General features: G+C 58.8%; 50 protein-coding genes and 11 pseudogenes (1 of these 61 cut by a window edge). 28 read left to right on the plus strand and 33 right to left on the minus strand.

The genetic code is table 11. The features are described 5' to 3' along the window. Nucleotides 1-96: 96 nt before the first annotated feature. Complete coding sequence (locus tag AC0V8S_RS29365; RefSeq protein ID WP_475434935.1) at nucleotides 97-378, plus strand: hypothetical protein; 282 nt, start codon at nucleotides 97-99, stop codon at nucleotides 376-378. Nucleotides 379-407: 29 nt separating this feature from the next. Continuing rightward, a pseudogene (locus tag AC0V8S_RS29370) lies at nucleotides 408-554 on the plus strand (hypothetical protein); the annotation flags it as partial. Between the two features lie 42 nt (nucleotides 555-596). Here AC0V8S_RS29370 and AC0V8S_RS29375 read toward each other — a convergent pair. Then, nucleotides 597-800 (minus strand): annotated as a pseudogene (locus AC0V8S_RS29375) (DUF768 domain-containing protein); the annotation flags it as partial. Between the two features lie 322 nt (nucleotides 801-1,122). After that, a complete protein-coding gene (locus tag AC0V8S_RS29380) occupies nucleotides 1,123-1,584 on the minus strand; it encodes a YidB family protein (RefSeq protein WP_475434936.1) in 462 nt (153 codons plus the stop codon). A gap of 550 nt (nucleotides 1,585-2,134) precedes the next feature. Here AC0V8S_RS29380 and AC0V8S_RS29385 point away from each other — a divergent pair. From AC0V8S_RS29385 to AC0V8S_RS29400, 4 genes are all read left to right on the plus strand, one after another. After that, nucleotides 2,135-2,599 carry an Hsp20 family protein gene (locus AC0V8S_RS29385; RefSeq protein ID WP_475438718.1) on the plus strand — a complete coding sequence of 155 codons (465 nt, stop codon included), beginning with the start codon at nucleotides 2,135-2,137 and terminating at the stop codon, nucleotides 2,597-2,599. Nucleotides 2,600-2,654: 55 nt separating this feature from the next. Further along, entirely contained in the window at nucleotides 2,655-3,083 is a 429-nt protein-coding gene (locus tag AC0V8S_RS29390; RefSeq protein ID WP_475434938.1) for a DUF982 domain-containing protein, read from the plus strand. Between the two features lie 11 nt (nucleotides 3,084-3,094). After that, a complete protein-coding gene (locus AC0V8S_RS29395) occupies nucleotides 3,095-3,382 on the plus strand; it encodes a DUF982 domain-containing protein (protein WP_475434939.1) in 288 nt (95 codons plus the stop codon). Between the two features lie 426 nt (nucleotides 3,383-3,808). After that, complete coding sequence (locus AC0V8S_RS29400; protein WP_475434941.1) at nucleotides 3,809-4,084, plus strand: hypothetical protein; 276 nt, start codon at nucleotides 3,809-3,811, stop codon at nucleotides 4,082-4,084. Nucleotides 4,085-4,309: 225 nt separating this feature from the next. Here AC0V8S_RS29400 and AC0V8S_RS29405 read toward each other — a convergent pair whose 3' ends face one another. Continuing rightward, the gene (locus AC0V8S_RS29405; protein ID WP_475438719.1) at nucleotides 4,310-4,519 is read right to left on the minus strand and encodes a hypothetical protein; all 210 of its coding nucleotides are present in this window, start codon (nucleotides 4,517-4,519) and stop codon (nucleotides 4,310-4,312) included. 304 nt (nucleotides 4,520-4,823) lie between these two features. Here AC0V8S_RS29405 and AC0V8S_RS29410 point away from each other — a divergent pair. Next, nucleotides 4,824-5,026, plus strand: a pseudogene (locus tag AC0V8S_RS29410) (CsbD family protein). A gap of 261 nt (nucleotides 5,027-5,287) precedes the next feature. Here the strand turns inward: AC0V8S_RS29410 and AC0V8S_RS29415 are convergent. From AC0V8S_RS29415 to AC0V8S_RS29460, 10 genes are all read right to left on the minus strand, one after another. After that, on the minus strand, nucleotides 5,288-5,563 hold the full coding sequence (locus tag AC0V8S_RS29415) for a hypothetical protein (protein WP_095199110.1): 276 nt from the start codon (nucleotides 5,561-5,563) through the stop codon (nucleotides 5,288-5,290). Between the two features lie 19 nt (nucleotides 5,564-5,582). Beyond that, the gene (locus AC0V8S_RS29420; protein ID WP_475434942.1) at nucleotides 5,583-5,762 is read right to left on the minus strand and encodes a hypothetical protein; all 180 of its coding nucleotides are present in this window, start codon (nucleotides 5,760-5,762) and stop codon (nucleotides 5,583-5,585) included. A 647-nt stretch (nucleotides 5,763-6,409) separates the two neighbouring features. Continuing rightward, nucleotides 6,410-7,450 carry an IS110 family RNA-guided transposase gene (locus tag AC0V8S_RS29425; RefSeq protein WP_475434943.1) on the minus strand — a complete coding sequence of 347 codons (1,041 nt, stop codon included), beginning with the start codon at nucleotides 7,448-7,450 and terminating at the stop codon, nucleotides 6,410-6,412. A gap of 475 nt (nucleotides 7,451-7,925) precedes the next feature. Next, nucleotides 7,926-9,953, minus strand: a complete 2,028-nt coding sequence (locus AC0V8S_RS29430; protein WP_475434945.1) for a response regulator — start codon at nucleotides 9,951-9,953, stop codon at nucleotides 7,926-7,928. A 58-nt stretch (nucleotides 9,954-10,011) separates the two neighbouring features. After that, entirely contained in the window at nucleotides 10,012-15,726 is a 5,715-nt protein-coding gene (locus tag AC0V8S_RS29435; RefSeq protein ID WP_475438720.1) for a hybrid sensor histidine kinase/response regulator, read from the minus strand. A 279-nt stretch (nucleotides 15,727-16,005) separates the two neighbouring features. Then, on the minus strand, nucleotides 16,006-16,542 hold the full coding sequence (locus AC0V8S_RS29440) for a YihY/virulence factor BrkB family protein (protein ID WP_475438721.1): 537 nt from the start codon (nucleotides 16,540-16,542) through the stop codon (nucleotides 16,006-16,008). Further along, nucleotides 16,452-17,066: a YihY/virulence factor BrkB family protein gene (locus AC0V8S_RS29445; RefSeq protein ID WP_475434946.1), complete on the minus strand. Its 615-nt coding sequence runs from the start codon at nucleotides 17,064-17,066 to the stop codon at nucleotides 16,452-16,454. Before AC0V8S_RS29445 ends, AC0V8S_RS29440 begins: the two co-directional genes overlap by 91 nt. 82 nt (nucleotides 17,067-17,148) lie before the next feature. Next, nucleotides 17,149-17,811 carry a hypothetical protein gene (locus AC0V8S_RS29450; RefSeq protein WP_475434947.1) on the minus strand — a complete coding sequence of 221 codons (663 nt, stop codon included), beginning with the start codon at nucleotides 17,809-17,811 and terminating at the stop codon, nucleotides 17,149-17,151. After that, nucleotides 17,792-18,205 (minus strand): phage holin family protein, encoded by a 414-nt coding sequence (locus tag AC0V8S_RS29455; RefSeq protein WP_475434948.1) that lies wholly within the window; start codon nucleotides 18,203-18,205, stop codon nucleotides 17,792-17,794. The genes AC0V8S_RS29450 and AC0V8S_RS29455 overlap by 20 nt, the downstream gene beginning before the upstream one ends. A 13-nt stretch (nucleotides 18,206-18,218) precedes the next feature. After that, nucleotides 18,219-18,737, minus strand: coding sequence for a hypothetical protein (locus AC0V8S_RS29460; protein ID WP_475434949.1), 519 nt, complete (start codon nucleotides 18,735-18,737; stop codon nucleotides 18,219-18,221). A 407-nt stretch (nucleotides 18,738-19,144) separates the two neighbouring features. Here AC0V8S_RS29460 and AC0V8S_RS29465 point away from each other — a divergent pair, with 407 nt between their 5' ends. After that, nucleotides 19,145-19,363 (plus strand): hypothetical protein, encoded by a 219-nt coding sequence (locus AC0V8S_RS29465; protein ID WP_475434950.1) that lies wholly within the window; start codon nucleotides 19,145-19,147, stop codon nucleotides 19,361-19,363. A gap of 104 nt (nucleotides 19,364-19,467) precedes the next feature. On the opposite strand, the pseudogene AC0V8S_RS29470 reads toward AC0V8S_RS29465, so the two are convergent. Then, nucleotides 19,468-19,666: pseudogene (locus AC0V8S_RS29470) on the minus strand (DUF768 domain-containing protein). Between the two features lie 151 nt (nucleotides 19,667-19,817). After that, nucleotides 19,818-19,967 (minus strand): hypothetical protein, encoded by a 150-nt coding sequence (locus AC0V8S_RS29475; protein ID WP_475434952.1) that lies wholly within the window; start codon nucleotides 19,965-19,967, stop codon nucleotides 19,818-19,820. A 546-nt stretch (nucleotides 19,968-20,513) separates the two neighbouring features. Between AC0V8S_RS29475 and AC0V8S_RS29480 the strand changes: the two genes are divergently transcribed. Beyond that, a complete protein-coding gene (locus AC0V8S_RS29480; RefSeq protein WP_475434953.1) occupies nucleotides 20,514-20,984 on the plus strand; it encodes a PAS domain S-box protein in 471 nt (156 codons plus the stop codon). Next, nucleotides 20,945-22,306, plus strand: a complete 1,362-nt coding sequence (locus AC0V8S_RS29485) for a sensor histidine kinase (protein ID WP_475434955.1) — start codon at nucleotides 20,945-20,947, stop codon at nucleotides 22,304-22,306. Before AC0V8S_RS29480 ends, AC0V8S_RS29485 begins: the two co-directional genes overlap by 40 nt. Before the next feature lie 62 nt (nucleotides 22,307-22,368). Here AC0V8S_RS29485 and AC0V8S_RS29490 read toward each other — a convergent pair whose 3' ends face one another. The 3 genes from AC0V8S_RS29490 to AC0V8S_RS29500 form a co-directional block, all read right to left on the minus strand. Then, nucleotides 22,369-23,502, minus strand: coding sequence for a DUF2252 family protein (locus tag AC0V8S_RS29490; RefSeq protein ID WP_475438722.1), 1,134 nt, complete (start codon nucleotides 23,500-23,502; stop codon nucleotides 22,369-22,371). A 444-nt stretch (nucleotides 23,503-23,946) separates the two neighbouring features. Next, nucleotides 23,947-25,347, minus strand: a complete 1,401-nt coding sequence (locus AC0V8S_RS29495; protein ID WP_475434957.1) for a phospholipase D-like domain-containing protein — start codon at nucleotides 25,345-25,347, stop codon at nucleotides 23,947-23,949. Nucleotides 25,348-25,473: 126 nt separating this feature from the next. Then, on the minus strand, nucleotides 25,474-25,818 hold the full coding sequence (locus AC0V8S_RS29500; protein WP_475434958.1) for a low affinity iron permease family protein: 345 nt from the start codon (nucleotides 25,816-25,818) through the stop codon (nucleotides 25,474-25,476). A gap of 598 nt (nucleotides 25,819-26,416) precedes the next feature. Between AC0V8S_RS29500 and AC0V8S_RS29505 the strand changes: the two genes are divergently transcribed. The 3 genes from AC0V8S_RS29505 to AC0V8S_RS29515 all read left to right on the plus strand — a co-directional run bounded on the left by AC0V8S_RS29505 (nucleotide 26,417) and on the right by AC0V8S_RS29515 (nucleotide 27,251). Beyond that, the gene (locus AC0V8S_RS29505; RefSeq protein WP_202351215.1) at nucleotides 26,417-26,716 is read left to right on the plus strand and encodes a DUF1236 domain-containing protein; all 300 of its coding nucleotides are present in this window, start codon (nucleotides 26,417-26,419) and stop codon (nucleotides 26,714-26,716) included. A gap of 69 nt (nucleotides 26,717-26,785) precedes the next feature. After that, nucleotides 26,786-27,001 carry a hypothetical protein gene (locus AC0V8S_RS29510; protein WP_475434960.1) on the plus strand — a complete coding sequence of 72 codons (216 nt, stop codon included), beginning with the start codon at nucleotides 26,786-26,788 and terminating at the stop codon, nucleotides 26,999-27,001. A 46-nt stretch (nucleotides 27,002-27,047) separates the two neighbouring features. Next, on the plus strand, nucleotides 27,048-27,251 hold the full coding sequence (locus AC0V8S_RS29515) for a hypothetical protein (RefSeq protein ID WP_475434962.1): 204 nt from the start codon (nucleotides 27,048-27,050) through the stop codon (nucleotides 27,249-27,251). Nucleotides 27,252-27,291: 40 nt separating this feature from the next. Here AC0V8S_RS29515 and AC0V8S_RS29520 read toward each other — a convergent pair whose 3' ends face one another. Continuing rightward, nucleotides 27,292-27,501 (minus strand): hypothetical protein, encoded by a 210-nt coding sequence (locus AC0V8S_RS29520; RefSeq protein WP_202351216.1) that lies wholly within the window; start codon nucleotides 27,499-27,501, stop codon nucleotides 27,292-27,294. Between the two features lie 448 nt (nucleotides 27,502-27,949). Here AC0V8S_RS29520 and AC0V8S_RS29525 point away from each other — a divergent pair, with 448 nt between their 5' ends. Then, nucleotides 27,950-28,186 (plus strand): hypothetical protein, encoded by a 237-nt coding sequence (locus tag AC0V8S_RS29525; protein ID WP_475434964.1) that lies wholly within the window; start codon nucleotides 27,950-27,952, stop codon nucleotides 28,184-28,186. Between the two features lie 323 nt (nucleotides 28,187-28,509). Here the strand turns inward: AC0V8S_RS29525 and AC0V8S_RS29530 are convergent, their stop codons facing one another. Together AC0V8S_RS29530 and AC0V8S_RS29535 are read right to left on the minus strand one after the other, a co-directional pair. Beyond that, on the minus strand, nucleotides 28,510-29,016 hold the full coding sequence (locus AC0V8S_RS29530; RefSeq protein WP_475434966.1) for a DUF6894 family protein: 507 nt from the start codon (nucleotides 29,014-29,016) through the stop codon (nucleotides 28,510-28,512). A gap of 59 nt (nucleotides 29,017-29,075) precedes the next feature. Then, nucleotides 29,076-29,360 (minus strand): PRC-barrel domain containing protein, encoded by a 285-nt coding sequence (locus AC0V8S_RS29535; protein ID WP_475434968.1) that lies wholly within the window; start codon nucleotides 29,358-29,360, stop codon nucleotides 29,076-29,078. Nucleotides 29,361-29,915: 555 nt separating this feature from the next. On the opposite strand from AC0V8S_RS29535, the pseudogene AC0V8S_RS29540 reads away from it, so the two are divergent. The 3 genes and pseudogenes from AC0V8S_RS29540 (at nucleotide 29,916) to AC0V8S_RS29550 (ending at nucleotide 33,610) form a co-directional block, all read left to right on the plus strand. Continuing rightward, nucleotides 29,916-30,421, plus strand: a pseudogene (locus AC0V8S_RS29540) (YciE/YciF ferroxidase family protein). Nucleotides 30,422-30,924: 503 nt separating this feature from the next. After that, a pseudogene (locus tag AC0V8S_RS29545) lies at nucleotides 30,925-31,994 on the plus strand (YihY/virulence factor BrkB family protein). A gap of 545 nt (nucleotides 31,995-32,539) precedes the next feature. Next, nucleotides 32,540-33,610: an ISAs1 family transposase gene (locus AC0V8S_RS29550; protein ID WP_475434969.1), complete on the plus strand. Its 1,071-nt coding sequence runs from the start codon at nucleotides 32,540-32,542 to the stop codon at nucleotides 33,608-33,610. Between the two features lie 66 nt (nucleotides 33,611-33,676). On the opposite strand, the pseudogene AC0V8S_RS29555 reads toward AC0V8S_RS29550, so the two are convergent. Continuing rightward, a pseudogene (locus AC0V8S_RS29555) lies at nucleotides 33,677-34,539 on the minus strand (SDR family NAD(P)-dependent oxidoreductase); the annotation flags it as partial. Nucleotides 34,540-34,736: 197 nt separating this feature from the next. Here AC0V8S_RS29555 and ku point away from each other — a divergent pair. Beyond that, nucleotides 34,737-35,560: pseudogene (ku, locus tag AC0V8S_RS29560) on the plus strand (non-homologous end joining protein Ku). After that, nucleotides 35,560-35,901, plus strand: a complete 342-nt coding sequence (locus AC0V8S_RS29565) for a helix-turn-helix domain-containing protein (RefSeq protein ID WP_475434971.1) — start codon at nucleotides 35,560-35,562, stop codon at nucleotides 35,899-35,901. The pseudogene ku and the gene AC0V8S_RS29565 overlap by 1 nt, the downstream one beginning before the upstream one ends. A gap of 30 nt (nucleotides 35,902-35,931) precedes the next feature. On the opposite strand, the gene AC0V8S_RS29570 is transcribed toward AC0V8S_RS29565, so the two are convergent. Both AC0V8S_RS29570 and AC0V8S_RS29575 read right to left on the minus strand, forming a co-directional pair. After that, nucleotides 35,932-36,240 (minus strand): hypothetical protein, encoded by a 309-nt coding sequence (locus AC0V8S_RS29570; protein WP_096454787.1) that lies wholly within the window; start codon nucleotides 36,238-36,240, stop codon nucleotides 35,932-35,934. Next, complete coding sequence (locus AC0V8S_RS29575; RefSeq protein WP_475434973.1) at nucleotides 36,237-36,452, minus strand: hypothetical protein; 216 nt, start codon at nucleotides 36,450-36,452, stop codon at nucleotides 36,237-36,239. The genes AC0V8S_RS29570 and AC0V8S_RS29575 overlap by 4 nt, the downstream gene beginning before the upstream one ends. Nucleotides 36,453-36,560: 108 nt before the next feature. On the opposite strand from AC0V8S_RS29575, the gene AC0V8S_RS29580 reads away from it, so the two are divergent. The 3 genes and pseudogenes from AC0V8S_RS29580 (at nucleotide 36,561) to AC0V8S_RS29590 (ending at nucleotide 38,939) form a co-directional block, all read left to right on the plus strand. Next, nucleotides 36,561-36,800 (plus strand): hypothetical protein, encoded by a 240-nt coding sequence (locus AC0V8S_RS29580; RefSeq protein WP_475434975.1) that lies wholly within the window; start codon nucleotides 36,561-36,563, stop codon nucleotides 36,798-36,800. Nucleotides 36,801-36,954: 154 nt separating this feature from the next. Next, nucleotides 36,955-37,405 (plus strand): annotated as a pseudogene (locus AC0V8S_RS29585) (GFA family protein). A gap of 49 nt (nucleotides 37,406-37,454) precedes the next feature. After that, nucleotides 37,455-38,939, plus strand: a complete 1,485-nt coding sequence (locus AC0V8S_RS29590) for a M20/M25/M40 family metallo-hydrolase (protein WP_475434976.1) — start codon at nucleotides 37,455-37,457, stop codon at nucleotides 38,937-38,939. Between the two features lie 188 nt (nucleotides 38,940-39,127). Here the strand turns inward: AC0V8S_RS29590 and AC0V8S_RS29595 are convergent. Further along, nucleotides 39,128-40,021: pseudogene (locus AC0V8S_RS29595) on the minus strand (ATP-dependent DNA ligase); the annotation flags it as partial. A gap of 117 nt (nucleotides 40,022-40,138) precedes the next feature. On the opposite strand from AC0V8S_RS29595, the pseudogene AC0V8S_RS29600 reads away from it, so the two are divergent. Then, nucleotides 40,139-41,388 (plus strand): annotated as a pseudogene (locus AC0V8S_RS29600) (IS256 family transposase). A 192-nt stretch (nucleotides 41,389-41,580) separates the two neighbouring features. On the opposite strand, the gene ligD reads toward AC0V8S_RS29600, so the two are convergent. From ligD to AC0V8S_RS29640, 8 genes are all read right to left on the minus strand, one after another. Beyond that, nucleotides 41,581-44,247 carry a DNA ligase D gene (gene ligD, locus AC0V8S_RS29605; protein ID WP_475434978.1) on the minus strand — a complete coding sequence of 889 codons (2,667 nt, stop codon included), beginning with the start codon at nucleotides 44,245-44,247 and terminating at the stop codon, nucleotides 41,581-41,583. Between the two features lie 292 nt (nucleotides 44,248-44,539). After that, the gene (locus tag AC0V8S_RS29610; protein ID WP_475434979.1) at nucleotides 44,540-44,725 is read right to left on the minus strand and encodes a hypothetical protein; all 186 of its coding nucleotides are present in this window, start codon (nucleotides 44,723-44,725) and stop codon (nucleotides 44,540-44,542) included. A gap of 287 nt (nucleotides 44,726-45,012) precedes the next feature. Then, nucleotides 45,013-45,672: a CorA family divalent cation transporter gene (locus tag AC0V8S_RS29615; protein WP_475434981.1), complete on the minus strand. Its 660-nt coding sequence runs from the start codon at nucleotides 45,670-45,672 to the stop codon at nucleotides 45,013-45,015. Nucleotides 45,673-45,692: 20 nt separating this feature from the next. Then, nucleotides 45,693-45,968 carry a hypothetical protein gene (locus AC0V8S_RS29620; RefSeq protein WP_475434982.1) on the minus strand — a complete coding sequence of 92 codons (276 nt, stop codon included), beginning with the start codon at nucleotides 45,966-45,968 and terminating at the stop codon, nucleotides 45,693-45,695. Between the two features lie 105 nt (nucleotides 45,969-46,073). Further along, nucleotides 46,074-46,631: a cytochrome b gene (locus AC0V8S_RS29625; protein WP_475434983.1), complete on the minus strand. Its 558-nt coding sequence runs from the start codon at nucleotides 46,629-46,631 to the stop codon at nucleotides 46,074-46,076. A 128-nt stretch (nucleotides 46,632-46,759) separates the two neighbouring features. After that, nucleotides 46,760-47,395: a LolA family protein gene (locus AC0V8S_RS29630; protein WP_475434985.1), complete on the minus strand. Its 636-nt coding sequence runs from the start codon at nucleotides 47,393-47,395 to the stop codon at nucleotides 46,760-46,762. Between the two features lie 2,837 nt (nucleotides 47,396-50,232). Beyond that, nucleotides 50,233-50,733 (minus strand): helix-turn-helix transcriptional regulator, encoded by a 501-nt coding sequence (locus AC0V8S_RS29635; RefSeq protein ID WP_475434986.1) that lies wholly within the window; start codon nucleotides 50,731-50,733, stop codon nucleotides 50,233-50,235. A 240-nt stretch (nucleotides 50,734-50,973) separates the two neighbouring features. Further along, nucleotides 50,974-51,195, minus strand: a complete 222-nt coding sequence (locus tag AC0V8S_RS29640) for a DUF6471 domain-containing protein (protein ID WP_475434987.1) — start codon at nucleotides 51,193-51,195, stop codon at nucleotides 50,974-50,976. Nucleotides 51,196-51,319: 124 nt separating this feature from the next. Here AC0V8S_RS29640 and AC0V8S_RS29645 point away from each other — a divergent pair, with 124 nt between their 5' ends. The 5 genes from AC0V8S_RS29645 to AC0V8S_RS29665 form a co-directional block, all read left to right on the plus strand. After that, entirely contained in the window at nucleotides 51,320-51,571 is a 252-nt protein-coding gene (locus tag AC0V8S_RS29645) for a hypothetical protein (RefSeq protein WP_475434989.1), read from the plus strand. Between the two features lie 111 nt (nucleotides 51,572-51,682). Next, nucleotides 51,683-53,236, plus strand: a complete 1,554-nt coding sequence (istA, locus tag AC0V8S_RS29650) for an IS21 family transposase (RefSeq protein ID WP_475434991.1) — start codon at nucleotides 51,683-51,685, stop codon at nucleotides 53,234-53,236. 13 nt (nucleotides 53,237-53,249) lie between these two features. Further along, nucleotides 53,250-54,026 carry an IS21-like element helper ATPase IstB gene (gene istB, locus AC0V8S_RS29655; RefSeq protein ID WP_475434993.1) on the plus strand — a complete coding sequence of 259 codons (777 nt, stop codon included), beginning with the start codon at nucleotides 53,250-53,252 and terminating at the stop codon, nucleotides 54,024-54,026. Between the two features lie 202 nt (nucleotides 54,027-54,228). Further along, the gene (locus AC0V8S_RS29660) at nucleotides 54,229-54,915 is read left to right on the plus strand and encodes a hypothetical protein (RefSeq protein WP_475434994.1); all 687 of its coding nucleotides are present in this window, start codon (nucleotides 54,229-54,231) and stop codon (nucleotides 54,913-54,915) included. 1,109 nt (nucleotides 54,916-56,024) lie between these two features. Beyond that, nucleotides 56,025-56,653: the 5' portion of a site-specific integrase gene (locus tag AC0V8S_RS29665; RefSeq protein WP_475434996.1), read on the plus strand. Its footprint extends 373 nt past the window's final position; only the first 629 of its 1,002 coding nucleotides appear in the window; the start codon lies at nucleotides 56,025-56,027; the stop codon falls past the right edge of the window.

Genomic DNA, 56,653 nt, shown 5'->3' on the forward strand with positions numbered 1-56,653 from the left:
CATACCTTGAAATGAGGAACATATTCCTGTCAGGTCAAGGGGTATTGACTCTCGTGTTCTCATTTTGTTCACTGCTGGCAAATTGGAGACACAACTATGAAACCGATCATTGCTACCGAATGCGAACAGCCCGAACTCTATGCCATCGTAAAGCGCGAGCGGCCCGCCATTCATCGAGCCGTCAACAAGATGGCGAAGCAAATGCGCGGCCTCACCGATGTCAGTCAAAAGCAGGCCATTGCCGAACTGACGGCCATATGGACTTTGGCGAACTATCCGGAAGACCTCGATCTCGCTTTGTCGCTTTCGGAGGCCATACGCCACCAGACCGACATCTATATCCGGGAGAGCAAGAACGCTGGCCGGGTGCGCCACTGATGCCGAAACACGACTAGGGGCAACGCTATGTGTGGTCGCTACACCAGATATCTGTCCTGGTCGGAGATCCACCGGCTCTACCGGTTGACGGCGCCGGCCGAAATCGGGCGCAACGACGCCCTCGCTACAACATCGCTCCTACTGATGAAGTCCCGTTCATAACGGCTGGGGAAGATGGCAACCACAAGCTGCGCACTGGTAGATGGTGGCTGGTACCGTTCGTAGTGCGCGATTGCATCAAGGATCGTGCGGTAGAGGCTGTCGACCTCCTCATCGATCTCGCCCCGCTTAATGCAGAGTGCCTTGGCATCGGCGATGAGCTTGTGCGTAAGTTCGTCTACCGAGATGACATCTGCGTTCCTCGTCTCGGGGACGTTGTTGGCGATCCATTGGTCGAGGAAGTTGATTCCGCGCGAGCTCATGTCGCGATAAGCTCGCCCGCAGGTTTAAGTTCCGCCTTACTCAACCTCGATAATCTTTCGGGCTGACTTCTTCGGGGCTGCTCGACGACGCTTGACGGGAGCCGGCTTATCGACGGGTGGTGCCGCCAGCAGGCGTTGTGCTCGTAGTCGCTCAGTCTTCGCACTTCTGGCTACGCGCTCCGCCTCGATTGCCAGCTTCGCCTCGCGATCTGCACGCTCGATTCGTTCCTTATCGACACGCCTTTGGGTCATGGAAAGCCTCCGTTGGCTGACCGACCTTGAATGCTGCCCCGATAGAAATGTTCCGTCGCAGGGCGAAGGTTTAGGTTCGTGCGGTGGGATGTGGCGGGACCTGATCGAGGAGTGTGATCTCATCGCTCGCCGCAGGCAGTTCGCCGCGTGGCGTCAGCTTATCGACCGCCTCGGGCAAGTCTTTCGCAATCCTGGCAATCAGTTCATCGCGAGACAGGCCAGTTTGCATCGAAAGCGAGGTGAGTGTGTCCTCGTCTATGGCCGTTTCGACATCCTTCGGTTCGATCGGCTGGTTCGGGCCGCTGGTGACCCACGAATCCACCTTCGACCCTGCTCCCGCATTTCTGAAGCGGTCGAGGATGTCCCCAAACGCCGTCCCGGAGACACTCTTGGATACCTGATCCAAGAGCTCGCCTTGAGGGTTGTTCGGATCGGTATTTCCCGCACCGCGGATCAAATCTCCGATCTTCTCACGATTTTGGTAAGCCAGAATGCCGAGCATAGCGACAGCCATTCTTCCAAGATTTGCCATTGGTCTTGCTCCCTGATGTCATAGCGAGAAGGTTTCGTGCCCGCAAAGGTTCCACCTGCAGGGGCGACCTGATAATGCGCCAGGTGTTTTGGCACGAAGAGCCAGGACACGAGCTGCCCGGGGCGACGATCATCAAGTTCCCTGTTAGGAACTAAGTGGCCCGCCGCTCCATTCACGGCAGCGGCGGGCCGACCGATGCTTAGGTCTCGGTCAACAGCGCTACCCAGGGAAGGGACGCTGCATGCCTGTGAACTTGCGAATGATTTTGCGGTTCCATGAGACGCGAAAAGCCCGCCGGCCGAAGCCAACGGGCAATTGGTCTGGAGTAGCTGGGAACGAGCCAGCGCATGTCGAACGTTCAAGATGTCGGTTGCTAGAGCACAGAGTGCGCTTTCCCACGGGTGGACGCCAAAAAAATTTCGAGTTGCTCTTGAACTCATTTGGGACGATTCCTAATTCGATTTTCGCCGAGGCCATAGGGCTCGGCAAAAATGGCGGCGCCGCATGGACGGCGCCCTTGTACCCATGTTGCTTCAAGGAGAATGTGGCTATGAGAACCTTTGACACCCTCTATCGCACCACCGTCGGTTTCGAACGCCTTTTCGACATGCTCGACAGCGGCACGCGCCCGGAATGGCCTCCCTACAACATCGAGAAGGTCGGCGAGAATGACTACCGCATCGCCATGGCCATCGCCGGCTTCAGCCAGGACGAGGTCGAGTTGACCCAGCACGGTCCCGAACTAGTCGTGGTTGGCCAGAAGGCTGATGACCAGAGCGGGCGCCAGCTTCTCCATCAGGGCCTTGCCTATCGCAGCTTCAGGCAATCGTTCAGGTTAGCCGACCATATGAAGATCAAGGCAGCCAACTTGGAGAATGGCCTCCTCACGATCGACATTGTCCGTGAGATTCCCGAAGAGCTGAAGCCGCGCCGCATCAGCATTGGCGTGGGTGACACGCCGACGGCCGCCACTCAGATCCAGCAAAACACGGACCGCACGCGTAAAGCCGCGTAGCCCTCTGTCACTTTGAACTGCGGTCCGCCTCCCGGCCTCGGCTGGGAGGCTCCGATTGCGGAGAAAGGGAGATGATCACTTTACGGCAAAAAGTAACTGGCGCGCCTCTATCGCCTGCGCGCAGTCGGCCTGGACCCGCAAAACCTTAAAACTTCATGGTTCGTTCGATTTGGAGGATCATATGAACGATCGGATGTTCGACGGCGCCGTCTTCGTCAAAAGCGGCAACAATCTTGTCCAGGAAATCGCCTGTCTCGAGGACGCTCTGGAATTCCTCTATGAATGGCCGGAGGACAGGCGTGGCCCTATCCACCAGACCGCGTTGCGCGCCTGTCAGCGGGCTTTCGATAGCGACTATCCGCTGTCTGCAGCCAGAGACGCGTTCAGCGGTTTTGCGAAAGCAGCCAGAATCCTTGAGGAAGTTTCGATGACGATGCCGTGGATGACGGGCAAAGGTGATCAAGGCGGAAGAGTGACTGCCTAGAAAGGAGGTCAATGATGCTATCGAAACCTTTTGAAAAACCCGTTCGCGTGTGGGTGGGATTAGGCTTTCCCCGCCAACTCAACACGGTCGCAGACGCCTATCAATTCGCAGCGGAATGGTGTGGCAACAGCCCCGAGCAGAAAGCGGCCATACGCGCGTGCAAAGCCGCGTTGATTGGCGATGTAGAACCCGAGACTGCACGAGGCATCTTCATAGCGTTCGCTCGCAAGAAGGACATTCTCATGGAGGACGGCATTGAGCCTGCACCTTCCAGGAACCTGAGCCCGCGCCACGTCTAAAATGCAGAAAACGAGGCGGTCGCCATGACTGGTGGCCGCCTCCCTAGCTAAGTGGACGAACAGCGGCGCCAAGCGTCGCCCGAGAGAGCATGGTCGATGACGAAGGGAACTGAAATTAGACAGCCTGTCCACCAGGTAACCGCAACTTCATATGACGCCGACTGCCAGGATGCTTTGACGGCCGATCTTGATGATCTGATAGACAGAGCCGAAGCCGCCGGTTGGAACCGGACGCGCATAGCTTCAGCCATCATGTACTTGGCGGCAAAGAGACTGACTGCGACGTCATAGACGCGGAAGCTCGCCGCGAGGGCTGAGGCTTCGGCGGGGACCAGGAGGCCACCAACGCGCGCTCCGCCTGTGTCAGTCGCCACCGCTGCCGCCACCCACGCCCCCGCTACCGCTGCCGCCACCCTCGCCGCTAGCATGCTCGCCGCTCTGGTGCTCACCGCTGTCATCCCCGGATTTCTCACCCTGGTCGTCACCACCCTTTTGCTGGCCGGCAGCCGCGCTTTCGTCACCATGGTGGCCATCGCTGGCTTCGGTTTCGACCGCATCATCATCGTTCCGATCGCCGGTGATGACACCCTGCCCATCATCGTTTGGCGCATTGACGGTCGCTGGACCGCCGTGATCGGAGACCTGACTTGCGAAGGCATTAGCTGCCGTGAAAATCCCCAGCGCACCGACAGAAGCCGCTAACAGCAAGGGGAGCCTTTTCATCGTTTCCTCCAATGTCGGCTTGCCAGCCACCGTGACTGGTTCCGGCTTTTATTTTCTCGGCACATTACGGCGCGCTTAAACGCCAAGGAGTAATTTTAGCGATCGCTAATTTTTGGAGCGATCCATTAGCGATTACGCGCCCTCGACTTTGCCGCCTAGCTCCTCCTATGCCTCGCTATCGGACTGGGCGTCGGCATCCTCCCGCTAGCGCCCCAAGGGCTGCTTTGAAAGCGAGACAAGTTCAGCCTCGTCTTCGATGCCGGCCATGTAGTTGGCGATGATGCGGGATGCGATGGCGTCTCGCGCTTCCGGCGACTGATTGTCGAGCCTCAAGTGCTCAAAAACCCTGCCGAGCAAAGCCACCTCAGATGGATCGAAAATACCTGCCTCGGTCGCCTTTTTTCGTATTGGCATGTTTGTCCTCACGCAAATCCCGCAGCGATGTTCAATTGCGAGTGGGTAGCCGTCGACCTTCGCTTCGCGAATCCAGCCGTCGCTTTCCGAAGGATCCTTGACAAAGGTCGGCATCCAGGGCGCGACGCACTTCCAACGCATGCACGGAACTCTCACGAGAAGGTTCAATAAGCTTGGGCTAAAATAGTTCCGGAACTCTAACGCGGGCGCCATCTGCCCATCAGCGCCAGACGACGGGGCTCCGGTCGCCTGGAACTTCTGTGGCGAAACGACGTTCCGCTTTTTTCAAACGAAGGAGGTCGTCATGGACTGGAACCGCGTGGAGGGAACTGGAAGCAGGTGAAGGGTAAGGTCAAAGAACAATGGGGAAAACTCACCGACGATGACCTTGATCGGATCGCTGGCAAACGCGATCAACTTGAAGGTAAAATCCAGGAGCGCTACGGCATCGAACGGGATCGCGTCCGTCGCGATATCGACGACTGGTACAGGAGGCAAGGTTGGTAAGAGCCCGCCGCCGCATGCGCGGCGGCGCTTCATTGCCTGTCTGGTTGGCGGCGCCGTCTTACCATCATCGGTATGTTCAGCGGTTGGAGAACACTGGATTGAGACGCGCTGAGAGAACGACTAGCCGGCGGGGGGTGGCTGTCCCGTTCTGGATGTCCGCGGTTGCGGCATCGCCTGCTGGCAACTTCCCCCGTTACGGCTCTCGCCTGCAGTTATTAGAAGGCGGGCTCGGCGCGCCCGCCTTCGACGTTCAACCTACATTCAGCCGCCCATCATCTTTGCCATGGCGCAGAAATCCGCGTGCGACTTGTTGATTGTGGTGTCGCCGCAGTCTTTCAACACCGCCTTCTGTTCGTCGGGTTTCATGGCCATCCACGCGGTCTTGAAATCCTTTTCCGTCTTCAAGGTTTTCATGCCGGCATCAGTGAAGAACGGCGACATCTTTGCCGGGTCGTCGAGCGCGGATGTACTGCCAGCCAGAGCCGAACCAGCCATGATTGCAAGCACCATCGCGCCCGCTGAGAGCGTCTTGATCATTGTTTCCTCCATGGTTAGGTCATCCAGCGTGACCTTCCGGAAAAACGTCATCCTCTGAACTCGGTTCCACCGCTTTTCCGGCTTCTTTGAGATTGAAAAACGTCTCGCCTATTGTCGGGTTCGAGACACGCAATACGATGTCGAAGATCGGAAATGGCAGCGTTTGGCGCTGATGCAGTCGTCTGTCCCTGAACGCCATGCGGCCTGCTGTCAGGACGATGGGGGGCGAAAGGCCATCTTATCCCGACGCCGCGCCGGCGACTGTTGGCGCTGTAAGGAAGACGGCGCATAACCGCAGTTCTGCGCGCGTCCGCAACCGCGGACGAGTGTCGCGCGTAGAACGTAGGAAATTCGCCCCCGCTGTGGGCGGTGAACCGGACAGCCGTAGGAGCGTTCTCTAATTGCGGGCCTAGGGTCAACCGCTTTCTAGCCTTGCCGATGTTCATAACGTGCACAGCGTCTGGATCGAGGTGCAGCCCGACCAGGTCGGCAGGGTGACCTTCACGCAGCTCCTCGGCGGTCAGCCTACGGCGCTGAAGTGTCCGCAGAACCTAAATAGCCGCTCACGCCTTTCATTGCCGGCTCGCTCTGGCAACACGTCGATCGCCAGATAAAATTCCTACTGGCCCTGGACGAATGACCTGCCTCCTGCCGGTTTCAGCGTTCTCTTCGTGGTCGAACAGTGCTCGCCACAGCATGGCATCGGACGCTGCGGCTCCCAATGTCAGCAACGCAGTCCGCTCCGATAGAAGGGCTGCATAGCTCCTAGCGGGTTTGCCGCTGCTCGTCCCGGCAAGGGACAAGTTTACCGTCGAGCGACGGATTTCTTCGGGTTCACCTCCATCTTCACGCGGCTGCCTCAGCTCCAGCGGCCGACCATCGGAAGGATACGCCATCCACCCACATGCGATGCATGACTACTGCCAGCTTTCGTGCGACGGCGATCTTTGCCTTCTTCAAGCCGCTCCGCTTGGCGATCCGGAGGCCCCAGGCTTTGAGTGCCGACCACTTCTCCACCCTTGTCAGGAGCGTGCCGGCGGCCTCAAATAAATAGGTACGGACAAGACCGTCTCCGCATTTCGAGATGCCCCTGTTGCGATCGATTTCACCCGACTGGTAACATCGCGGTGTCAGGCCGAAGTACGCGCCAACGCTTCTGGATTTCGCAAACTTGGAAGGATCATCGACCGCTGTCACGAACGCAAGGGCCGTGAGGACGCCCACGCCAGGAATGGCCATAAGCTGCCGGCACACAGCACTCCCTCGAGCACGGCTCATCAGTTGGCGGTCAAGCTGCCGAATCTGCTCCTTCAGGCAGGAATTGACGCACAGCATCGACCGGACGGTTTGATTGAGCATGGGGTCGCTATTGTTGCACGCCTCATCCACGAGCCGCTCGAACGGCTCGCCCGTTCGTCTTGACAGAACGACGCCAAAAGTTTTGAGAATGCCCCTGATCTGGTTGGTGACCTCTACCCGCATTCCGACGAGTTGAGCTCGTGCTCCAAGCATCGAGCGGGCCGCGTGGCTGTCGAGACTCTTTACCCCGACCTCCCGATACCAGCCCGCCTTGACGATCTGGGCCAGTCCATAGGCATCATTCTTGTCGGTCTTGTTTACCTGACCACTCATGGTCGCCTGCGCGTGGCGGGAATCAAGACACAGCACCGGTAGCCCCATCGCCTTCAACGCGTGCCAGTGCCAGGTGGACAGGGGACCGCTTTCGAGCCCAATGCGTAGAACATCGGGTGCTTTGGATCTGATGTTTCCGGCTATGTCTTCTGGCGTCGATAGGCACTTTCCTTGCCAGACAAGCTTACCGTCGCTGCCGATAACGCACAGGTGGGTCATCTCCTGCGAGACGTCTAACCCAACAAATTGGTCCATGTTGGCCTCCATGAGAATCACTGACGGCGAAGAATTTAGCATCGCCCGCAATTACCCCATGTCAGCATAGGGCCGGCCGCAGGACGGGACGCGGGACCGACTGTCCCGTCCGCAGCGGTCCATGTGTTTGAGAGATCGTGCCCAGTGCGGCTGGCCAAGGGTCCGCGATCGCACCATTTCGGATATTTTAGTCCATTCTAACTTGTTGTTTGGCGGCGTGACCAATGCCGTCACGGCCAGTGCGGGCTTTCAGGCAGTTGTCTTCACCGGCAAACCGCGCTGGCCACAGCTCATCCCCGACCGCTTCCAGCCGTCCAAAAGTCGGCGGTACCTCCTTCTAAACTGCCCTGCGTGCCGACGCCTAATGCTGGCTCCCGCGTGGCAAAGCGCGACGCCGACGAGCTTGCTATCGCGAACTTGAATTTCAGCAGCAAAAAAATCCGCGCCGTTTGCTGCCAACCAATCCCCCATCCCGCTAGCCTGTCTTGATCTTTGGCGGCTCCGCGTTGGCAATAGCGAGGAAAATGCTTTCGAGCAGATCCTTGTCGCGGAAGGGCTTGCCGAGCAGCGGCACGTCCGTCGGCCGATCGGCGATTTCCTCCGCGTTGGCGTAGCCCGTGATGATAACCGCCGGCCAATCGGAGCGCAGATTGCGTGCGAATCGGATGACGTCCACTCCTGATACGAGTGGCATGGCGAAGTCGGTAACGATGACGTCGAAATCGTGGGGGGCACGTTCGATCATCGCCAGCGCCTCCGCCCCTCCCCCCGCGCAGGTAACCTCAAAACCGCGCTGGCGTAGCGCCTCGGCTGTCAGGTGGCGCAACGCGTTACTGTCATCGATCAAAAGGATGGACGGGCGCTCGCTGCGGGCTCCTGGAAGCATTTGCTCGATATCGGCTTCCACTGACGGAGTGGCGGGTTCTTCGACCGAGCGTGGTAGCCACAGTTGCATGGATGTTCCACGATCGACGACGCTGTCGATACGCAACGTGCCGCCGGACTGCTTCATAAAGCCGTAGACCGTGCTGAGACCTAGACCCGTTCCCTTCCCAACGGGTTTTGTGGTGAAGAAAGGCTCGATGACCTTTGTGAGAATATCAGGTGCGATGCCGGATCCCGTGTCTCTGACCGTCACAACGACATAGTCGCCTGCCGGAACGTCCTCCGATCGGTTTGCAACCGAGCGATTTTGCGCGTGAACGGATATTGTTCCTCCAGAAGGCATGGCGTCGCGCGCATTGAAAACAAGATTCATCAAGGCAAGCTCAAGTTGTCCGGCGTCGACGCGGACCGGCCATACCGTATCGTCGATTTGCCAATCGAAGCGGATAAGACCTCCTAGAACGGGGGCCACCAAGCCGTTCATGGTATCGCCAAAGGCAGCAAGCCGCACCGCTTCGGGTTTTAGAGTTTGACGGCGCGAGAAGGCAAGCATCCGAGCGACGAGATCGGTGCCTTGGTTGGCAGAGCGCCGCAGCAGTTCGACAACCTGTCTTGCCTGATCATCGAGTATACCACGGCGTTCGAGCAATCCTAATCCGCTCAGAATAGCAGCGAGCAGATTGTTGAAATCATGAGCCAAGCCACCCGTGAGCTTGCCGATTGCGTCAAGACGCTGCGATTGCAGCAGCTGATCCTCGAGGCCGCGCCGCTCGGTAACGTCAAGGAACGTACCGAGTATCTCTGGCTCGCGGCCGTCCGAGCCGTTCGACATCACACCCTGGTCAAGAAAGATGCGGTATTCGCCGTTGGCGCACTGCCAGCGGAATTCGCACGTGTAGGAGCTGGTGGTTTTTGCCGCCAACAGCGCTTGTTCCAGCCTGGGTAAATCCTCGGGGTGGACCCGGCTGAGTCCGAAGGCCGGATCCGAAGTCAGATCTTCAGGCGAAAACCCGGTCAGGCGCTCGACACCCTTGGTGACAAAGCGCGCCGCGAAGGGCGGCGCGGCTGCCCGCGCATGGAAGCAGACCGGCAGCGAACTCAAAATGGCATCCTGCCGTTCCTCCGCGTTGCGCAGGGCCCGCTCGGCCTGAAGCTTGTCCTTCTGCGCCTGGAGCGCCTGTGCCAGCAGTGCCTGCTCGGTCGCAGCCTTCCGCTGGATTTCCAGCGTCTTTTCGTGGAGTTCTACGAAAACCGCGACTTTCGAACGCAGCATGATCGGATCGAATGGCTTGAACACATAGTCGACCGCGCCGGCATCATAGCCGCGCAGCATGTGAGCCTCCTCCTTGTTGATGGCGGTGAGGAAGATGATCGGCGTGCGCTTGGATTGCTCGCGCTGGCGGATGAGCGCTGCCGTCTCATAGCCGTCTATCCCCGGCATGAGGACATCCAGGAGGATGACGGCGAAGTCCTCCTTCAGCAGATAGCGCAACGCCTCTTCGCCCGATTGGGCGCAGATAACGTCGCCGGTCGAGGCGAGCACTTCGCTGATCGCCAGAAGATTGCGTTCATCGTCGTCGACGGCAAGGATCCGTGCCCTTGTCGGTCCCTCGGCCAATTGCCCCGCCTCAACTTTTCCTATCCTGTTTCTCGGAGGCTTTTGCATGGACCAGCCGTCAGTTCACTGCCACGAGCATTTGTTCCGGGTTCTCCGCGCGTGCCCGGGAACGACCTATCCAGACGCGAAGCAATGCCAGCAGCAGATCAAGATCGACCGGCTTGGCGATGTAATCGGAAGCACCGGCGTCCAGACATTTCTGCCGATCGCCCTTCATCGCTTTGGCAGTAACGGAAATGAGCGGGATGTGAGCGATCGCCGGCGTCCCGCGAATGCGCCGCATCGTCTCGTAGCCATCCATCTCCGGCATCATGATATCGATCAAAGCTGCATCAACATCGGGAATCTGTTCCAGCAGCGCGATACCGTCTCGGCCGCGTTCCGCATGCAGCACCTGTATATCGTAGGTCTCCAGGACACTGGTGAGCGAGTAGATGTTGCGGATATCGTCGTCAACGATGAGAACCTTCGCCCCCGCCAGATCGGACTTGCCGGTCTGTTCGGTTTCTGGTCCGTCCTCTTCTCCGCGTCCTTCTCCCGGCAGTGTTGCCGAGATATGTAGCGCCAGCTGAGCAAAATTCTCAGCCCGCGGCGCATTTGCAAGCGCGGGGTTCAACGCCAGCACCTGTTCAAGCGCATCAGGATGAGGGGCAAAGAACAGTAGCTGCGGCAAAGCTTCGCCGAATTGGCCAGTGACCTCGTCCAGCGCTTGTGCGTTGTCTTTGGCTGAGCGCCCGCAGCCGAGCACCACGGCATCGTATGAAGCCATGCCGATGTCATCCGCGTTTGCCGCGAAGCGGCCGATCGCAGTGACCGAGGTCACGCCGTCGCGGATCGCTTCAACGAGCGATAGCCGGCGCTCCGGATCTGGGTCGGCTACCAGGACGCGACGCTGAATGCGTAGCTTCCTGGAATGGATATCCTGAAACACCTTCATCAGTTCATCGGAGGAGACAGGCTTGGTGGAAATGCTGGACGCCCCCTTGCGCGCAAGACTTCCGATATCCTCGGCGCCCGAGATGACGTGGACGGGAATGCCCTTGGTCTTTTGATCATGGCGCAACAGGTCGAAAAGCACCCAGCCGTCGATATCCGAGAGCCCGAGATCAAGCGTAATGGCGTCGGGAACCAGTTTGCGAGCCAGGGCCAGGGTGCCGGAACCGGCGTTCGACAAGACGCCTTTAAGGCCGGCCGAACGCGCAAGACCAAGCAGCAACCCGCCAAAGGTCGGATCGTCCTCGACGATCAGCACGACGCGATCGGTCGGCGCGATGGAATCGCGGTCGTCGATCAGCTCTGCCGAAGGCAGACTGCCGAGCGACGCCGGCGCGGCACCAGCGTCCGCTTGCGGCGGTAAGGCCGATTGCGCTGCCGCGACCCGGGGACCGGTGAACGGGATGACAAGGGTGAATGTCGAGCCCTTCCCCGGCGTGCTTTCAACCCGCAACTCGCCGCCAAGCAAGCGCGCAATCTCCCGGCTGATCGAGAGCCCAAGCCCGGTGCCGCCATATTTGCGGCTGGTGGTGCCATCGGCCTGTTGGAAGGCCTCGAAAATCAGTTTCTGCTTGTCTTCTGGAATGCCAATGCCGGTGTCGGTTACAGCAATCGCCAGGGCCTTCGCGGGGTGCGCCGAGCCGTTGCGCCGGCCGGTCTTTTCAACTCGGAAGTTCAGGCTGACCTCGCCCTCCGAGGTAAATTTGAATGCGTTGGAAAGCAGGTTCAGGACAATCTGCTGCAGGCGCTTCTCGTCCGTGCGGACAGTTTCCGGGAGAGCCGGGTCCACCTTGATGGTGAAGCCAAGGCCCTTGTCGGCTGCCAACTGACGGAACGTACGTTCCATATGCTGACGCAGATGCGTCACCGGCATATCGTTGATGTCGATGGAGACAGTACCGGACTCGATCTTCGACAGATCGAGGATGTCGTTGATGAGGCTGAGGAGATCTGTGCCTGCGGAGTTGATCGTGCGTGCAAACTCAACCTGTTTCTCGTTGAGATTGCCTTGCTGGTTGGTCGCGAGCAGGTTTGACAGAATGAGCAGCGAATTGAGCGGGGTACGCAGTTCGTGGCTCATATTGGCCAAGAACTCGGACTTGTACTTCGAGGTAAGCGCCAGCTGCTCGGCTTTTTCCTCCAGAGCGCGCCGTGCCATCTCGATTTCGAGGTTCTTGTTTTCCACCTGCTTCTTTTCGTTTTCGAGCAGCTGCGCCTTTTCCTGCAACTCCTCGTTCGTCGCATGCAGCTCTTCTTGCTTCTTTGTCAGTTCGGTCTGGCGCGCCTGCAGTTCGGAGGTCAGTAGCTGCGACTGCTTGAGCAGTCCCTCGGTGCGCATCGTCGCGGCAATGGTGTTGAGAACGATGCCGACGGACTCCATCAGCTGATTGAGGAACGACTGATGCGTGTCGCGGAATTCCCCGAACGAAGCAAGTTCGATCACGGCTTTGACCTCATCCTCGAACAAGGCGGGAAGGATGATGACGTTGGCCGGCGAGGCGCTGCCGAGACCTGACGTGACGCGCAGGAATTCCGGCGGCACATTGTCCAGCACAATGGCACGCTTGTCGGCAGCGCTTTGCCCGACCAGACCTTCGCGCAGATCGAGACGCTGTTTGATGGCGGCCTTGCTTTCGGCGCCATAGGACGCCGCGAGCTCAAGATAGGATTCCTCTTCATCGCGATTGGTGACGTAGAAGACCCCATATTGCGCGTTCACCAGCGGGGCGAGCTCGGACATGATCAGCCGCGAGACGGTGGCAAGGTCGCGTTCGCCCTGGAGCATCCGCGAAAATCGCGCGAGATTGGTCTTCAACCAATCCTGCTCGGCATTCTTCAGCGTCTGATCCTTAAGATTGCGGATCATTTCGTTGATGTTGTCCTTGAGCGCGGCGACTTCACCGGAGGCTTCGACGCTGATCGAGCGGGTGAGATCGCCCTTGGTCACCGCCGTCGAAACCTCGGCAATGGCACGCACCTGGGTGGTCAGATTGGCAGCGAGCTGATTGACATTGTCGGTGAGGTCGCGCCAAAGGCCGGCGGCGCCAGGCACACGCGCCTGTCCGCCGAGCTTGCCTTCGATGCCCACTTCACGCGCGACATTGGTCACCTGGTCGGCGAATGTAGCGAGCGTCTCGATCATGCCGTTGATGGTGTCGGCCAGCGAAGCGATTTCGCCCTTCGCGTCCACCGTCAGTTTGCGCCTGAGATTGCCCTGCGCGACCGCTGTCACGACTTCGGCGATGCCACGCACCTGATTGGTCAGATTCGTCGCCATCAGGTTGACGTTGTCGGTCAGGTCCTTCCAAGTCCCAGCGACGCCTTCGACGCGGGCCTGGCCACCAAGCTTGCCCTCGGTGCCAACCTCGCGCGCCACGCGGGTCACCTCGCCGGCAAAGGAGTTGAGCTGGTCAACCATGGTGTTGATGGTCGACTTGAGCTCAAGGATTTCGCCCTTGACGTCGACCGTGATCTTTTTGGAGAGGTCACCGCGCGCCACAGCGGTTGTCACTTCGGCGATGTTGCGCACCTGGCCGGTCAGGTTTTCAGCCATCGAGTTGACGTTGTCAGTGAGGTCCTTCCACGTGCCCGCAACGCCGCGCACCTGCGCCTGGCCGCCAAGCTTGCCTTCGGTGCCGACCTCGCGCGCCACACGTGTGACCTCCGACGCGAAGGAATTGAGCTGGTCCACCATCGTGTTGATCGTGTCCTTCAATTCCAGAATCTCGCCGCGGACGTCGACGGTGATCTTCTTCGACAGATCGCCAAGCGCCACAGCCGTGGTCACTTCGGCGATGTTGCGCACCTGGCCGGTCAGGTTCGCGGCCATGGCATTGACGTTGTCCGTCAAATCCTTCCACGTGCCGGCGACGCCACGCACCTGTGCCTGGCCGCCCAGCTTGCCGTCGGAGCCAACCTCGCGCGCAACGCGCGTCACTTCCGATGCGAAAGAATTGAGCTGATCCACCATCGTGTTGATGACGTCCTTGATCTGCAGGATCTCGCCCAGCGCATCGACCGTGATCTTCTGCGTCAGGTCGCCAGTAGCGATAGCGGTCGCCACCTTGGACACGTCGCGCAACTGCACCGTCAGATTGCCGGCCATGGCGTTGACGTTGTCGGTCAGGTCCTTCCAGGTACCGCCAACGCCTTCGACATGAGCCTGTCCGCCGAGCTTGCCTTCCGACCCGACTTCGCGCGCGACGCGCGTTACTTCCGAAGCGAAGGAGTTCAACTGATCGACCATCGTGTTGACGGTATCCTTGAGCTCCAGGATTTCGCCCTTGACGTCGACGGTGATTTTCTTGGACAGGTCGCCGCGCGCCACGGCCGTCGTCACCTCGGCAATGTTGCGCACCTGCCCGGTCAGATTGGCGGCCATCAGATTGACGTTATCGGTCAGATCCTTCCACGTGCCGCCGACGCCTTTGACCTCGGCCTGGCCGCCGAGCTTGCCTTCGGTGCCGACCTCGCGCGCCACGCGCGTCACCTCCGAGGCGAATGAGTTTAGCTGGTCGACCATCGTGTTGATGGTGTCCTTCAACTCCAGGATTTCACCTTGAACCGCCACGGTGATCTTCTTCGACAAGTCTCCAGAGGCAACCGCAGTCGTTACCTCGGCGATGTTGCGCACCTGTCCGGTGAGGTTTTCAGCCATCGAGTTGACGTTGTCAGTGAGATCCTTCCAAGTGCCTGCAACGCCGCGGACCTGCGCCTGGCCGCCAAGCTTGCCTTCGGTGCCAACTTCGCGCGCGACGCGCGTCACCTCGCCGGCGAAGGAATTGAGCTGATCGACCATCGTGTTGATGGTCGATTTCAGCTCGAGGATTTCGCCTTTCACATCGACCGTGATCTTCTTCGAGAGGTCGCCCAAGGCGACGGCCGTCGTCACCTCGGCGATATTGCGTACTTGGCCGGTCAGATTCTCGGCCATGGAATTCACATTGTCGGTCAGATCCTTCCATGTCCCACCGACACCTTCGACGCGCGCCTGGCCGCCGAGCTTGCCTTCGGTGCCGACCTCGCGCGCCACGCGCGTCACTTCCGAAGCGAAGGAATTCAGCTGATCGACCATCGTGTTGATCGTGTTCTTCAGTTCCAGGATCTCGCCCTTCACGTCGACCGTGATCTTTTTCGACAGGTCTCCGGATGCAACCGCTGTCGTCACCTCCGCGATGTTTCGCACCTGGCCGGTCAGGTTCGTTGCCATGGCGTTGACGTTGTCGGTCAAATCTTTCCACGTCCCGGCAACACCTTTCACGCGCGCCTGGCCCCCGAGTTTGCCTTCGGTGCCGACTTCGCGCGCCACGCGCGTCACCTCGGACGCGAAGGAAGCAAGCTGACCAACCATGGTGTTGACGATCTTGCCAATGCGCAGAAATTCACCGCGCAGCGGTCGGCCGTCGATCTCGACCATCATCGTTTGCGATAGGTCGCCCTTGGCGACGGCACCGATGACCCGGGCGACTTCAGCTGTGGGCTGGACCATGTCTTCGATTAGATCATTGACGGACCGGACACTGGATTCCCAACTACCAGTGGCGTTTCGGACGCGGCCACGTTCGCCTATGCGTCCATCCTTGCCGACAACCTTGCTGAGCCGCTCGAATTCATGCGTCACCTGATCGTTCAGATCGACAATCTCATTGAAGATTTCTGCGATCTCGGAATCGATGCCTTCATAGATATTGTCGATGCGGACGGAGAAATCACCGCGCCGAAAGGCTTTTAGAGAATTCAGAATGCTTCGACGGTCCAACTGCTTTTTGGATGCCTGCACAGTCACAGCGCCACTCCCAGCCCTAAGATTAGATTGCCCCTGCGGCCAGATGGTACATCCCGCCGCAACCGGAAACGCGGCACTTCCACGTTTGTTCCGTGGGCAGAGCTGCCGCCACACCATGAGGTTCTATTTCGGGTGAAGCCCGCGTCACCAGACGCCAATCAGCGCCGCAATGCCAAAAGGACTTTCCCTCCAATGCCTGACCGCCGGCGTGGGACTCGGCATCCCCGACGGCCAGACCCTGGACAAGGGCTTGGGCCTCCGGTCCAGCGTGGGTCAGCTATCTCTGTCGGAATGAAAACGCCGGAGACCCATCATAAGCGCGGTCATCGTCGCGCTCGCGCACGCTACCGCAAGGACGGCGACCACGCCTGCAGAGTCGGATCTTTTCGTTGCGCGGAATGCGACGTTTGTTGCTGGCACAGCACTGTGAACCAGCGGGGCCAGATCCGACCTACTGCCGTGTCGAACGGAATAGGCGCGCGTGAATTCGGCGCCGAGAAGAAAAATTTCTGATGAGTAGTAAACCCAGAGGAGTATGACGAGCAGCCCACCGGCCGCCCCATATGAGGACGCGACCGCGCTGGAGCCGATATACCAGCCGATAAGCGACTTCCCGAACGTGAACAGGGCAGCGGTCACAACGGCACCAATGCCCACGTCGCCCCATTCGAGGGTTCGATCAGGTAAAACTTTGTAGATTGCGGCAAACATCACCGAGATCAGAGCAAACGAAACGATCGCGTTAATCGTGCCAAGGACGATTGTACCAAACGGCAGGTGAGCGTTGAGGAGATTTCCCAGCGCCGATATCGCTGCGCTGGCAACGAGGACACGAGTAACATGAAACCGAGCGCGGCAACCAACCCCAGACTTGCTGCACGAGCACGGACCAGACGCGACAGGGAATTTCCCTGAGGTTCAACCTTCCAGATCGTGTTTAGCGATTGCTGCATTTCCCCAAAGACACCGGATGCCGCCACCAACAAGGTGGCTACCCCTATCACCGCGGCCCAGCTTCCGGATAACCTATTCGAGGCGCTCTGCAGTGCTGTCTGAAGGAGATCCGCGCTTTCTGGGCCCATCAGCCCCGACATCTGGGCGGACAAAGCCAATCTTGCTGCATCCTGACCAAAAACCAGTCCTGCGATAGCAACCACAATCAGCAAAATGGGTGCTAACGAGGTGGTCGCGTAAAAAGCCATTGCCGCGCCGTGACTAAGAGCATTGTCGTTGACAAATCCGACTACGCTCTCTCTGACCAAGTCCCATGCATTTGTGATCGAGCGGCGCATTTTGCGTCCATAGGTAGTTGCAGCATTTTCAGCAGCGTTCATGAGCAATGCGCCAGAACTTCCGGTGTTCCGATTAGCGCTCTGGACGCTATACGCGGCGTGGTTCCCACAGGCGCACCATTGCTTACTCCTGACCGCCGCCATCCTTCGAGCCACCGAAATAATCGCCGGCTACAGCCATGAGCACCAAGAAAGCGGCGGAATACCTGGCGAAGCCGAAGGACTGCGCCGCTGCCAGTTTTGCACCGCGCGAATGCTGGCTAACGAATTCGGAAGCGGCGCTCTGGAGTTCTTCTGCCGCTTTGCCGAAAAGCTCACGCTCTTTCGCGGTCGCCTTGAACGAACGACCGATAACGTGGCCGATCAAAAGCCCTCCCGCGGAACCGGCGAGTACCTTTGCCCGAGCCAGGTTGCTGATGCCCTTGCGCCGGCTCCCTGCGTTCGGAACGCTTACATGACCCGCGTGCTTCCCGCCGCTCGATATTTCCGAGTGCGGCTCGGACGCGTTCACGAGACCGTTGGCGCCTTCAGCGCTTTTTCTGCCGGCATCGAAAACCGCTACGGCCCCCAAGGCTACCGCCGCCACCGTGCCGCCGTTTTCCTTGATGGCGTCTGAAACGCCACCAACGGCCCCGACCATCTTGTCCTTTGCGTACCGAGTGGTCATTTCCACCAGATGATGGGGTTGCAGACGCCGGCTTATCTCGGCGACAGGGGCAAACAAGGCCTGCCGTTCGATCCGCATTTGCCCCATGATCTCGCTGAGATCATCGTTGCGTCGTGCCATAACGTATCCCCTGCTTCAATGCGGCCAGATCGCTGCGCACCTGATTGACGGTCTCGACAGGTGTTACGGTCCATCCAACCAGCGCTCGCTTGGCCAAATAAAGAGAGAGCAAACCCCCGGCAATCAAAACGAGGCCAACTATTAGACAGGAAAACATCGCGCCTATACCAAAATAGATCATCGCCAGGATGAGAAACTCTACGAAAGCGAAAGCTCCCAAGACAAAGAGGATGCCGGCTGCCACCCCGCATGCGCCGGAGGAGACGACGGCCGATGCCTTGCATCTCATTTCCGCCTCAAGCAGGCGGAAATCCAAGCGAATCAACGAGGCGATTTTTTCAAGCGCTTCGTTGATGATGCCGCCGAAGGGCTGACGATCTATCCCATCATCCATCTGACGAGCCCTCTCAGGAACGATTCGAACTGCTCATGATGCGGGTCAGCACCACACCTGCGAGGATTCCCACTCCGAAGAACGCCGCCGGTTGGCGCTGTGCGAACTTGGTAACGGAGTCGAGCAATTCCCCGACGTTACGATCTCTTATGTCGGTGGAGATTCGTTCGACGCCTTCGGCCGCACTACGGACCATGCCCGCGACCTGAGGCGATTGCTTTTCTATGCCGTCAGCAGCCTCCTTGACAGAGTGCGCGATGTTCGCAATGGCGTCGGCACCAGCGGTTTTGTTCGTCTCGACTGCTTCCTTGAACGCGCCCGCCGCATCGGAGACGACTGAGCCGGCATAATCCTTGGCATCGGTCGATACTGAGGCCGCAGCGGTTTTCAAGTGGGCCGCGGTCTCGGACGCGCTTGTCTTCAACTTGTTGAGGGCCTCCTTGCTTTTACCGGCACCGCTATCGTCGGCCCGCCACTCATTCTCGTTCGGTGCACTGGACCCGGGGAAGCCGCTTGTCTCTGGCGTGTTCACAATGTTTCACTCCTGTTGTTTTAAAATGAACTTCGCGATCAGCGTGCGGTTCCTGCCTTCGCAGAATATTCCCATTGCACCTCTTCCACTGAAGGCTGGCGCTTCGTGCGGTAAGCGTGAGCCCGGTCTGGAGCTCGTCTCGAATAAACACGGGGCGAGACCTCGGTGGCGTGGAACAACTTAGAAATCGCGTTTTGTCGTAGGGCAACCTGCGCGGCGATTGCGGTCCAACCTAGTCGGCGGCCGGCGACCACGCCGACCCGCTCCGCTCGATGATCCCAAGCCGGTACTGATTTGACTCGCTAACCGATTGTCGGAAGCGTACAGTTCGTTCGTCGCCCGCCTCCAATGGCAAACGGGCGCTTGAAAGAGTCGATCACGCTTTCGCCCAATCGGGAGTATGCGAGATGACCATTCGCGGAACGGCTGACGAAATACAGTTGGCAACACTTACCAGGATTTTGGACGACTATTGCGAGCAAGCTGGCATTGAGGGGACGCACCCAGCGCGTGAGCATTTGGCACGCCGCTTGATTGCTCTATTCAACGGCGGCATCGATAGACCGGACGATATCCGGATGGCTCTCGACAGTGCATCGAATGGTTGGCAGACCAATCATATCTGATCGGGTTGCTGCCAGCCATAGGGGGCAACATCACCTGTAACAGCCCGCCTTCCGTAAGACGGGTCGATTGCCCCAGCGTTGTCATCTCGCGCGGCGGACGTATTCTATTCCGGCGTGCCAGGCACGAAGTGGACGATCGCGTCGAGGATCGTGCGATGGAGGCTATCGACTTCCTCATCTATTTCATCCGCCCACCAACTTCGCGTCCGCGATAAGTTTGTGTGTGAGTTCATCGACGGAAATGACGTCGGCCTTCGTCGTTTCCAGAATGTTGTTGGCTATCCACTGATCGAGGAAGTTGATTCAGCGTGCGCTCATCAGGTCACAAGCTCGATCGATCCGGTAGGTTCCGGACCGGCGGCAATCGAACTTCATAGAAAGGCCGCGGGATACCGCCGTGTCGACAATCAGCGCTTCGATTGCGTGCCGCATAGTTCTCATGTTTGGCCCTTTTTTAGCATCCGGGCCCCCGCACGATGGAAGCATAATCGTAGCCAACCATGGCGATCAGGTCGCGAACCTGCGCTTCCGTAATCCCCGCCTCAAACGCCAACTTGCGCACAAACTCGGCTCTCTTGTCGAAGGGCTCAGATTTCTCAGCCATTGAGGTCAATTCCCCGCCAGCTCAAAGGTTCATTCCGAATTTGACGAAGGGACAGCTGGCGATTGAGACGACTCCGCCTCGGTGGTGTTCCGTGGTAAGTTTCTAGTGGCAGATGGATGATGCTTCGGCGAGCCCGCCTTATCGGCGGTGGCTCCCACAGAAAGGCGCTGGGCGCGCAGGCGAGCAGTCTTCGCGTTGCGAACCTGCCGCTCTGCCCCAATCGTCAGTTTTGACTCCCGGTCGGCACGCTCCGACTTGTCCTTGTCGACTCGTCTTTGAGTCATGAAAGCCTCCCTGGCTCACCGAACCTTGAATGCCAATCCGCTGAAATGTTCCTACGCGGGATCAACACGTTACAATTCGGCCGCCAACCAGAAGGCGAGCGCCACAGGGTCGGCCGACTGCAATTGGTCGACGATGGCTTTGCCAACCCAGACAGCGTCAATTTTGGGGAACTCCGACCTAAAGTGGAGCCGGAACCATTTTACTTTGCCGACGTTCCACGAGGTTACGTGTTCAGGGATTGAGAGCAATGGAAGCCCAATTATGACGAAGTTCATCTCGGGGCTTAGCCAGGACGCGGTAGATTATGAAGATTTTTTCGAGAACGGGGGCATTGGTTTGCATGTCGTTGACCGAGCTGGACGCATTCTCCACGCCAACAGAGCCGAATTGAAACTGTTGGGCTATGACGCATCCGATTACATCGGTCGTGACATCGCTAGCTTCCACGCTGATGAGGAAGCCATTAATGATATCCTCGCTCGTCTTACGCGCGGCGAAGCCGTCGAGCGCTATCCCGCTAGGCTCCGCGCCCGTGACGGCTCCATCAAGCATGTGGAAATAAGTTCAAGCGGCCAGTTCGAAAACGGCGAATTCGTGCATACGCGTTGTTTCACCGTCGACGTCTCGCAAATCAAATCCGTCGAGCGGGCGATGACCCAAAAGAGGCCCGCTACCACCAAATCCTGGATGCATTGCCAGTTGCCATCTACACAACAGATGCACGAGGTATAATTACCTACTTCAACAGAGCTGCTGCCGAACTTGCCGGCCGGGAACCGAAGATCGGCCAAGATCAATGGTGTGTCACTTTCAAACTGTTCACTGTCGACGGCAAGGCAATGCCGCATGACCAATGTCCCATGGCGATCACGCTCAAAGAGGGCCGCCCTGTCCGGAACGTCGAAGCAATTGCCCAGCGCCCGGATGGAAGCTTTTTTCCGTTCCTGCCGTTTCCGACTCCATTGAGGGACGAGCACGGACACCTCACTGGCGCCGTCAACATGCTTCTGGATTTGACGGACCGCAAAAAAGGCGAAGACGCCGTCCAGCACTTATCTGCGATTGTCGAATCGTCCTTCGATGCGATTGTGAGCAAGGATTTGGACGGATTTATAAGGAGTTGGAACAGAGGCGCGGAGCGACTGTTTGGATATGCGCCCGCCGAAGCTGTCGGGCAGCATATCAGCATGCTGATCCCGCCCGACCACCACGATGAGGAGCCAAAAATCCTTGAGCGTCTACGACGCGGCGAGCGGATCGAGAGCTATGAGACAATCCGCCAGAAAAAGGACGGACAACTGGTCCCGGTCTCTCTGACCATTTCGCCAGTCCGTGACGCCACAGGCCGCATCGTCGGCGCTTCAAAGATAGCACGCGACATAACCGTGACCAAGGAGAACGAACATCGCATCCGGATGCTGATGCGCGAGGTCAATCACCGCGTAAAGAACCAGTACTCGGTGATCCTTTCAATGATCCGCGAGACCAACAAGCGGTCCCAGAGTCCCAACGACTTTGAAAAGCAGGTGCGGGAGCGCATCATGGCCCTGTCGAGGTCTCATGATCTGTTGGTCTCGGCCGACTGGAAAGGCGCCACGGTCTCCGATCTGCTGGCGGCCCAAGCCAAACCCTTCGGCCGGGAAGACGCAATTACCATGGAAGGTCCACCGATCAGGCTCAGTCCCAATGCCGTCCAATATCTCGGCATCGCTTTTCATGAATTATGCACAAACTCTGCCAAATATGGAGCGTTGTCCGGCAGCCAGGGCACTATCGCAGTGACTTGGGGCATTACGGGTGAGCAAGGCAATCGAACATTGAAGTTGATTTGGTCTGAGGAGGATGGTCCTCGGGTCAATTCAATCGCGAGAAATGGCTTTGGCAGCGTCGTGCTTAAGAGTGTTGCCCCGCAGGCATTGAGTGGAACCAGCGACCTGAAGTACGGCGCCAATAATGTGGTCTGGACGCTCGAGGCGCCGGCACCTTTCGTCGAGGCCTCGCTGTTCGATGACCGCGGTACGGAACGCGATTTGACGGATAGTGCATCACTCTAAGTTGCAGCGGTTTCTCATTCAAGTTTCCGCCGGCGCAAGGATGGAACGCTGACGCAGCGCCTTTACCGCACCGAAACCTTCCGCTTGTCCAAAGCAAAACGCCGGCAATGCTCGAGATAGGCGACTTCGTGATCGGCGAGCAGATCAATGACGCTCGCCCAAAGCCAAGAAGGCGTATCCATTTCGTTGCCATCAGTGCGAAGCAACTCCTTGGTCCATAGGCGCCATGTGCCGGCATCCATCTGTCTGCGATGAGCCTTGCCGACAATACCACCGAGATGGCGGGCTATGGCCTCGATCTGCATGCTGTTCAGACGGTCTATCTCCAATTTGAGATCTTGCGGCGTCACTTCACGCACGAACACCGGCCTACCCATCACTGTCCCTGACAGCATCCGCTCACCCAAATGTGGGGACAGCGCCCTTGCGCCCGCAATGACACGCTCGGCATGGCTATGGGGCATGGCGGCATCAGGGCTGGACGGTGCAACCGCTGTGGTCGCCTCCTTCAGGTCAAGCAACGCCATCCGGCTATGCTTTCCCTGAACCAAGGCAGCGTAGCGGAGATGGCCGAGGGAACTGCACCCTTTGATCCAGTATGCAGCGTCCAGTACCTTCAATTTGCCCCTTCTCGCCTTGTCGACGTCGGGCGATAGCCGCGACACATCGGTGCTCTGAACGAATGCGAGCACCTGATGCCGTTCACCGCGATGAAGAGGCCAAAAGCGCTTGTTACGCGGCAAAACAGCGCTCATCGTCTCCAACCGTTCCATCGCCAGAGCGTGCCAGCGGCGACGGACCGCATGCTGTACCAAACTCCGTAGAGTCTTCGGCTTTGTTTGAGAGTCCCGTCCTTTGTCAGGGCCTTGAGAGGCCGACACATAGCCAACGAGAAGTTGGACAAGCATGCGTGCCGTTGTCACTCCAGGCAGATCCGAACTGCGAATAGCCGACGCCAGCGAGAGCCCCAATCGGACCAGATCATGGGCCGGGTTGCCGATGACGGTTTGGTCGAAATCGCGGATTTGAATATCGACGTTCCCCTCCAGATCCGCCAAGGCGCCAAGATTGCCGAGATGGCAATCACCGCAAATCCATATTGCCGGGCCCTGCGGCAGCGCCGAGCCGTTTCTGTCAAGCCATTCATAGAACCTGATGACGCTGCCGCGCACATAGGCGTGAGGTGATTGCGCCATTTTCCGGTTGCGGACGCGCTCGAGATAACCCTTACGATCTTTAAAATTCACTGAGTTCTCTCGGTATGCCGCGCGACCGATAGCGGCCAAGCGGAATCTGTCGTCGCTCTCCGGCCGGCCCCATCCTGCGGCATGCCTTCATCGTAGATTCTGCTGACCGAGCCGGCTTCGTTTGCGCTGTTCGTTGCCTCCGCGGCGAGTGCGGCGTGTGCCTCGCCGATTGCCTTTGAACGCGCGCGGTCCATATTGTTCAGCTCTCTTGCTAGAGACGGTATTATGTCAAAGTTCGGCGGCCTCGAAGCGGAGCTTGGCCATTGGTATCTCCTATTTCGATGCAATGTCTGGATCGGCTTTGCGTTCCAAAGATCGCTTCGCATCCTTCTGTCCCAGAGGACCGAGCCAGCGTGCGGCTCTCGGTCTTGTCGAACCACCAACCATCACCTGCTAAAGCTGGGATTCGATCGGGAGATGCCTGACCAGGGCAGCCAGGATGCGGCGGAACAATGCTGCCTCGGGTTCGCGAGTATAGGTCTGCGGGCTGCCTTCATCGCTGCCATGCCAGCGCAGAACTTCGTTCTTCAGTTCGAGCCGGTAGCTCGCTTCCGGCGCTATCTCCGATTTGAACCGATGTCGCAGTTCCGCGACCAGCTTCTCGTCTTCAAAAAGCACGCCCATTTCCGAATTCAACGATACGGACCGCGGATCGAAGTTGAAGGATCCGACGAAACCGATGCGGTCGTCGACGCTGAACGCTTTGGTGTGCAGGCTGGCGCCTTTGGATCCAAATACGGAGATCTTGGGCTGCCGGCTAAAGGGCTGAAGCTCGAAAAGCTGCACGCCCTTTCTCAGCAAGCGCTTGCGATAGTTGGCATAGGCTCCGTGGACGGCGGCGACATCGGTCGCGGCCAAGGAGTTGGTCAAAACAGCGACCTGCACCCCGTCGTCGACGAGGTCGCCGAGGATTTTTGAACCCTTCTTACCGGGGATAAAATACGGGGACACAATTTGCACGCGCTTGCGCGCCGACTGGATGATTGGGAGCAACTCCCTCATCAGCCAACCGCGCGGTCTCCAGCCTCGGACCTTCTCCGGAGGGTCGGAGATCACCCGCACGCGCTCGACCCAATGTACGTCACTGCTCGCCGCTATGAACTCGGCGATGGAGCCCTTGTCTCCGATACCGCTCAAAAGCGTCGACTCGGTTTCCGCGTCGCTTCCCTCGAAATAGGGGGCATGCGAGCCTGGCGCGGCTGCACCGAGTTCACCTATTGGCTTCGCGTCCTGGCATACCCAGAAAGTCTGGAAGATTTGCCCGGTTTGCTGGACGGCGGGACCGAGGAGCAGCATGTCGAGGTCACGGAAATTCGTCTCCGCCGCGTCAAAATAGGCATCGCCGACATTGCGCCCACCGACGATGGCGATGTTGTCGTCTGCAATCCACGCCTTGTTGTGCATCCGCCTTGTCAATGCAAAAAGCCGCAAGAGGACTTCCGCGCCACGCATGATGCCGCGCGCTCTGATGCCGCTCGGGTTGAACAATCTGAGTTCGATGTTTGGATGGTTGCTGAGCGCCAAATAAGCGGCATCGCTCTTGCGCGGATTGACGTCGTCGAGCAGCATTCTGACGCGCACGCCCCGCTGGGCCGCCCGAACAACTTCCTGCAAAAGCAAGCGTCCCGTGTGGTCGTCGTGCCAGAGATAATACATGAGATCAAGAGTGCGAGCCGCGCCCCTTGCCGCCAAAACACGCGCGGCGAACGCATCGTAATTGTCTGAAATCAGCAGCAGGCCGCTCTTACCTGCTTTGATTTTATCGGCCGATGTTTGCGTGATCGAGACGTCCATGGATTGACCAGTTTGGGAGGAGAACGAGGCGCCGTTTCATTAGGCCAAGAACCCGCGAGCGCTGATCTGGTTGCACGAGGGTCTTGAGCCTGCTGAGAGCTCACGAACAGCTAGCCCGTATGATAATCAGGTGGCTCGCCCATTTCGTTGCGCTGCTTCTTGTTCAAGCATCGCAATCTTTTCGCGGATCTCCTCTGGCTCGGCATGCTCCAGGCCGACAACGTCGTTTCTGGTCTCCCTAAGCGAAACGACGATCTCATCGAGCTTGGCGTGGATGGCGGCCGTATCGCGATAGCCCTGTATCAGGACAACACCGGTGATCACAATGGCGGCCACCGAAAGGGCATAGGTGACCGCGTTGGTCAGTCCGAACGGCACCAACGCGGTGCACAACACCATCGCGACCATCATGACGTAGAAGCCCGGCGGCCGGGAAAGGAATTCCGCTGCCACAAAAAGGATGCGGTTCATTCTAGCGTTCCCATAATTGCGCTGCCGGGGCTCGATCTCGCGCCGAACGCCGCCTTGGATACAACGACACCGTCATATCTTGGCCAGAGCGAATACGGCTATCAGCGCGGTGAGACCGACGCAAATGGGCACAGCCAGGAGGAAACCGGCCTCTATGAAGCGAGTCTGTTTGTCGTTGAACATTCAATCACCCGTCGCTGGCTAAATTCAAGTTAATAAGCGGTTCGCTCGCCGCAGCGAGCAAACCGTTGGCAACGCAGCTGCACTGATTTTGAGATGTGGGCTGTCCAAGTTCAGCCAAGGGATATTCCAATCACGAGCAGAGATATGGCCAGGACGAAAACTGGCGCTAACAACCAACGCGCTTGACCAACACTCCTGTCCATAAATCGTTCTCCGTTTCCGTGGCTGACAACTTCTGCCACAGGTGACCGTTCCAAGCTGCGCGGCCGGCAAGACCATTGCGGAATTCGACCGGACTTTGGTCCAACTTCGCCCCCCGACCGAAGTCCATCCAAGGGAACGATTGCATCCACGCCAAGTTGGCAGTTGGGCTTCGACATCGTCGATCGGGGCCAATCTCACGAGGAGTACGATTATGAAATTGCATGTCTCTGCCGCAGCTGCGGCATTTCTTCTGCTCGCAGGCGTCGGCATCGCGACGGCCGAGGACATCATTATTCAGCCGGAGCAGGAAACGGTTATCCGTGAATATGTGAAGAAGCAGCCGCTTGCGTCGGTGAAGGTTCCCGGAGTGGAACTCAACATCGGCACGGCGCTGCCCGACACCGTCGAACTTCGCGAAGTTCCCAACGTCAAATACCGCTATGTCGTGATCGACAACCGGACGGTTCTGGTCGATCCGAGCACCCACAAGATCGTCAAAGTTTACGACTGACCAGCCTTGCCAGCCGAAGCCCGTCGCCTCTCCCGGCGGCGGGTTTTCAACAGAAACGGAAAATCACAAATGCCAAATCTCGCAAAATCCGATGCCTTGGAAACGCGCGTTGAAAACCTCCGGACCAAGTTCGCAAACGCGAAAATTACCGGAGGCGACATGAAGGCCTTTCGAAAAGTCGCAACGGTGATGGCGGACTATCAAGGCCTCATCGACGGCGACGACCTGATCGCCGCCTCTTTCTCAATGACGATTAGTTCATTCCCGGCCATTGGCCTAAGGTGAACCAGCCGCCCGCGTCTAAGGCGTCGGGTTGGAACAAGGAAACGCCATGACTTCGACGGCAGCGCTGATCTGGTATCTGGTAATCGCCGGCCCGCAGGGCGGAATGGTGGTGTTGCCAAGCACTTTCGACAAGCGCGAACAATGCACGGCCGCAATCGTCGAATACCAGAAGCAGCCAACACCGCCGGGCTGGACCCTGCAGTGCATCCCGAGCGCCTCCCCATTCACCAACAATGGATCCGGTGAGTAGTGCGATGCAGAGCAATCGGCTCCTCTGACGCGACCTCGCCTCAGCTCTTAGTCTCGACATCGGCTGCCAGAAGCTTGATATGTTCGCTCGCGATTTTGAGCAGAGTTTCGGCGGTCTCCCGCGCTGTCCATCCCTGGGCCTCCGATTCGGTTACCAAGGCTGCGAATGCCGTTTCCAAGGCGACTTCGCAGTTGACCATTCGATCCGGACTTGCCTCCGGCAATATGGGCGGTTGAATGGTCTGGGACATGCGCGATCTCTTCAATAAAAAGGGAAAGCCCGCGCCTCTCGTGAAGAGCGCGGGCCGATCAAGGTGTCTCGCCCGATCTTCGGCAGGTGACGCGAGGGAGCATTGCCTGCCGCAATCACCAACCTTTGGAAGGCACTAATGTTCCAGACCAACCGATCGAAAGTGCGCTCACCCTCGAAGTGCACGATGATCCGCGAAACGCCTTTTCAGCGTCGAGGAACCGATGATCGCGGTGTATCCCTCAGCCAAGGAACCGCGGAATCCAACAAATTCACCGGGCAAGTCCCCAAAGGGCCAGCGCCCAAGCGGGTAATTTAATCGTTCGGGTACGTCAAAGTGAAATGACACGCTTGGCGAACTGTCCCATAGCTGAGCAGTCGGCGGCCAATTTGTGGGCTCCGCTGCTTGGGAGCGACGATCGCACCCTCGCCCGTAATGGAGGCGCCTGATGCTTGACCAACCAATTCGCTCACAAAACGAGGCGTTTTACCCGAATGACCTTGAGACCCTAAGGCTCGCCTTCGACTCACTTTGCGCTGAATTCTGCGTTCTTCCCGACACAGCTGATGCACAGGGGATTGCCGCCGAGCTGATAAGGCTATTCCAAACCGGCATGGCAAGTGGAGATATCCTAATGATGGCGGTGCGTGCCCGTTGGCAAAATGAATGGAAGATTGCTGGCTAGAGCGGCCTGGCCGCCGCGCGCGCGCCCAAGGGGAACCCCAAGACAGAAGAATGGCCCGGATCTCTGTCAGACCCGAACCGATCAAGTTGCGAACCTCGACCAGGCAGCGCCGCTCAGGAAGGTACGCTGCATCATGCTCAACCTGCCGCAGGCTTCGAGGTTCCGAGACAAGCAAAAAGCCCGCCACCGAGGCAAGGGCGGCAGGCTTATTGTGAAGCTATCCGACCAAGTCTCCGGCTCGTTTTGCCAGAGTGGGATCGATACGCTCCGTGTCCCACAATCACGTGCCTGTGTTCCATCGAAGCACGCAATGGCTCGCTTTGCTATTGGCTGGCCTGACGAGCCGCCTCAGCCTCCTGTACATCCACCGTGTAGAGCAGTTCGCCCTGTTCGTCGGAGACCCGCACCAGCCAACCAGACAAATCATCTGTTCCGGGCTCCAGATCGACCAAGAGATCGACCGCACAGCGAATTGCTTCGGCGCGCGCGGCGTCAAAGCTCGGCATGTGGGACGGAGGAATCCTCCGACTGGTTTCGCCGTCGCGATAGTCGAAAACATACACATCGCCCGCCGCATCTCTAACCGACGTCACCGAAACTTCGTCAAAGTTGCCGTTGCTGGTGGCGTCGTAGTCGTTCGAGGCAAGACCAAAGGTGGCGGTTTGGACGAGGATAGCCTTCGCGCGGTTCAGCACGATTTCCTCGTCCCCCTCGATGTTGGCCATGTCCACGGTAACGCATTCATTGCCTTGGCCACAAAACAGCACGCGCAATATCGCTTGGCCGTTCAGTGCGGCGGCATTCAAGACTTGGGTACGAACGATTTCCATTGCAGGCTCCCGGCTTTTTCTGTTGGCAGAAGGGGGCCGGACGATGCCAGCCGCCAATCTCAATCCTGGTGCTCTGGCATGTCTTCGAGCTGGTCCTTGGTCCAGGTGGTAACGGCATGAACATCACCGTCTTCATCGCGCATGAAATCCAGTTGGTTGGCTGAAACCGCCACCGGCTTGGCGCCGAGGCCGAGAAAGCCACCTACGTCAATGACAATCTGGCTGCCGTGCTGATGAGAAACGGTGCCGACCTTTTCGTCGTCAGCGCCATAGATGGTCGCGCCATCAAGAATCTCTGGCGTCAGTTCACTGCTGGCAAGCCTGATATGATTAGTGTGGTCCATCGTTGCATCTCCGGGTTGGGCCTGTCACCAATCTACGAGGAGGCTAAGGGTTCCCATGAGGGAAGGCCCTTCGCGGCAATCAGGCTCCAAAGCTGCGGCGCACCGGTTGCCCAGTGCCATAACAGCAGCCAGATCCTCGATGACCTACCTCTCGCGTGCAGGATGAACACCAGCAAGGTTCCGATGAGTTCATCTTCCCGCGTAATCCCAGACTTGAACAACGTCACCAGCGTTGCGGCGTGTGCCTCGCGTTCCTTGGCCGAGGCATCGGCAGGCAGGGGTGCTTGCTGAAGGCGCCAGAGCAAAGGAACGTCGCCCAGTTTGAGAATGCCCGCATTTTGAGAATGCCCGCATTGCGCATTGGATACTCGAAGATCACTCGCTCCTGTCCTGGCCCGGCACCCTAAATGGCCCAGCGAGGCGTCGGTTGCCTAACCACATCAAGTATCCGGCGCTTGCTTTTTTTCTTTGCGGCGGAACCAGTCGACCATCGTGAAGTTGCTTCTGCGCCTTGATTTGAGAAGGCCAAACAAACCAGGAGATAGCCAGATGGCGATGACAAAACCGGCCGCGACCAAGGGCCTAGGCGAACTGTTCCGAGATACGCTCAAGGACATCTATTTCGCCGAGAAAAAATCCTCTCGACATTGCCGAAAATGGCCAAGGCCGCGCAGAGCCCCGAGCTGGAGGCGGCGTTCGAAAAGCATCACGGCGAAACGCAGGAGCATGTGGCGAGGCTCGAAGAAATCTTCGAGATTCTCGGTATGAAGCCCCAGGCCAAGACCTGCGCTGCCATCATGGGTATTACCGAGGAAGGCGCTGAGATTATCGAGGAGTACAAGGGCAGCCCTGCCCTGGATGCTGGTCTCCTTGCCGCTGCGCAGGCAGTCGAACACTATGAGATTTCTCGCTACGGCACCCTGCACACCTGGGCGTCGGAACTCGGATTGACTGCGGCGGTCCAGCTGTTGGACCTCACGCTCGCCGAAGAGAAGAAGACGGACGTCGCCCTTACCGAGCTCGCGGAGTCGGCGGTCAACGTCGCCGCAGAAGCGGCGTAGCAAGGTTATCGCCTTTGGATGAGCCTTGGATACCAAGGCTCATCCGCACAATCAGCGCATCGGCGTCTCAGCGGCGCAACGGGAGTATGACATGGGCTTTTTCGGCAAATTCTTCTCAGGCCTGGATCGCAAGGCGCCAGCCGACAAAAAACGATTGGAGACGTGCGCAAGGCAACCGGCGCCGGCCCCGCGATCGCGGCTCATTCCAAAGACGCCAAGACGTCGGCAGCGACCGGTCAAAATCCAGCGGCGGCCAAGAAGAAATCAGCCAACTGACGGCCGATGTTGCACGCGACTTATGACAGGCTGCATCCGTTGCGGCTTGACGGCTCGTTGGGGTAGCGGGAACAGCTATGCCGTTCACGGCGTTGAGAGGACTCAAGCCCGGGCATTGGAGGCGAATTGGTGGAAGCGCTCGACGGCAACCCAACAACAACGGGTCAAGAGAAGGAACGCACTGGCGCACACGCTGGAGTCGTGGTCGACACAGCGAGGTTAAACGAGTGACTTCGAAAGCGAGACGAAGCCCGCAGCCAACCGGCAAAGAGGCCTCGTTGATCGATGGAGAAGCGGCCAGTCGCGCGGCATCCACTACTGAAGAGAATAAGGCCGCTCTGCGGTCGGAGGGCGGGGGACGCGGCCGCGACGCGGCTTGGCCATCCCAGATACCTGCGCTTGGATGGAAGGATATTTCCTGGCGCTTGTGGGAGGAATTCAACAAGGACCGGGTTCTGCTCGTCGCGGCCGGTGCCACTTTCTACCTGCTGCTTGCACTCTTCCCGGCTTTGGCGGCGTTCATCTCAATTTATGGGTTTGTCGCGGACCCGGTCACGGTTGCTGACCATGTCGCTTATCTCGGCGGATTGCTGCCGTCAGGCGGGCTGGACCTCATTCGCGATCAGTTGCAAGCTTTGGCCAAGCAGAAACCAGGGGCGCTCGGCATAGGTTTTTTCATCGGGCTTGGTATCGCACTCTGGAGTTCCAACAGCGGTATGAAGGCACTGTTTGATGCCATGAACATCGCCTATGAGGAACGCGAAAAACGTAGCTTCATCACGCTCAACCTCATGTCGATCCTGTTCACGGTTGGAGCGCTGCTGATCGGCATCGTGCTGTTGCTCACGGTGGGCGTCGTTCCAGCACTTTTGGGCTATTTCTATCTTGATGCGTGGACGGAAACCCTTGTCGCGGTATCTCGGTGGCCGATCCTTGTCGGTGCGATGTTGACCGGAATTTCCTTGCTTTATCGCTTCGGACCGAGCCGCGAGCGAGCCAAGTGGCGCTGGCTGAGTTGGGGCGCGTTGATTGCGACGGTGGCATGGATCGCAGCGTCGTGGCTGTTCTCGTTCTATCTGCAGCATTTTGCCAACTATAACGCCACCTACGGCTCGCTCGGCGCCGTTGTCGGTTTGATGATGTGGACATGGATTTCCGTCATCATCCTTATCGCTGGAGCCGCCATCAATGCCGAGATGGAGCATCAGACAGCCGTCGACTCGACCACGGGCCCGCCCCTGCCATGGGCAAGCGTGGCGCGGTGGTGGCTGACACGTTAGGCAAGACCGCAGACTGAGGCTCCAAATGAACGTCGCACCGTGAACGACGACTTCATGATTAGGACATGTCAGGACGTCCGGGCTGGACCCCGCCAATTTTCTGATTTGCTACCGCCTCCACCATAAGGACGAAGAGGCTGTGAACCTCTTCGTCAATCTCACGGGATGAAATGCCTTCCACCAATGCGTCCTCAATCGCCCTGTCAGCGAGATCAGTGATCAAGGAAGGGTCGGCGGAGGGGTGATCTGGAACGTTCTCGTTTATCCATTGGTGTAGAAAGGCGAGGCCACGTCTGCTCATGAAATGACTAATTTCACTCCGCGAAATAGGTTCCCTTTGAACCATTGTAGAGACCGGACGGACGGAATTTGCCGTGGCCCGAACTGAGATGACCTAGGCCGTTCCTTCGCGGGATGATGCTCAATAACCACCGATCACGGGCACGATCTCGCCGGTGATGTAGCTTGAGCATTGTGGCGACGCCAGGTGAATCGCATATGGCGATTTTGGGCTTGAAGTTGGTTTGAGAAGGGATTCTTTGGGAAGGCAGTCCACCGAGGAGTGACTGCCATTACCAGCCTTGAGAGCTATTTCGGTACGGTGCCTGATCCGCGCGCGGCCAACGCCACGCACCGGCTTGGCGACCTGATCGTGATGATGATCGCTGCGAGCCTGTGTGGCGCGACCAGCGCAACGGAGTTTTCGTTGTTCGCGCAAGAGCGCAAACAGGCGCTGTCGCGCTTGATCGACTATGAGGAGGCGCCCAGCCACGACACCTTCTCGCGGCTGTTGCGCCTGCTCGATCCGGAGGCCTTCGGACGGGCGTTCGCCGCCTTTGCCGCAGGCTTTACCCAGGCCCGCCAGGGCGTGGTCTCGCTTGATGGCAAGGCGCTGCGGCGGGCCTATGAGAAAGGTCTTGCGGCCAGCCCGCCCCTGACGGTGTCGGCCTTTGCCAACCAGGCGCGGCTATGTCTGGCGGCGGCCTCGCCCGGCGAAGGAGACAATGAGGTCGAGGCTGCCCTCAAGGTCGTCGAACTCATTGATCTTACTGGCCGATTGGTCACTGCCGATGCCCTCCACTGCCACACGCGCATGGCCAAGTCCATCATTCAGCGCGGCGGCGACTATCTGCTCGCGCTCAAGGGAAACCGCCGGCATTGGTTGGCTCGGGCCAATCAACAACTGGCCCAGACCACTCCCGCCGTCACTGAGCGGACCGAAACCAGCCATGGCCGCAGCGAATGGCGGCAGGCAGAGGTCGTGGTGGCAGCTGAACCAATGATGCCTGGGCACAAGGCCTTCATCCGCATCACCAGCCGGCGCGATCAGGCCAAGCCGCTGACGCGCCTGTTCATGGCCTCAACGCTGCTGTCGCCGCAGCAGGCGATCGACCTCACCAGAGCGCATTGGCAGATCGAGAACGCACTGCACTGGATGCTTGACGTTCATCTGCACGAGGATCTCAGCCGTGCCCGCAAGGACAACGCCCCCGCCAACGCCGCCCTCATCAACCGCATCGCCAGAAATATCCTTCAGGCCGCCGACATCGACAAAGTCCCCATCAGCCACCGCATCAAGAAATGCGCTTGGAATGACGACTATCTCATCCAGGCAATCGCTCATATGCGATAGCCCTGGTGGCGACGCCAAGAAGACATAAGCAGGCGCGATCTCCTCGGGCTGCGCAGGTCGTTTCATCGGGGTCTTTGCGCCGAACTTCGAAACATCGCTCGCTTGCTTTTCGGATGGGTTGAGCGGTGTCCAGACCGGGCCTGGCGCGACGGCGTTCACGCGGATTCCCCTGTCGATTAGATTGCCCGACAGCGCCCTTGTGAAAGCGTGGATCCCGCCCTTGGTCATCGAGTAATCAACCAATTCCTTCGATCCGTCTATCCCAGTGATCGATCCAGTATTGACGATCGCGGATCCCGGCTTCATGTGCGTCACAGCTTCCTGAGCCATATGGAAATAGCCGTACAGGTTTGTCTTCAGCGTAGTGTCGAAATGCTCTTCGGTCAGGTCGGCGAAGTCGCTTGAATGTACCTGGAAGGCGGCATTGTTAACGAGCACGTCCAACCCACCCAGCTGCTTGATGGTAGCGGTCACTGCCTTTCGGCAGAAGCCACGATCGGCGACATCGCCGCGGAGAATGATGCAGCGGTGGCCCTCGCTTTGCACCGCTTGTTCGTCACCTCGGCATCGCCATCCTCCGATAGATAAACAATGGCAACATCGGCGCCTTCGCGGGCGAACAAAACAGCGACTGCCCGGCCAATACCGGAATCGCCGCCAGTGATCAGCGCCACCTTGCTTTCGAGCTTACCAGAGCCACGCCAAAACGGGGCGTCATAGAGCGGAGCCGGCTTGATATCGCTTTCGTTCCCGGGTTTGGGATGATGCTGCTTGGGAAATGGGGGTGCCGGATATCTTCGCGCACCTGCTTGCATGCCGCCAGCCGGTTTCGATTTCGGTTTGGCGCGGTCGTCCGAGTCGACTTCTCGCTGTATGCGTTGCTGCTTTTCTTTTGCGTTGAACGTGTTTGTCTTGGTTGCGGCGGGCATCGATGTCTCCTTTGTTGTCAGAGACAACGCGCGTTTGTGGAAAAGGTTGATCGCCGCTGCGACAGGATGGAAATCCGCGTTGCATGTCCATTTGGCTCTAACGTTCTTGTTGGGTTCGTCCCTTCCGCCAAATCGGCGGCAGGAGGAACGATTTGAAAGGAAACTCGTTGGCTCTGAGCCGAAACAGGATGAACGATATGGTCGCGCCGCGTGCTGTCTGGAAAGGTTTTTGAAGGTTGGCTCGGTTACCTGCGGCGTCAAGATTGTTGGTGCCACCAGCGAAGCCTCGAAGATTCACTTCAAGATTTTGAACCGCAAGGACGGCCTACCTGTCAAAAGCGTCTATGCCGACGAGAAGACAGGGAAGCCGGTCGAAACGGAAGACCAGGTCAAGGGTTTCGAGGTGGAGAAGGATGAATTCCTCCAGATCGAGCCCGACGACATCAAGGCGCTCAAGCTCACGTCGGATCACACATTGGAGGTGGGTGAGTTTGTGGCGATCAGCGAGATCGACACCCGCTATCTAGAGAAGCCCTACTACCTCATTCCAGCCGACGGCGCGGCCGTCGAGGCATACGGCGTGATCCGCGATGCCATGAAGAACAAGGGCGTCGCAGCACGGTCCTGCATCGTGCTCTACCAGCGCGGCCGTGAAGTTGTTATCGAGCCATATGGCAAGGGCATGGTGATGACCGAACTTCGAAACCACAACGAGATGGTCTCCGAGGACAGTGTCTTCGATAGCATGACCAAGGCGAAATACGATCCCGAATTGCTTGAGATCGCCGGCATGCTCATCGACAAAAAGGTGACCACTTTCGATCCCTCGAAATTCGAAGACACCTACGAAGATGCGCTGATTGCCATGATCGACGCGAAGCGCAGGGGCAAGGCGCCCCCAAAGGCGGCGCCCAAGCCGCAGGAGAACGTCATCAACCTGGCCGAGGTGCTCAAGAAGAGCCTCACGCAGGAAGGATTAGCGACGCCTAAGACGAGCACTCCGAAGCGCAAGAGCGCTTAGTGCAAACCCGCACAGAGTCGATCAAGGAGCCGTTTGTGACCCAATTGACTGTCGAGCAATGTCGGGCGGCGCGGGCGCTAGTGGACTGGTCACAAGCCAGGCTCGGCGCCAAAGCGCAAGTCAGTGAGGGAACCGTTCGGGACTTCGAGAAGAGCAAGCGCGTTCCGGCCGGCGACATGCTGGTTGCGATGCGATCCGCGCTTGAGCTGGCGGGGGTTGCCTTTCTAAGTGATGGCGAGACGATCCATGGCGGACCAGGCGTTCGGCTCAAGACGTCAACGGTGCCGCGCACGCCTATCCAGGATGGCGAAGCGGGAATTATTCAAAACAGCGAAATGTAAGCCGCCGCTCGGATCGAGCCATCGCTGCCGTTACCTTTGATCGTTGTAGGGCTCTTTCGTTTGTCCAACCATCTTCGCGAGTTCCGAAAACGGTAGAATGTCGGATTCGCCTTGGGAATTGTTCGCGATCTGCAGAAGACGGATTGGAAAGCAGATGGCGTCGCGATTGGCCGGCGGCATGTCTTCGTAGGTGCGCTCATCGCCCGTGAAATTGGCTTCGGACTTCCGCAACGCGATATCGATGTCGTCGACTGAAAGCAGGCCTTTGTGGACCAGCAAATTGTTGATCGACGCGACCGCCATCATCAGACCTTCAAGCTGAAGATTGGCGACGTTCATGGCCTGGAACTCTTTACCTGGTCGGATGGGTTCTGCCCGTCTGACTGGTGAGTCTTGTCGTCCACCTCATTGACGGGGCGCGTCAGTCCAACGCCATTCTTGGGCTTCTTGTTTCCGGCCGCGTCCTGAGAGAACGCATCCGAAGGGTCGGCGCCGGTCTTTGCCGGGTATTTTGTCGCCCCGGTTTCGCGATGGTTTTCGTTGTCAGACATGTCTTGGTCCTCCGTGTGATCAACGATAACCGCACCCGGCAGCGCTAGTTCCGCTCCAGATGGAACATTCCCTACGGCCGGTCGTTGGCCAGCAAAGGAGACACGGAAATGGCCAAGATCAAGAACCTCGGCGCGGCTATTGTCAGGGAACCGCAGAGAGCCGGTGCCAAGATAGAGCGTAAAGGCCTGGACGGCAACGACGAGGATCAGGCGTCACCTACCCCTAAGACGGCAGGTGCTTCTCCCAAAAACAAAAGCCCTCGGGCAGAACCCTTCACTGCCAGACAAATCGATGCGCGGCCGGTGGCCGGCAAAACACCTCGTCCGACCAACCGACCGGGAGAATAATCATGCCGCCCAAACCAGAGCCAAATGAAGAACCGCCGGTAGATGCCCCGACCTGGACTCCCGACGTGCGAGAGCCTGACCCGGATCTTCTGCCGGACGAAATTCCTCTCCCCAATCCCGACGAGAACCGTGATCCCCCAAAGCGAGCTCTGCAATGAGCATCGATGAGGTGCGCAGCGGTGGCTGCCTTTGCGGTGCGGTTCGCTTTTGGTGAAAGGCGCACCCCTGCGCGTTGGACTTTGCCATTGCCAGGATTGTCGGCGCACAAGCGGCAGTGCGTTCACCTTCTTCGCGTTTGGCCGCGACCTGCTTATCAAGGCGCTGGAAACCTGCGGGCTTTCGAAGGACGGACCTTTTGCCCTGAATGCGGATCGCGCGTTGCCTCGCTGCGGGAGGAAGAGGCCGAGATCATGCTCGGTACCCTCGACATTGCCCCCAGCGATATCATACCCGGCTATGAACTTTGGATCGGCCGTCGCGAACCTTGGCTAATGGATCTGCAGTGGGCTGAGCAGTTTGAGCATGACCGAGAGCCGCGTGCGATAGACGCGCCATCGATGAGCGATGGGGGGTGGCCCATCACACACGGCCACGCATGCACTTGAGGCCCCGTCCCCAACCTCTACTATCGAATTTTGCTATTTGACCGGGGACATGATGGGCAACGCGACAGCAAGCAATCTGTTTGGACGCGCCAGGCGTTGGGCTATTGCCTTGACGCAGCAGAAAAGCGTCACCGGAACGGATGGCGAGGTGTCGTTCGGGTTGTTGTTCGCCAACATGCTTGGCGCGGAGACTGTGTTTCGAGACGCAAAAATCTGGACGATCGAGATCGAACCTGGGGACGGCCGCCACTGCGTGGCAATGCTGGTCCGGGGTGCGGGGCGAGGCACCATTGTCCTGACAGGGCACTACGACACCGTCTCGACCCATGACTATGGTGAAATGGAAGACTTGGCGACCGAACCTGAACACCTCACCCTTGCCCTGGCCAAGAGCTTGCACATGGCCGAGACGTCCGCCGCCCAACTAGCGAAAACGGATCTCGCCTCAGGAGAATTTCTTGCCGGGCGTGGCCTCCTGGACATGAAGGCTGGCCTTGCCGCTGGATTGACCGTCTGCGCGGAATTCGCCGACCGTGTTGGGCCTGCCGGCAACTTGCTCTTCATCGCCGTGCCCGACGAAGAGAACAATTCCGCAGGGGCGCGCAAGGCTGTCCAGGTGCTCCCCGAAATAGCCAGGGAGCATGACCTCGATATTGCGGCGGCCATCAATCTTGACGCCATCACCGACGATGGCGACGGCAGCAAGGGTCGAGTCATCGCGTTGGGAACAGTCGGCAAATTGCTGCCGACTGTTTTCGTGGCGGGCGTTCCCGCCCATAGCGGCTTTCCCTTGAATGGGCTCAATGCGGGCGCGCTCGCTGCCGCCATCGCAGCGCGCATTGAATGGGCGCCGGAGCTTACCGACGGTTCCCAGGCGCTGCGGGGAACAGCGCCAAGCCTTCTCAGTATCCGCGATGGCAAGGCCGGCTATGACGTGACCACGCCTGCGACAGCCTTTGCCACGTTCAACGTGCTGAGCTATCGGCGAGCGCCAGACGAGGTGCTGGAGCGTTTCGACAGGCTATGCCTCGATGCGGCGAGAGACTATCGGGCGCAACTCACTCGACGAATCGGTTCGAGGCGCAGCGATTTCATCGAGAGCATCCCCCTGTATCGATACGAAGCCGTGCTGGGCCGCCTCGAGGCGGAAGCGATATCGAAGCTTGACGCGCTCAGCGCTTCCGTCGCCGCTGGCGTACTTTCTTTGCCCGAACAATGCCGGATCGTGACCGAGGAAGCCTGGAAGCCGAGCCAGCTACCAGGCCCGGCAATCATCACGGGGTTTGGCTCGACCCCTTATCTGGCCACGAACCTTTCAGATACGCCAATAGCAGCGAGACTAAGGGCAATCACCTCCGACATAGCAGCTGGATCGAGCGTCCGTTACGGCAGCGCTATCAGTTGCACGAAGTACTTCGCCGGCATTTCGGACATGAGTTTCTTTGGCGAGGCCGCCGCGTCGGGTTTCGATGTGGTCGGCAGGAACACGCCAATGTGGAGGGACGGGTTCGATGGCCGAAGGCAAATGGGTTAGCCAATATACCGACCATCAACATCGGCCCATGGGGTCGAGACTACCACACGCCGCTGGAACGTTTGCACATAGGCTATGCGTTCGACGTCCTGCCGCGGATCCTCCGGGATGTCTGCGAGGCACTCCTCAATTTCACTATCCGGTGATGTGGAATGAGCGCCCCTGTGGCACCACCGATGGCGAATGCCTCATGTTTTCAATATCTGCGCGAACGTGCACTGTTTCGGAGCCTTGTCAGGGCGCCACCGCATGAACTTGGTGCCGTGTCGGAAGCGATCGCCGGTGACATGATCGAACCGGACTTCCACCACCAGTTCGGGCTTCAATGGCTCCCACTCCCCGCTCCTCTCGGTGCTCCAACGGCTCGGTCCCCCCGGCGCTTTGCCGGTAAAGCCCGGAGGCGAACGCAAGGCTTCGAGTTGTCGGGTGAGCTCTGATCGATCCTCCTGCGCGATCGTCGACGTAAATCCCACATGGTCGAGCTTGCCCTGGTCGTTGTAGAGCCCAAGCAACAACGAGCCGACCTCGCGCGCGTTCGCCAAGTAGCGAAAGCCACCGACCACACAATCGGCTGTGCGCAGCCGCTTGACCTTGACCATGGCGCGCTCGCCGGGCCGATATTCGTCGTCGACAAGCTTGGCGACAACGCCGTCTGTTGCCCCGTGACCGGATTCGCCAAGCCACTTCGTTGCTATTGTCAAATCCCGAGTAAAACGCGACAATTCGAGATTGGCATGTCCCGCTGACTTAACGAATGCATCCAACGCCTCGCGCCGCGCAGACAGCGGTCGATGCATCAGGCTGGCATCCGGACTTGCCAGCATATCGAACAGGATCAGCTTGGCCGGTGTTTCGACAGACAGTTTCCGAATTCTGCTTTCCGCTGGATGCAATCGCATCTGCAGCGCATCGAAAGAAAGCGAGCCGGCAATGTCGATGACGATCTCGCCATCGACCACGAATTCATTGGCCTTCAGGTCACGCAACATCGAGACGACTTCCGGAAAATAGCGGCCGAGCGGCTTGCCTGATTTCGCCCGAAGGTCCACTTCATCGCCGGCTTTGAAGGCGAGGCAACGGAACGGTGCCGTCGCAGGAGTGGTTGGAATTGTGAGTTGGCGTAGTCTCCGGGGTGTCAAACCTCGAATCATCCGGCGTTAGAGCGCCGGACAGGAGACTACGCCATGACAAGGACTACCATGAATGCGGAAGCCGTTCATCCTGGGGATGAGGCGACGAGCTATCTTTTCGACAACTGGTTTGATCCGATCGAAGCTGGCCTGCGCGAGCGGGTGCGCGGCTTCATCGAGACGATGCTCGAGACCGAGCTGGACGCGGTGCTTGCCCGTCCCCGTTATGGCCGGCAGCCGGCGGCGCGCAGTGAGGAGACCACCGGTGTCGCCGGCCACCGCCACGGCAGCCGGACGCGCACGCTGACGGGGACCTTCGGCACCACCGAGATCACGGTTCCGCGGGCGCGCCTCGATGCCGGCAAGGACAAGACGGTGGAATGGAAGAGCAAGGCCTTGCGCGCCTATCAGCGGCGCACGATGGCCGCCGACGCGCTGATCGCGTCGAGCTACCTGGCGGGCACGAACACCAGGCGCGTGCGGCGTGCGCTCGCCGCGCTGTTCGGCGGCGCGATCGGCAAGGACGTCGTCAGCCGCACCTGGCGCAAGGTGAAGACGGACTGGGACGCCTGGAATGCCCGCTCTCTGGCCGACGAGCCGATGGTGCGCCTCATCCTCGACGGGACGGTGGTTCGTGTCAGGCTCGACCGCAAAGCGACCTCGATCTCGCTGCTCGTGGTCATCGGTGTGCGCGCGGACGGCCAGAAGATCCTGCTCGCGGTCAAGAATATGGGTGGCGAGACGACGGAGGCCTGGCGGGCCATTCTCGACGATCTCGTCGGGCGCGGCCTGCGCCGACCTGAGTTTCTCATCGTCGATGGCGCACCTGGCTTGGACAGGGCGATCGCCGCGCTGTGGGACGGGTGCCGGTGCAGAGATGCACGGTTCACAAGCACAGGAATCTGCTTGCCCATGCTCCCGAGCGGCTGCACGAGGAGATCAGCGCCGATTACACCGACATGATCTACGCGGCCACGCCGGAGGAGATCGAGAGCCGCCGCAAGGCGTTCCTGCGCAAATGGCGGCTCAAGTGCCGGGCGGTGGCCGACAGCCTGGAGGAGGCCGGCGAGCGTCTCTTCGCCTTCACCCGGCTGCCGCCGAGCCAATGGAAAAGCGCCAGAACAACAAACGCGATTGAGCGTCTGCATGAGGAGTTCAAGCGGCGCATCAAGACCCAGACCGTTCTGCCTTCGGCCGAAACCGCGGCAATGTTGTTCTGGGCGTTGATGGCGTCCGGTCAAATCTCGATGCGAAAGATCGACGGCTGGCAGACGCTTCCTACGAAGCCACTCGATCAGCAGATTGACCTCGCCGCATGAGCCGTTAATCTTAACCTACCGGAGGCTGCTCCGCCGAATTCCAACACGACCCGCTACGGCACCAACGGAACCCGTCCCACTTAGGTTCGTACTGCCATTGGCTAGCGCTACCAGGCAGTTTTTCAGCAGCCTTGGCTTCCATCGGCTCCGTGTCCAATGGGACGGCAAAGGACGGTTTTTCACCTTTCGATGTCATGCCGCGAGCTTTGCTGAACCAAGCCGTTTGATGGCACTGCTGAGCGACCTCTCACCGTCGTCGTAGTCGGCCCAGGCGACCGTCTTCTTCAGCAGGCTCGGCACGGTTCGGACCGTGTATTTTTTCGGGTCGAGATCCGCCCTCACTTGACCCCATGTCAGCGGCATGGAGACAGTCGCTCCTTCCCGGGCACGGGATGAGAGGGGTGCTACGGCCGTCGCCATGCGATCATTGCGGAGGTAGTCGAGAAATATCCGGGATGTCCGCAGCTTCTTGGCCATGTTGACGAGGTAGAGGTCCGGACGGTCCGCCGACATCTGCATGCAGACAGCCTTCGCGAAGGCCTTTGCCTCGGGCCAGGTCGTCTTGCTGCGCTGACCGGCCAGCGGCGTTACAACGTGCAGGCCCTTGCCACCCGTGGTCTTGCAGAAGCTCACCAGGCCCAAATCTTCGAGACGGTCACGCATTTCCTTGGCCGCTGCGACGACCTCGGGAAAGGAGACTTCCGGACCAGGGTCGAGGTCGAAGACAAGTCGCCCGGGTATCTCGGGGTTGCCCGGCTGGCAATTCCAGGGATGAAATTCCAAGCCGCCGATCTGGGCGATCGCAGCCAGGCCCTCGACGCGGTCGATCTGCAGATAGGGCTTATGGTCGCGGAAGACTTTCACCAGTTCCAGCAGATTGGACGTGCCTGGCATTGCGTGGCGCTGGAAGAATTGCTCGCCGGCGTACCCGTCGGGCGCGCGCACCAGCGAACAGGGGCGACCTTTGAGATGCTTGATCATCCACGGGCCAACGGCCTCGAAATATTCCGCCAGGTCGAGCTTGGTGACCGGCTGGCCACCATCTCCGGCATTCGGCCATAGCGGCTTGTCCGGTTTCGAGATGATGACGCCCATAACGACCGGGCTTCTTCCCGTCCTGCCAGTTGTTTTGGCAGGGTCGGCAATCTGCGTCTCCCGAGGGTCTGCTGGCCGCTCGGCCTCAACCTCTCTCGCCGGCTTGTCTTCGCGGAGGCCTTTGAAGGCGGCCTGCCTGATATTCCCGCCGCCGGTCCAGCCGGCGAACTCGATTTCCGCGACCAGCTGCGGCTTGGTCCAAAAGACGGTCGCATCCTTTTTCGGTGCGCCATCACCGGTAAACGGCCACTTGGCGGCCTGCATTTCCTTCAGCCGTGGCAGCAGCTGCTTGATCTTGGCCTCGCTGTAGCCAGTTCCGACACGGCCGATGTAAGCGAAGTGCTCACCGCGATTGATCCCGACCAGCAACGACCGGAACTTGCCGTTGGTGGTCGACCAGCCACCGATGACAACCTCATGCCCGGCGCGACATTTCGATTTCGCCCAGGTATCGGTTCTGCCCGAGACATAGATTGCATCAGCTTTTTTGGAGATAATGCCTTCGAGCTCAAGTCGGCAGGCAGACCGCAGCACGGCGTCGCCGCCGTTGGTGAAGTGCTCAACATAGCGGATGAGATTCTCACCGCGCTCGGCCTCACCGAGCATTTCGCTCAGCCGTTCCTTACGTTCCGAGAGTGGCAGCTTTCGTAGGTCGACCCCCTCGGCGAACAGCATATCGAAGGCAAAGAAGATCAGATCCTTTGTCCGGCGCTCCGACAGTGCGGCCTGCAAGGCGGCAAAGTCCGGCGCGCCATTTTCGCCGAGCGCCACGATCTCGCCATCGACGATGACGTTGGGAAGACTCACCGCCTCTTTTGCGATGGCGCCAAACTTCTCTGTCCAGTCGAGGCCCTTTCGGGTCCTCAGCGTCGCGGCGCCTTCTTCGACTCGCAATTGGACGCGGTAGCCATCGAACTTTATCTCATGCACCCAATTCGATCCCGCCGGCGGTCGGGAAAGGGTCTGGCAGAGCTGGGGCGGGATGAAATCTGGCATCGTCAACGCCAGGTCACGAGCGGGACGTTTTGGACGCGGCGTTGATTTTGCTGACGGTTTGGGCGAAGCCTTTGACGACTTTGCGCGCTCGTCGGCAGCATGGCCGCGGTTGCTGTCCCACACTGCGTCCGCATCGGCCGTCGATGACCCCTGCATCATGAAGGGCTTCGGTCCGGCTCCTTTACCCGCGGCAATCTTATCCATGCTCCGGCCTGAGGCGACGGAGCGGTCCTGTGTCAGCACCGCGTCGCCATTACCATCAGTCGCGTATTTGTCGCGGTGCTTGATCAGCAGCCAGTTGGTTCGCTTCCCGCCATTGCGGTCATGCTTCATGCGCACCAGGACAAAACTTCCGTGCAGGCGCTTGCCATCGAGCGTGAATTTCAGATCGCCCTTCTCCAAGGCTTGTTGGGGAGATATGGATCCTTCCGGCTCCCAGTAACCGCGATCCCACAACTGCACGGTGCCGCCGCCATACTGTCCCTTGGGGATCGTCCCTTCGAAGTCGCCATAGTCCAGCGGATGGTCCTCAACCCCGACTGCCAGGCGCTTGTCCTGCGGATCCAGCGACGGACCTTTTGTAACGGCCCATGACTTGAAAACACCGTCAAGCTCGAGGCGGAGGTCATAGTGCAGCCGTGTGGCATCGTGCTTCTGGATCACAAACCGGAGCCGGTTCGATTTCGCGATCGAGCGCTCGCCGCTGGGCTCTTTCGTCTTCGTGAAATCCCGTTTGGCCCGATAGGTGGAAAGCTCGCCCTTTGTCATGGAAATGCCTCGGCTGATGACGCAACGCGCGACTCAACGTCGTCGGCGAGATTTGGTTCGGGTGCGTGTGCGGATGCAGTCCGCGAGAGATCATGAAGGACCGCAGACGTGTCGAGTGGCGCGAAGCGCCGCTCGACACGTCTGCGATAGTGTTTGCTAGGGCTTTATGACAACCTTGATGCATCTATCCTTCTTGTCGCGGAACGTCTTACAGGCCTCGGGCCCGCCTTCGAGGTCGATGCGGTGGGTAATCAGAAACGAAGGATCAATGTCACCTTCTCGATGAGCTGCATCAACGGCGCGAGGTTGCGTTGAACATGCGTTTTGCCCCGTCATCCTCGTCAGTCCTTTTCCGACGTAAATGCCCCATGGGCACGGTCACGCTGCCGATAACGACGCCAGGGAGCGAGGCGGTGCCGCCGGGGCGGCAGGCCATCAGCGCCTGTTGCAGGGCATAGGGCCGCTCCATGGCCGTCAAGTCGGTCTGCAAAGTCTAGATGACACCGCCTAGGCCGTGGCTTTCCATGCCAACCGCCTCGATCACGGAGTCGGGGCGTTTGCCGCCCGTCATGTCCAGAATGCGCTGCTGCAGGTCCTTGTGGTCGTCGCGTAAGGTTTACGCGCCTGACGCTTGCGCGCTGAACCTCTGCCTACAACCGCTCCTTGGGTTCCCCAGGAACGGAACCTAGAAAAACGGCGAAGCGCCGTTTACGCCCTGATCGAGATGGAGGCAGCGGTGGCGCATGCTGGGCTTGAAATCTGCGCTTAGAACCAGCCCCGCCATTTGAACCAGACGAGGGGCACGATGGCGCTCAACACGATCAAAGCCAGCCCGTAGGGATAGCCGTACATCCAGTCGTACTCAGGCATGAACTTGAAATTCATTCCATAGATGCCCGCGATTAGCGTTGGCGGTATACCGACGATCGATACTATCGTCAGAATTTTGAAGATATCATTCTGGGCGATCCCAATCAGACCCACCATGGCGTCGAGCAGAAACTGCACTTTGTCAGAGAGGTGGACCTCATAATTGTCGAGCGATGCAACGTCCTGTTTCAGGCCTGCCATGCGCGGCTTCAATTGCCCGCCGGCCCAGTCCGAGGTTAACTCACATGCGAAATCTATCGCACGACCCAAGGCCAACAGCGCATCACGCTTTTCAGAGAGATAGTCGCCCAGGCGACCGAGTTGGCGCAGCCGTGCTCGGATAAGCTTGTTGGAACGCACTGCCTTACGCCCCTGACCTTCGGGCACATGGAAGGCCGTTGTCGACAGGTCACGCAATTCCGTCGCCACCTCTTCCAGACCATCGGCCAGTCGATCGATAAGTTCGTCGCACAGGTCAACGAACACCTCGAGACTCGACCCCGGCCGTTCCTCGGAGCCAGTGAACCGTGCAGCCACGGCGTCGAAGGCCGGCAAAGCCGCGAACCGTACCGTGATCAGGTGCTCGCGCGACAGTACAAGCCGATCGGCGCGATTTGCGGGCCATCGCGCTCAGCATGGGTTACCATCGGTACGCTCATCGACAGCACACCGTCTCGCGCCTTCAGCCGACTTGAGGTTTCGATCTCGCTGAGAGCTTCACGACTTGGCACTTCGATCCCAGCCGCCTTCTTGACCTCCGCGACTTCGGCTGGCGCAGGATCGCGAACGTCCCACCATATGGTTTTGCCCTGCGCCTTCGGCACATCGCTTTCTGGATAGATGCTCAACATCTGACGATGCCCCTTCTGGCGACACAGGGCCTGGCTGGCATGAAATCGCCGCCCAGACGAAAAAACGAATCCCTGGCCGTCGAGGCAGCCATGTTCACGCAGGCGCTAAGGCGACGGGTCGGAAATCCCGGGCAGCATCTGGCGCAGCACGCGGTCGCGCAGGAATACGTGATGGAAGATAGCTGCAGCCGCGTGCAAGCCAGCGAGCCACATAATGACGTCGCCTAGCGTCCCGTGGATTTCTGCGAGCGAGGCGCCGGCATCCCAGGGCCTGAAAAACGGACCCAGCGCGCCAAACCGGTATAGCATCACCGGATGGCCGCCAAACCAGGCCCCCAGCATGGCGGTGGCCGGAACAGCAAAAAGAAGTGCGTAGAGTGTCCAGTGCGTCACCCTTGAGGCGACGTCCATCCATGTGGGCATCGGCGGCGACTGGGGAATACGATCGAACAGGCGCCAGATCAAACGAACGACCAGCAAGCAGAAAACAGTGAAGCCGAGTGACTCGTGAAGCAGCAATCTCGGAGCACTGGCAGCTGAGTACACGCGCGCAGGAGGCCCCCCTACTGAGACTAGGAACGCGATGAGCACGAGCAACGCTGTCAGCCAGTGAAGCGCCTGGGCTAGGCTTCCGTAACGGGTTGTCGTACCGGACAGTGCCATTCAAGGACTCCAGTCGCGAAAGATTTTCGCGCTAGCTCCGCGAAGCGCCACGTTTCCATAGTTCCTCAAGCGCCTTCTCATAAATTTCCAAGCCCGTCTTCTTTCGATCAGTTGCCAGCAGCCGGCCGTTATTTCGTTGTGGTGTTGAACTCACGGTTTGCCGCATAGTCGATAGTGAAGGTACCAGGAGGAGCGCGAACGCCCTCCTTCACATTGGAGATAGTGACCGTTGTGATTTGGCCCCTCTCGTCGGTGAGGCTCCATCTGAGTAGATCGAGCGATTTCTTGTCGAACACCATAGCGATGTTCGAGTTTCCGAAAGCAGACTTGTCGGCTAACTTAATGATAACCTGGGCGCCCTCGTCTCTGATGCTTTTAAGGCGATTGCCAGAGAATTCGACCTTATCGTCGAGTAGGAGCTTAAGCGGCGTCTTCGAGAGAGCATAAAGACGGGATGTCTTGAGCTTCCTGTTGTAGATCACGACGGATTTTCCGTCTGCAATTAAGCTGACCCCTGATTGGCCTGCATAGTTGAACCGAAGCTTGCCCGGGCGCTGGAGAAAAAATCTGCCGCTGGTCTTTTGCGCTCTTGGGCCAGACTGAACGAAGTCCCCGGACATTGACTTTACGGATGTCAAGTGAGCGGCAATCGTCGCGGCTTCTACAGGCGCGGCCGAGGCCACAGTCGCAAGTTCGATATTTATCCCTGAGGCGCTAACAACGGCAAAACAGAAAACCAGCAGTCTTTTGATCTTATATCCCATCTCTTATCCCACCCGGAGCGCGTCTCTTATCACACCGAGCGCGCGCCTGATCGAAAGAGTTCACGTCTAGACATCCATCCCGGCAATGATTCGACCGCCGCGTAGCTGTCATCCCCATCCCCCAAGGCCTTGCTGTCCGAGTATTTTGGCCTGCGTGGCGCCTATCTCCTAAGACCAAAAAAACTCAGAACTGCGAGAACAACGACCACGAGCCCTACAATGTAGATTATGCTATGCATTGACTCATCTCCAAAATTAAAGCGAGGCCCGCGCTATCTTGCGTGCCTACGATGCCTCGCACCCTGAAAGGGAACATTTAGGACAGCCTAATGTTCCGTCGGTTGTCTGCGATTTCGCGCCTATTCAGATATTTGGTGGCGCTTGGTTGAGATTCAGAGCGCAGTGGGCCGCCTGACATTGGGTCAGAAGCCCCTCCCCGGGCGGTCTTTCAAACACCGAGACAGATCCGTCACCGTCACGCCTAAGACCCTAGAAAATATCGCACGGCTTCAGAAGAGGGGGAAAGGCGGTAGCGCTCTCCGGCTACCACCATTCCCCCTTCGACGCCGTGGGGGAATGCCTCCTCGCCCAGGAGTGGTGTTAGCCGCCCAGCGATTTCGACTTCGATCCCGCCAATCCTCGATGGACCTCGAAACATCGCGACGGCTTCGATCAGTCCCGCATCGCCTCTGCAGATTCGGGATCGCCAGCGGCAATGTCCTTCGCAAGCCCTGTCTGAAGCTGGTTCAGTTGTGCCTCGTAGCGTGCCAGCACGAGGGATGCAGCACGATGACTCCGGTCGCGGGGGCAAGGCCAGCAACACCACATAACGAATGCGCGATGTAGGGACGCAAATCGAAAGAAGCAGATCCTCACCGGTGAGGGCTGGCCTGGTATGGAGATGGCGACGGTAGTCCCTGGAGCCTGCTCCTTGAAGGACATCGCTGACGAGAATGCCAGATGCTTTGAGTTCCTCGCGAGCTGCCGCTGATATCGGGTTGATCTGCGGCAGATCTGCCCCGCAACCGACGCCTGTGTTCAACAGCTGATTACGCCCGAGATCGCGCCGCACAAGGCTATAGGTGGTTCCCCTGTACCGCACGGAGTGCCTCTCCTCGAAAGGCCTCCAGGTCGCCATTGGCGAGAGCTGCGGATTTCGACAAGCCGTCCAGGATCGTTCTTAGAACGGTGCAAAAGCGCACGTTGGAGTAGTTGCCGATGGCGTCCCAGAGCGTGCTGTTGCCCTGCTCGCGCTCTCTGTAGGCGCTCGGGCCATCTTAGCTCCTGCGATGAAGCTCGCCCGGGACCTCGTTGTCGTGAACATCCGCACGACAGTGGCCGACCTGGTAGTCGTGATTGAAGGCCCCCCATGCCTTCGCGGCCTTCGACGCGGTAGACGATAGGCATGACAAATCTCCGCCTGCGCCTCGTCCCCGGTAGGACGAAGACGAGAGCGGGTTGCTGTTGCGATTGCTGTTGCTGTTGGTGGGACCTAGGTGGCGCTGGCGCGCCGGAGGATCTCGGCCACGACTTCGGCCGGTACCACTTCGCGAGCTCGACCTCGTCAATGTTCCCTTCCTCGACCAGCATCTGGATCTCCTCGACCTCTTGGTCGCTGAAATCGGCCGTTGCGGTGTCGCGAGGGTCGCGCCACGTCACGGGCGGGAGGTCTTGGTATTTGTAGTCGCGCTCCTTCACCACTCGCCAGTGGTGGGGCTCGATGCATCGTGGCTCTAGGCAGGTGGGACGGATTGAAATCCGTGGGAAATCCACCAGATTGAGCAGCACACGGGCGGGGTTGCCGAAACGTGGAGGTGTGGGCGCCGGCCGCGCATTGGACCATCCCAGATCAGGTGGTTGCCCTCAATGTGGGACTTCCGATCAACTCTCTCACGCAGCGTCGTTTTGGGTCTGGCCATGGGTGCTCACATAGTGACGCGGGAATAAACCGAACAGCCTGAGTGCCCAACTCGCAAGACCATTATTTTATACATACTATAGTCAAACTTTTTGGCCCCCCCGCGATTTCAAGTACCGTTCTGTTAGGTTTATTATTTCCCCGCGTTGGGGAATGGAGGGAGAAATAAAAGAACTTATAATTGGGAAAAAGCCACGCGATTAGAATGGCTTATTCCAGTTTCTTAATCCAGTGATTGACTTCGATTGCCTCGAGCACCCTACCGGCCGGTCTGCGAACCCTGGCCTCGTCGAGGTAGCGGATGGCTTGATGGACCCAAGCCGAGGTCCGGATTCGTCCGTGTCGGGGCCAAGTGTGATTGTCTTGTCAATCCCGCAAACTGGCGGCTTATGCAATCAAAATCGAGAAGCCGCACACGCAATGAAAATTTGGTAGACAGCCGAACTGGTTTGCCCGCCACCGCTCACACCACCACAATAAGGCGGGATAGCCTCATTCTCACGCGCATTTGCAGAACAACGATCGTGGTTTCCCCAAAGAAAATCGGGCAGAGCAGCCTGACTCTCTGGAAGCTGGCGTCCACCTATCTACCTTCCGCTTCGCCCGGACACAGCGACGCCGCGACAACTCACATGACGCATAACCGGCTCCTCGTGTCTGCCTGCGGCGTGTCCCGCGTCGTCGCAAGCAGATGCACCGGCAAATATTTAAGGTTGCAACCTAATGCGGAGAATAGCGGTGATTATCCACTCCTCGATTTCTGCCGCTTGCGCGCCATCGTCACTAGAGCGGCGCAGAACTGGACAGAGGTTGCGCCACTCCATGGCCCCTTTGGTCGCGTTTAGCTGCAGCAGACCTGCCTGCGGCTGCTAAGCTCTGCAAACTCGGCATAGCAAGGGCCGCAAGGGGCCTGCCGAGGTTAGTGCTTCACGATTGGAGCTACAGGCACGTTTGCCAGATCGTGTTGCCCGACCCACTGGTATCCCCACACGATCGAATTGGGCAGAGCCAAATCTTCCAACCTGACCTCCGGGACATTTGTGTCCTGACACGAAAGCAGAATGTCATCGTGATCGGGGAGATCGTCAACAATGTGGGTGAGCCAAGGGCGGATGTGAAGGCTTCCGTCCCAGAGCGTGAAGGCAGCGAACGGCCAATTCTTGTAAAGGACCAAGTGGCTGGCCTTCACCACCCTGTAGTAGAAAAATTCCTCTCCCTTAGAGAGGTAAACGCCGGCAGAGGGGAAAGCGTCATCCTCTTGCTCGCGGCGACGCAAGATCGGCTCCTTCAGGAAATGCGGCTTCCCGTCAATGGCAACCGGCTGAGGCAGGAGGCCGTGCTGAGCCATTCGGAGAACATCTTCTTTGCGCACACCAAGCAAGTCTGCGACTTCTGTTACAGTCAAATATTCGTCGGACATATGGTTCCTTTCAATGCTTTTGTCCGACCGGCATGTGGCCCCATCGCTCATCATGCGCTAGGTACGTTCTTTGCAATACTATAGGGCAAGAGAACTAACTCTGCCTGGATCATCCACTCCGTACGTGATCACGCCCGCGCCAAAGCCTGACTCAGATCCAAGGCCGAACCCCGCATCGCTCAACCAGTGCCGTGATTGCTGCGTCTAGATCGATGCGTGGACCAGGCGCAGGCGCCAACGTCAGTCGAGCTTCAGCCTCTGCGACCCTATCGCCTTGAGGCACTGCGCGAAGAAGACGGCACTGAAGCGTCCACGTGAGAGCTTGTTGCGGATGTTGGCCGCCTTTTCCTCGACGCCAATGGCAGCCAACTTCTCGGCCAGGTCGGCGTAGCTCAGGCCCTGAAGCTTTAGCTCAGCTTTCAACAACCCGCTGATCAGTCGCTCCCACTCGGTCTCGGTCATCCAAACATTCTCCCGCAAAAAATCTTCGGCGGCCTATTGAAGGCAATTTTGCGCCACTTATGTATCGCAAACAGTGCAAACGCACCGTATACGATCAACAACTACCGCTAAGGAGACTCACAACATGACCATCGACCACACAACAGCAAAAGTGCTGACCGACCTCCTGCGCGAACTCTCCTCGGAACTGGACCTTCATCACGAAGATGACCAGTTGCCCGCCCTTAAGCCAACGATCGAAGCGCTGCGAAGGGCTGCTACCCTGATGACGAACGCCGGCCACAAGACCCCGGAAGTCTACCACCATGTTATGCGTGCGGGTTTCACAAAGTTCGGGACACAGATTTCAGTAAGTCGCGGCCAAGGATTTCAGTAAGTACGGGACATCCGTTTCAGTAAGTCGCGGACAAGCTGATGACGGGTTTAGAGATCGATTTTCGTAAGCGCCAATCTGGCATTTTGCCCTCGCATTTTAAGCGAGGACATAATGCCGAGACGGAAGCAAGCGAGACATACGAGCGTGAAGGACATCCGATCGATATTGCGGCTGACGTTTGAGCAGGAGCTTCCTGTGCGCGCCGTTTCGGACCGTTTGAAGATCAGCAAGACATCGGTTTCAACGTATCTGCTGCGAGCGCGGGAAGCTGGCCTTGCGGTTTGGCCGCTGCCCGCTGGGCTGGATGATGATGAGATACTGGAACAGCGGCTATTTCGTCGGATGGGACGGCCGCCGCGCGAGACCGCTGAGCCGGACTGGCCGAAGATGGCGAGCGAGCTGAAGCGCAAGGGGGTGACACTCAATCTGTTGTGGCAGGAATACCGTGAGACCCATCCGGACGGCTATGGTTACACTTGGTTTTGTGGCCGATTCGCTGAATTCGAGAGCCGCGTCAAGCCAACCTATCGCAGTCGTCACGTTGCTGGTGTTGCGATGGAATGCGACTATGCCGGGCACACGATCCCCGTCATCGATCCGTCGACAGGAGAGATCCGCGCGGCGCAGATTTACGTTGCGGTGCTGAGCGCGTCGCAATTGACGTTCTCTTATGCGAGCTTCAGCCAGAAGCTGCCGGATTGGATTGAAGCCAACCAACGGGCTTTCAGCTACTTCGGCGGGGTAACGAAGACAACGATCTGCGATAATCTCAGGTCGGCCGTCGCCAAGGCTCTGTGGTTCGAGCCGACGATCAACGCGACATTTGCCGCTTTTGCCGAGCATTACGACACAACAGTGCTTCCAGCACGGCCGAAACGTCCGCGGGATAAACCCTCCGCCGAAGGCTCGGTTTTAATCGTGGAGAGGTGGGTCCTGGCCAGGCTGAGAAACGAACGCTTCTTCAGCCTTGCCGATCTCAATGCTCGGATCAGCACTTTGATCGAAGACCTGAACGGCCGCATCATGCGCCGCTACGGCAAGTCCCGGCGCGATTTGTTTGATGAGATCGAGCGTGCGCAACTCAAACCACTGCCGGCAACACCGTTTGAATATGCCGAGTGGAAAGCGGCCAAGGTCCATCCTGACTATCATGTCGAGGTCGACAAAAGCTTCTATTCCGTGCCGCACGGCCTGATCGGCAAACGGGTCGATGTGAGGCTGACGTATCGGGTGGTCGAGATCTTCCACGACCATAAACGTGTTGCCAGTCACATCCGAAGCTCGCAGCGCTCAGGCCACATCACCGTCAATGAGCATATGCCGAAGTCGCACCAGCGCTATGCCAACACGACGCCTCACACATTGAGGATGGAAGCGGCAAAAGTCGGCAGCAACACAGCGATCTTTATCGAGCGTCTGCTGAGTGATCGCCCACATCCGGAACAAGGGTATCGGTCCGCACAGGGCATCCTTTCCCTGGCGCGACGCTACAAATCCGACCGCCTGGAAATGGCGTGTGAGCGGGCGCTGATCATCAATGCTCTCAGCTATTCGTCCGTCGCCAACATTCTCAAATCGGGTCTCGACCAAGCCCCGCCTATGAGTGAGGCCGTCAAGCCGGCACCGCCGCACGGCAACATCCGCGGCAAAACCTACTATCAATGAGAAAGGATACCAGATGCTGACCCATCCAATGCTTGATCAAATGCACACGCTCGGTCTTGCCGGAATGGCTGCCGCCTATCGCCAGCTTGGCGAGCAGAGCCATGGAAGCGACCTCAGCTTCGACGAACGGCTCGGCCTGATGCTCGATCGCGAGATCGCACTGAGAACAGACAAGCGGCTGACCAATCGATTGGCAACGGCAAAGCTGCGGTTTGCCAATGCTTCGATCGAAGACATCGACTTCAGCACCCACCGCGGTCTTGATCGCCGCAACGTCTTATCCCTAGCGCAAGGAGCATGGCTGAAGGCAAACGAGAACTTGATTCTGACAGGCCAAACGGGCACCGGAAAGACTTGGATCGCCTGCGCCTTCGCTCGACAGGCGGCCCGTCTCGACTATTCCGTGCTCTACGTCAGAATGCCACGCCTGTTCGAAGACCTGGCACTGGCGAGGCTAGACGGGCGCTTCCCGCGCCTCATCGACAAGCTGGCCCGTGTTCAGTTGCTGGTGCTCGACGATTGGGGAACGCATACGCTGAGTGACAGACAAAGGCTCGATCTTCTGGAAATCTTCGAGGAGCGTTACCGGCGCAAATCGACCCTGATTACCGCTCAAATTCCCGTGGCCGCATGGCATGAAATGATCGGAGAGGCCACTTTAGCCGATGCGATCCTGGACCGTATCGTTCACAACGCCCACCGCATAACCCTCGAGGGCGATAGCATGCGAAAGCAGAAAACAGCGACGCTCTTGACCGGCGACGAAATAACCGAAATCAATCGCTCCTGACAGAAACAAGGCAACCGGAATCGATCCCCTTCCCTTGTCCGCGACTTTGCGAAACGCTTGGCCGCGACATACCGAAATCGCTGTCCCAATTTAGTGAAATCCGCATTATGCGCCGCTTCGAACGGGCGACTCGCTCTTAACATAGCGATCGGACGGCGGAATTTCACGGCGCCCAGCCACCCTCCTCCACAGGACTTTCAAAATGACCGAACCATTCGACCGTTCCATATCAAGCTCCGACTATTTGGCCACGGCGCGCGACCGCCACCAGGACGGAACATCGAGATTGAACGAGGATCTGGCCCAGATGCTCGACGATGACTACGCCTGCGGCCTAAACCAAGAGCACGTCGACGTCCTGATCTATCCCGCCAACTGGAGCCACCTCGCACGCCAGGAGAACAGACCGCCGCGGGTATTTCTTAACGCCAGGATCAACCAGAAGGGCAACGCCGAGATCAACTGGGCGCGCGGCGACCACGACATCCTCTATGACGAGGACTTTCTGGCAAGGTACGCAGATGCGGCTCGGTCTGCGGACTCGGTCCCATGGCGGGGCATTGGGGAACTGATGTGGTGGAAGGGCTTCGAGTTCCTGGTCAGCAATGCAATCATCCGCAGATCGCCTGTGGCCACGGCTCTCCTGTACGCCCACGCTGCCAGCCTCAACGAGCTTGCTTCAGTCCTTACCCAGCACCTGAACCTGGTCGGAGCGATGGCGCTCAACTTCACCTATCAGGATGGCGAAATCACCTCAGCCGACTTCGTGCCGACCATTCCGTCTGACCGGCTCCGAGAGATGATCCAGGAGCGAGGCCGGCGGAAGGCGGCAACGCTTCGAGAGGCCGTCGAGCGCATCGCTAAGTTTGACCCTAAGGATCCTGAATGATCCTCTCACACTCTGCTACCTCTCCCTCCTTCTTCAAGCAGCCGATGTTTGTCCAATGTTCTTCTTCGGCGCCACGTTCGCCCACGGCGCTCGCAGCGTTCTTCGAGTCTGCCGATTGGCAGTCGTACCCCCCAACGATCCATCGGCATCTCGCGGGCGACACCTTCTCGGCCGAGCTGTCCCGCTGCAGGCGCGAGGAGCAGCGGCACAGTCAGCTGGATTTTCGGGTGACATTTCCCTCCTGCAGCTCAAACGCCGGCCAGAAGGTTTTGGAACCGGCTCGATCGCGGATCTTTCGATCACATGCGCGCCTCGAGGGGACGAGCGGAAGGGGTACACCTTTTTTCGGTTGAAAGCCCCGGGTTTGCGCGGGAATGGACCTATCTACGGCCAGCAAAAATTTTTGCTTTTTCGGGTAATAGCACTCGCCGACGGACGGTCCGCGGTCAAGAAAGCCGCTCCCCCTATAGTACCACGTCCAAGGGCCATAGAACCGTATTGTACAGCGAACTAGATCAGGCTGGCTCCGCCATCGATGGCCTCCACACACCAGCGTGTCTTCTGATCTATGACCAATCGCGTTTTTGAGCAAAGCAATCACCCTGACCAAAGCGCTCCGCTCCGGCTGGACATAGCCGCTCGCATTGCTTTCCCCGACGGTACGATGGGGGCACCAGGGCTGCGCAAGGAGCGGGATGCTGGCCGACTAGTAACAGAGATGATCGCGGGGAAGGAGTATGTCACCTTGGCCGCGATCGCCGAGATGAGGGAAAGATGTCGAGGACTTCGAAAGGGGCACGCCTCGTCTGGCGGGAGGAAAGCAGGAAACAGGACGGGACCTTGCGGAGCCGGGCCGGCTGGTTCATCCGCGACGGCAACACCTTCATCAGCGCTTGCGGCGGCACTGGCAACCGCGAACGCGCTGAAAACGGCTCGCCAGCTACATCACCGAAAAGTACCAGCCGGTCCGCGAGCGCGGTCGTGATCCCGCTGACGTCGCGATAGCCGACGCCGTTAGCGTTTACCTAACAGACGTCGCGCCCAATCACGCCAAACCGAAAGAAACCGCTGGCCGTATTGTCGCGGTGCTGAACTGGTTCGGCGATATGATGATCGGCGACATCGACGGCAAGGTCTGCCGCGACTACGCTAAAGCGCACGGCGGCGGTGCGGCCGCTAGGCGGCAGCTGGAGGACTTGCGATCGGCGCTCAACAACTATCATCGAGAAGGCTACATAACCTCGACGCCGGCGATCGTCCTGCCGCCGAAGTCCGCGCCAAGGGACCGCTGGCTGACCCGTGACGAAGCGGCGGCGTTGGTACGCGCTGCTTGGCGGATGCGTCAGTCCTGGAAGGGCCAGCCAAGTGACCGGCGCACAGGACGCCACGTCGCACGCTTCATCCTGGTCGCTCTTTATACAGGGACTCGATCAGCCGCGATCTGCGGCGCCGCTGTGCGACCGACTGCTGGGGCAGGCCATGTGGATCTCGAACGGGGCGTGTTCTATCGTCGCGCAGCTGGCCGCCTTGAGACGAAGAAGCGGCAGCCACCGGTGCGCCTACCCGATCGTCTGCTTGCCCATGTGCGGCGGTGGGCGGTTACGCCGCTTGAGATTAAGACTAGGCGTTGCAGCAAAAGCGAAAACATTGGCCGAATGATCGCCCAGGACTATATTGTCGAGTGGAACGGCAAGCCGGTACAGTCGATTAAGAAGGCCTTCCGGTCCGTGGTCGAGGC

The organism is Mesorhizobium oxytropidicola, from assembly GCF_056174625.1.

Coding starts and splice junctions, on each gene's coding strand:
- AC0V8S_RS29365 (WP_475434935.1), top strand. CDS start 97: ATGAAACCGATCATTGCTACCGAATGCGAACAGCCCGAACTCTATGCC.
- AC0V8S_RS29380 (WP_475434936.1), bottom strand. CDS start 1,584: ATGGCAAATCTTGGAAGAATGGCTGTCGCTATGCTCGGCATTCTGGCT.
- AC0V8S_RS29385 (WP_475438718.1), top strand. CDS start 2,135: ATGAGAACCTTTGACACCCTCTATCGCACCACCGTCGGTTTCGAACGC.
- AC0V8S_RS29395 (WP_475434939.1), top strand. CDS start 3,095: ATGATGCTATCGAAACCTTTTGAAAAACCCGTTCGCGTGTGGGTGGGA.
- AC0V8S_RS29400 (WP_475434941.1), top strand. CDS start 3,809: ATGCTCGCCGCTCTGGTGCTCACCGCTGTCATCCCCGGATTTCTCACC.
- AC0V8S_RS29405 (WP_475438719.1), bottom strand. CDS start 4,519: ATGCCAATACGAAAAAAGGCGACCGAGGCAGGTATTTTCGATCCATCT.
- AC0V8S_RS29415 (WP_095199110.1), bottom strand. CDS start 5,563: ATGATCAAGACGCTCTCAGCGGGCGCGATGGTGCTTGCAATCATGGCT.
- AC0V8S_RS29420 (WP_475434942.1), bottom strand. CDS start 5,762: ATGGCGTTCAGGGACAGACGACTGCATCAGCGCCAAACGCTGCCATTT.
- AC0V8S_RS29425 (WP_475434943.1), bottom strand. CDS start 7,450: ATGGACCAATTTGTTGGGTTAGACGTCTCGCAGGAGATGACCCACCTG.
- AC0V8S_RS29445 (WP_475434946.1), bottom strand. CDS start 17,066: ATGAACGCTGCTGAAAATGCTGCAACTACCTATGGACGCAAAATGCGC.
- AC0V8S_RS29450 (WP_475434947.1), bottom strand. CDS start 17,811: ATGGCACGACGCAACGATGATCTCAGCGAGATCATGGGGCAAATGCGG.
- AC0V8S_RS29455 (WP_475434948.1), bottom strand. CDS start 18,205: ATGGATGATGGGATAGATCGTCAGCCCTTCGGCGGCATCATCAACGAA.
- AC0V8S_RS29465 (WP_475434950.1), top strand. CDS start 19,145: ATGACCATTCGCGGAACGGCTGACGAAATACAGTTGGCAACACTTACC.
- AC0V8S_RS29475 (WP_475434952.1), bottom strand. CDS start 19,967: ATGGCTGAGAAATCTGAGCCCTTCGACAAGAGAGCCGAGTTTGTGCGC.
- AC0V8S_RS29480 (WP_475434953.1), top strand. CDS start 20,514: ATGACGAAGTTCATCTCGGGGCTTAGCCAGGACGCGGTAGATTATGAA.
- AC0V8S_RS29490 (WP_475438722.1), bottom strand. CDS start 23,502: ATGGCGCAATCACCTCACGCCTATGTGCGCGGCAGCGTCATCAGGTTC.
- AC0V8S_RS29495 (WP_475434957.1), bottom strand. CDS start 25,347: ATGGACGTCTCGATCACGCAAACATCGGCCGATAAAATCAAAGCAGGT.
- AC0V8S_RS29500 (WP_475434958.1), bottom strand. CDS start 25,818: ATGAACCGCATCCTTTTTGTGGCAGCGGAATTCCTTTCCCGGCCGCCG.
- AC0V8S_RS29505 (WP_202351215.1), top strand. CDS start 26,417: ATGAAATTGCATGTCTCTGCCGCAGCTGCGGCATTTCTTCTGCTCGCA.
- AC0V8S_RS29510 (WP_475434960.1), top strand. CDS start 26,786: ATGCCAAATCTCGCAAAATCCGATGCCTTGGAAACGCGCGTTGAAAAC.
- AC0V8S_RS29515 (WP_475434962.1), top strand. CDS start 27,048: ATGACTTCGACGGCAGCGCTGATCTGGTATCTGGTAATCGCCGGCCCG.
- AC0V8S_RS29520 (WP_202351216.1), bottom strand. CDS start 27,501: ATGTCCCAGACCATTCAACCGCCCATATTGCCGGAGGCAAGTCCGGAT.
- AC0V8S_RS29525 (WP_475434964.1), top strand. CDS start 27,950: ATGCTTGACCAACCAATTCGCTCACAAAACGAGGCGTTTTACCCGAAT.
- AC0V8S_RS29530 (WP_475434966.1), bottom strand. CDS start 29,016: ATGGAAATCGTTCGTACCCAAGTCTTGAATGCCGCCGCACTGAACGGC.
- AC0V8S_RS29535 (WP_475434968.1), bottom strand. CDS start 29,360: ATGGACCACACTAATCATATCAGGCTTGCCAGCAGTGAACTGACGCCA.
- AC0V8S_RS29570 (WP_096454787.1), bottom strand. CDS start 36,240: ATGAACGTCGCCAATCTTCAGCTTGAAGGTCTGATGATGGCGGTCGCG.
- AC0V8S_RS29575 (WP_475434973.1), bottom strand. CDS start 36,452: ATGTCTGACAACGAAAACCATCGCGAAACCGGGGCGACAAAATACCCG.
- AC0V8S_RS29580 (WP_475434975.1), top strand. CDS start 36,561: ATGGCCAAGATCAAGAACCTCGGCGCGGCTATTGTCAGGGAACCGCAG.
- AC0V8S_RS29590 (WP_475434976.1), top strand. CDS start 37,455: ATGATGGGCAACGCGACAGCAAGCAATCTGTTTGGACGCGCCAGGCGT.
- ligD (WP_475434978.1), bottom strand. CDS start 44,247: ATGACAAAGGGCGAGCTTTCCACCTATCGGGCCAAACGGGATTTCACG.
- AC0V8S_RS29620 (WP_475434982.1), bottom strand. CDS start 45,968: ATGTTGAGCATCTATCCAGAAAGCGATGTGCCGAAGGCGCAGGGCAAA.
- AC0V8S_RS29625 (WP_475434983.1), bottom strand. CDS start 46,631: ATGGCACTGTCCGGTACGACAACCCGTTACGGAAGCCTAGCCCAGGCG.
- AC0V8S_RS29630 (WP_475434985.1), bottom strand. CDS start 47,395: ATGGGATATAAGATCAAAAGACTGCTGGTTTTCTGTTTTGCCGTTGTT.
- AC0V8S_RS29635 (WP_475434986.1), bottom strand. CDS start 50,733: ATGTCCGACGAATATTTGACTGTAACAGAAGTCGCAGACTTGCTTGGT.
- AC0V8S_RS29640 (WP_475434987.1), bottom strand. CDS start 51,195: ATGACCGAGACCGAGTGGGAGCGACTGATCAGCGGGTTGTTGAAAGCT.
- AC0V8S_RS29645 (WP_475434989.1), top strand. CDS start 51,320: ATGACCATCGACCACACAACAGCAAAAGTGCTGACCGACCTCCTGCGC.
- istA (WP_475434991.1), top strand. CDS start 51,683: ATGCCGAGACGGAAGCAAGCGAGACATACGAGCGTGAAGGACATCCGA.
- istB (WP_475434993.1), top strand. CDS start 53,250: ATGCTGACCCATCCAATGCTTGATCAAATGCACACGCTCGGTCTTGCC.
- AC0V8S_RS29660 (WP_475434994.1), top strand. CDS start 54,229: ATGACCGAACCATTCGACCGTTCCATATCAAGCTCCGACTATTTGGCC.